The following is a 57002-nucleotide window of genomic DNA, read 5'->3' on the forward strand; positions in this document are numbered from 1 at the left end:
GGAATAGTCCCTTATAGGGACAGAGCAAGCCACCCGCTAAGCGGGTGGTCTTGACTATAGAGAAAAAACAAAAATCATGGTAAAATAAAAATGCATGACAAAAAAGGTTAAATCAGGAGAAAACGTATGAAAAAGAATCACTTTGAATTAAAAAATTATGTTATGGCAACCGGCGTTTTTATCTTGGCGGTTATAGCAGGGATTCTTATTTTTTTCGGGTGTGTGCAGAGGGCTGTACAGGTGAATTCTCAGAATACATTGAAGATAAATGTGCAGAGACAAAGTGAACATTTGCGGACGATACTGGATATTAATTATCAATATCTGAATGAGATTGCCTCTGCAATGGGAAGATCAGAAGAACTTTTTTCAGAAGAAAATAAAGAACGACTGATATCCATTTATGAAAAGACAGACCTGGAGAGGGCTGCTCTTATTGATAAGAATGGAGATGCATACTACGACAATGGAGTAACCAAGAATGTTTCTCATCGCAGATATTTTCAGGAGGCTATCAGTGGAGAGCAGACCATCAGCGATCCCCTGGAAAGCAGTGTGGACCATAAGGTGCGGGTGGTTTTAGGTGTGCCGGTATACAAAGACCATAAAGTGATCGGTGTGTTGGGCGGATCCTGTAATGTTACAGCGCTGAGCCATATGCTTTTTAATGATCTTTTTGATGGAGCGGGAAATAGTCTTCTGGCTACAAGTGATGGAGAGATCATTGCCTTTGACAGTGGTTCGGCGTCTGGTACGGAGATCACATATGGAATCAATCTTTTTAAATATTACGGAGAAAAAAATCTCAAAGGAAAGCATGCTCTTCAGGATATTCAGGAAGATTTTAAAGTTGGCGAAAGTGGTCTGGTGAAGCTTAGTCTCAAAGAGAGAAAAGAAGCAGACCGGTATCTGGCATATATGCCTCTTGGATACAACGACTGGATGATCTGTTATGCAATTCCTGTAAAAAGTGCACAGCAGGCTTATGAATTCATTTCCGGTTATGAAATCCTATTTATGGGAAGCTTCTGTATTCTGGTGCTTCTCCTGCTCCTGTATATTGTTGTAAGAAATAATCAGGAGAAAGCAGAGTTGGTGCGTTCTGCCCAGAAGGATGCGCTTACAGGCGTTTATAACAGAGAGAATACGCAGAAGGTGATCGATGCTATTCTGAGAGAAAACGCTCCGGAAGGCTTTCATGGCTTCCTGATCCTGGATATGGATCATTTTAAAGAAGTGAATGATGTTTACGGACATGTCATGGGAGATAATGTATTAAAGATGCTGGGAGGTTTTCTTAAAGAGCAGTTCCGGGAACAGGATGTGATCGGGCGTATCGGCGGGGATGAGTTTGTGATCCTGCTCTGTAATATCGGTTCCCGGAAAAATATGGAGAGCAGAATAAAAAAACTTCATGAAAAGCTCAGGGAGATCCGTATGGAAGGCATGGGAGAGCATACATTTACTTTTAGTGCAGGAATTGCTTTTGCACCACAGGATGGAGATACCTTTATGGAACTGTATCAAAAAGCAGATCTTGCCCTTTATCAGGTAAAACGCTCCGGAAGGGATGGCTACCGGATCTATAAATAACAATAAAAAAGACAGAAGATATCCTGAAGAGAAAAAGGAAATCTTCTGTCTTCTTTTTGTATAAATTGGAATGGGAAGCTTTGATGTCCTTAGGCTTCCGGAATTTTTTGAATGATCGTTCTGTTTATGACAACCAGGAAAGCTACGGACACGATCAGAGAAATGATCTCCGCAATGGGGAAAGACCACCATACTGCGTGAAGTCCGCCGATGGAAGCAAGGATATAAGCAGCAGGTACCAGGACAAACAGCTGACGCATGATAGATACGATCATACTGAATACAGCTTTTCCGAGTGCCTGGAATACAGTTCCCGCAATGATACAGAACCATGCAATCAGATAGTGGATTCCTATGATACGAAGTGCAGGGATTCCGATGGTAAGCATATCTTCGGAAGCACTGAACAGCCCCAGCAGTGTTTTCGGAATAAATTCAAAGGCAAGAAAACCAATGAATGTAAAACAGAATGCGATGAACATGCTGACTTTGACAGTTTTAAGCATACGCTTTCTGTGGCGTGCACCATAATTATAGGCAATGATCGGTGTAATGCCGTTGTTAAGTCCAAATACAGGCATGAAGAAAAAACTCTGCAATTTGAAGTAAACACCAAATACTGCAGTTGCAGTGACTGTAAACTGTACCAGGATCAGATTCATGCAGTAGGTCATGATAGAACTGATGGACTGCATGATGATCGATGGAATACCTACTGCATAAATATGGCCGATGATCTTAAGGTCAGGACGGAAGCCCCTGAAGCTGAGCCGGACTTCATGATTAAATTTATGGTTGCAGATTCCTGCAACAATGCAGGCTACACACTGTCCGATCACAGTAGCTACAGCAGCTCCGGTAACACCCATTTTCGGAGCACCGAACAGACCAAAGATCAGGATCGGGTCAAGGATGATGTTGGTGATGGCACCGCACAGCTGAGAAGTCATGCTGAATATGGTTTTTCCTGTGGATGTGAGTAGACGTTCAAAGAAAAACTGTCCAAGCAGACCAAAGGAGAATATCATAACTGTGCTCAGATATTCAATCCCAAATTTAAGGATCTCAGGGTCTGCGTTATGTACCTGGCTGGCATAAAATGGTTTTACTACTGTAAATCCAAGGATCAGGAAAACCAGATAGCTTAAGCCATACAGGAAAGCAGCATTGCTGGCTGTCCGATCAGCTTTTTTAAAATTTTTTTCTCCAAGGGATTTGGAAAGCAGTGCGTTCATACCCACACCAGTACCTGCACCTACTGCGATCAGAAGTGTCTGCAGTGGAAAAGCCATGGAAACTGCCGTCAGAGCATTTTCGGAAAGCATGGCAACGAAAACACTGTCTACAATATTGTACAATGCCTGCACCAGCATGGAGATCATCATTGGCAGAGACATGTTTAGTACAAGCCTTCCTACGGGCATGGTCCCCATTTTGTTTTCTGCTATGGGAGCAGATGTACTTTTTTGATTCATATTTCCTCCATTTTGTATTTTGTAGTTTTTAACCTAATTATACATATTAGCATGAAAATATGAGGGATTCAAGAAAAGAATATCCTTCTGACATTATTATAAATGGTTCATACTATAAGTATTTAAACGATTTTGATAGTTGACATGAATTTTCAGATATGCTATGCTTATGGAGATTTTGAAGGACAAGAAAGAGTCTTTTCAAAGCAATTATTTTGGACCACTCCATTTTGGGGTCAAGGCCATACGGACAGCCGGGTCCACTGCCGCTGATGGTAACTTTGGTTGCCTTATTGATTGAGTTAGAAGCTCAAATTTTATAAGTTGGTTCCTTTGATAACCGTCATGCGCCTGTTGCGCAGACTTGTGAAACGGTCAATAAGAGTAGTAAAAGTATGATTGCTATATAGACTCTGACATATATCATCCGGATTCTGATCTCATGTAAATATGGGGATTCTCATATTTATATGCGATGAAAATAAAATCAGGAAGAATGATCTAAGCAGGTTTACGGTTTTGTATCGGCCTGCTTTTTTTGTGCGGATAAAGGAACTGGAAATGGAGAAGCAATGAACAGAAGTCGTTTTAAACTGGACCAGAATCATGCTCCAATTCATGAAGCTCTGGAAAAATTCCTGCGTATGAGAGTAGTACCTTTCGATGTGCCGGGACATAAAAGAGGAAGAGGAAATCCGGAGCTTACTGAATTTCTGGGACAAAAATGTGTAGGTGTGGATGTAAACAGCATGAAACCGCTTGATAATCTCTGTCATCCTGTATCTGTGATCCGGGAGGCGGAAGAGCTGGCAGCAGATGCATTTGGAGCAGCGCATGCATTTCTTATGGTTGGAGGAACTACAAGCTCAGTGCAGACTATGGTGTTAACTGCCTGTAAGAGGGGAGATGAGATCATTCTTCCCCGAAATGTCCACAGAAGTGTGCTGAATGCGCTGGTTCTGTGCGGAGCAATCCCGGTCTATGTGAATCCGGAGGTGGATCAGAGACTTGGGATTTCTCTTGGAATGCGACGTGAACAGGTGGCAAAGGCAATTAAGGAGCACCCAAATGCGGTGGCTGTGCTGGTGAACAATCCCACCTATTATGGAATCTGCAGTGATCTTCGCGCAATTGTACGCATGGCTCATGAAGCAGGAATGCTGTGTCTGGCAGATGAGGCACATGGAACTCATTTTTATTTTGGCGGAGGTCTGCCGGTTTCGGCAATGGCAGCTGGTGCAGATATGGCGTCTGTATCCATGCATAAAAGCGGCGGAAGCCTGACCCAGTCCAGCCTTCTTCTTACAGGACCAGGTGTTCATGCCGGTTATGTCCGTCAGATCATCAATCTGACTCAGACTACTTCAGGCAGCTATCTTCTGATGTCAAGTCTTGACATTTCGCGCCGGAATCTTGCACAGCGAGGACGCCAGATTTTTCATCAGGTAGCAGATATGGCAGAGTATGCAAGGGAAGAGATCAATGCTATTGGCGGCTATTATGCATTTGGAAAAGAGCTGGTGAATGGAGATTCGGTTTTTGATTTTGACATTACGAAATTAAGTGTACATACCCTGGATATCGGACTTGCAGGAATCGAGGTTTACGATATACTGAGAGATGAATATGATATTCAGATCGAATTTGGTGATATTGGAAATATTCTGGCTTATCTGTCGATCGGAGATCGTGCCCAGGAAATAGAGCGGCTGGTAAGTGCTCTTGCGGAGATCCGCAGGCGATTCCAGAAGGATAAATCAGGATTGCTGGATCAGGAATATATCGATCCTCAGGTAGTGACAAGTCCTCAGGAAGCTTTTTATGCAGAAAAATGCAGCCTTCCTCTCAGAGAAACCGAAGGCAAGGTATGCAGCGAGTTTGTAATGTGTTATCCTCCGGGAATCCCGATTTTGGCTCCGGGGGAACGAATCACTCCGGAAATCCTGGATTATATTGAATATGCCAAGGCAAAAGGATGCAATATGACAGGCCCTGAAGATCCGGATATATTGCGTTTAAACGTACTGGCAGGGAGGTAAAGAAAATGGAAATGTGGTTTTCGGAATTTCATACACCGGATGTGAAGCATAGTATCCGGGTAAACCGTCAGCTTTATTCAAAGCAGAGTGACTATCAGAGAATTGATATTTTTGAGACACCGGAATTTGGCAGGGTGCTCACACTGGACGGTAATGTAATGCTCACAGAGCGTGACGAATTTATTTATGACGAAATGATCACGCATGTACCTATGGCTATTCACAAAGAAGCTAAAGATATTCTTGTGATCGGAGCAGGAGACGGCGGAGTTGTACGTGAACTGACTAGGTATGACCGTGTCAGCCATATTGATCTGGTAGAGATGGATCCTATGGTAGTAGAAGCCTGTCGCGCATATCTTCCGGGAAATGCCTGCAGGCTGGATGACAGGAGAGTGCACCTTCATTATGAAAATGCGTTGAAATATATACGCCGCTGCGAAAATAAATATGATCTTATTATTGTAGATTCCTCGGATCCCTTTGGCCCATCGGAGGGATTATTTACCCGTGAATTTTACGGAAACTGCTATAATGCGCTGAAGGCGGATGGAATCATGGTTAATCAGCAGGGAAGTCCTTTTTATTCCGAGGATGCGCATGCCATGCAGCGCAGTCACAAAAGAATTGCCAGTACTTTCCAGATCAGCCGTGTTTACCAGGCTCATATTCCTACCTTTGCTGCCGGCTACTGGCTGTTTGGCTTTGCAAGTAAAAAATATCATCCTGTGGATGACCTGGATTCGAAGGCATGGAATTCACTGAATCTTCGCACCCGTTACTATACTACAAGGCTTCACAAAGGTGCATTTTATCTTCCGGCTTTTCTGGAGGAAATGCTTCAGGAGGTGGAGGACTGATTTATGATCTTACCAAATATTGAAAATTTTATCGGTTGTGACAGCAGCTTTGAGGAAGCAGAAATTGTTCTTTACGGAGCTCCCTTTGATTCGACCACAAGCTTTCGTCCGGGAGCCAGGTTCGGTCCTTCTGCCATTCGTCATGAAAGCTTTGGACTGGAAACCTACAGCCCTTATCAGGATCGTGACCTTATGGATATCCGGGTATTTGACAGTGGAGATCTGGAGCTTTGCTTCGGCAGCAGTGAAAAAGCGCTTGCTGATATACAGGATCGTGCAGAGGAAATCCTGAAAGAGGGAAAAATGCCGTTGCTTCTGGGGGGAGAGCATCTGGTGACACTGGCTGCTGTGAGAGCTGTCGCCGGGAGATATCCGGGACTTCATATTATTCATTTTGATGCGCACGCAGATTTAAGAGACGATTATCTTGGAGCCCATTTAAGTCATGCGTGTGTTATTCGCAGATGCTATGATATTCTGGGAGATGGGCGGATACATCAGTTTTGTATCCGAAGCGGGGAAAGAGAAGAATTCCGGTTTGCAAAAGAGCATACAGATTTTCATCCCTTTACCTTTGAAGGCCTGGAAGAAACCGTACAGGAATTGGCCAGGAAGCAGGTTCCGGTATATTTTACCATTGATCTGGACTGTCTGGATCCATCTGTATTTCCGGGAACCGGTACACCGGAGGCAGGAGGCGTAAGCTTCCTTGAATTGCTTGCTGCTATCCGGAAGGTATCAGAATTAAATATTGTGGGAGCAGATGTCAATGAGCTGGCACCTATGCTGGATCCAAGCGGTGTTTCCACAGCTACAGCATGTAAGGTGGTCAGGGAACTGCTGCTGGCGGTGGCAAAATAAAAACAGTTACGAGAATTGAGTATAAAAAAGGAGACAAAAAACATGAGCAGAGTACTTGTAATCGGCTGCGGCGGAGTAGCCAGTGTAGCAATTCAGAAGTGTTGTCAGGCAGATACTGTATTTACAGAACTGTGTATAGCAAGCAGGACAAAAGAAAAATGTGATGCACTTGCCCGGAAACTGGAAGGAAAAACAAAAACAGTAATTACCACCGCAAAGGTGGATGCGGATGATGTAAACCAGCTGATCCAGCTGATCAATAGTTACAAACCGGATCTGGTAATGAACATTGCGCTTCCGTACCAGGATCTGAGCATCATGGATGCATGTCTGGCATGTGGTGTAAACTATATGGATACGGCAAACTATGAGCCGGAGGATACGGATGATCCCAAATGGCGTGCTATTTACGAAAAACGCTGCAAGGAAGCAGGATTTTCCGCATATTTTGATTATTCCTGGCAGTGGGCATACCGGAAGAAATTTGAAGAGGCAGGACTTACAGCACTTCTTGGCTGCGGCTTTGACCCGGGTGTTACCCAGGCATATTGTGCATATGCATTAAAGCATGAGTTTGACCAGATCGATACCATTGATATTCTGGACTGCAATGGAGGAGACCACGGATATGCATTTGCAACCAACTTTAATCCGGAAATCAATCTTCGTGAGGTAAGTGCGCCCGGAAGCTACTGGGAGAATGGACACTGGGTGGAAATTCCTCCGATGGCGATCAAGCGGGAATATGATTTTGATCAGGTCGGCGATAAAGATATGTATCTTCTGCATCACGAGGAGATCGAGTCCCTTGCCCAGACAATTCCGGGAGTAAAGAGAATCCGTTTCTTTATGACCTTCGGACAGAGCTATCTGGATCACATGCGCTGTCTGGAGGATGTGGGAATGCTTTCTACTACTCCGATCAACTATAATGGACAGGAAATCGTTCCTATCCAGTTTTTGAAGGCTCTTCTCCCGGATCCGGCCAGCCTGGGTCCACGTACTAAGGGAAAAACTAATATTGGCTGCATTTTCACCGGGGTAAAGGATGGAAAAGAGAAAACCTATTATATTTACAATGTTTGTGACCACCAGGAATGTTATAAAGAGGTTGGAAGTCAGGCAATCAGCTATACGACAGGCGTTCCGGCTATGTGCGGAGCATTAATGATGCTTACCGGAAAATGGATCCGCCCGGGAGTGTACACAGTAGAAGAATTTGACCCGGATCCGTTCCTGGAAGCACTTGACAAATATGGACTTCCACGCAGCGAAAATCATGATCCGGAGCTGGTGGATTAATGGAAAGAACAGATACAAGACCACCCTTTGCAGCGTCCGGCGGAATTATTCCGCCGGAGCTGCGGAAGATCAAAACACCTTGTTATGTTCTCGACGAAGCGGCGCTTATAAAAAATGCAGAATTAATGGGGAATATTGCCAAGAGAACAGGCTGCAAAATGCTCCTGGCACAGAAGGCTTTCAGTAATTATGACTGCTATCATCTTTTGGAACCATATTTGACAGGAACAGAAGCAAGCGGACTGTACGAAGCCAGGCTTGGTGCCCAGGAGATGCCCGGAAAAGAGGTACATGTATTTTGCGCCGGATATCGTGAGGATGAATTTGAGGAGCTGCTTAGCTTTGCAGATCATATAGTGTTTAATTCTCCTTTTCAGCTTCTTCGCTTTGGAAAAAGAGTGAAGGAGGCCGGGAAAAGTGCAGGGCTTCGGATCAATCCGGAATGCTCTACCCAGGAGGGACATGCTATTTATGATCCCTGTGCCCCAGGCAGCCGCATGGGTACCACAAGAGCACAGTGGGAGACTGCTGTGAGAAAGCATCCGGAGCTGATCGGATTATTGGATGGTATTCATTTTCACACCCTTTGTGAGCAGGACTCTTCTGATCTGGAAACTACTCTTACAGCAGTAAAGACGAAATTCGGAGATCTGATTTCTCAGATGAAATGGCTGAACCTGGGAGGAGGACATCATATTACAAGACCAGGCTATGATATTGCACGGCTTGAGAAGTGCATCAGCGCAGCAAAGGAAGAATGGAAAGTAGATGTTTATCTGGAGCCCGGAGAGGCATGGGCCTTAAATGCAGGATTTTTTTTGACAACTGTTTTGGATGTGCTGCAAAATGGTGATACCCAGCTTGCAATTTTGGATGGAAGTGCTGCCTGTCATATGCCGGATGTTCTGGAAATGCCTTATCGTCCTCCTCTTCTTGGAGCAGATGAACCGGGAGAAAATGCAGTCACAATCCGGCTCGGAGGACCAACCTGCCTGTCAGGAGATATCATAGGAGATTACAGCTTTTCAGAGCCGTTGAAGTATGGAGACATTCTCATGTTTGGTGATATGGCCATTTATACAACCTGCAAGAACAATACCTTTAATGGAATGCCTTTGCCTGATATATGGCTGAGACATGGCGATAAAACCATGGAACGTCTTACTGATTTTGGGTATGAAGATTTTAAAGGCAGACTTGGACGCAGCAGGAAATAAGAGCAGTTTTTTTGAAAAATAATATTGACAGGTTTAATGAAAAATGGTGCTGAACATAATATCCAACACCATTTTTTTATATAGTCTGGTCCAATGATCATAATCTGACATGGTGTAGCTATTGGTGTCATAAATACAGGAAATACTGGGATTATTTCATATTTCAAAAAGGTGTGGATCTGCATTTAGTTAAGATAATTTGACAGGTTCTTATAAAATAAATAAATTTGATAAAATATGTAAAGTTTTAGTTGGATTTTAAGCATTTTGTGGTACACTAATATAGTATATCAAAAATGGGAGGGAGATTCAAAAATGAGCAAAAACGAAGGAAAAGGGTTAAAGTCTTTTAACAAGGGATTTCAAGTGCCTGATACCTACATTATCATCTTTTTTGTAGTTGTTTTCGCAGCACTTATGACATTTCTTGTACCAAAGGGATTTTACGAAACACAGGATATTTCATATATGATCAATGGTGTTGAGAAAACCCGTACAGTAATCAAAGACGGAAGTTTCCAGTATCTGACAGATGATACAGGAAATGTAGTAACAGAAGGAGTAGCACTCTTTAGTGGAGATGGTGGAACAGGATTTTTCAACTATATGTATAACGGAATCGTAAATAGTTCTGCAATCGAGATTATCGCATTTCTTATGATAGTAGGTGGTGCATTCGGTATCATGATCCGTACAGGTGCGATTGAATCCGGATTGATCGGATTGATCCGTAAGGCAGAGGGAGCAGAAAAACTACTGATTCCGATACTTTTCGTACTGTTTTCTCTTGGTGGAGCAGTTTTCGGGATGGGAGAAGAAGCGCTTCCGTTTACTATGATTCTTTGTCCGTTGTTTGTAGCAGTTGGATATGATTCAGTTATCGCAGTTCTTGTTACTTATGTTGCAACACAGATTGGTTTTGGTTCATCTTGGATGAATCCATTCTCTGTAGGTATTGCACAGGGTATTGCAGGTATTGACGTATTCTCCGGAGCAGGATTCCGTATGGTAATGTGGGTAGTATTTACAGCACTCGGCTGTGGAATGACTATGTTCTATGCATCAAAGATCAAAAAGACTCCGACAATCTCAATCGCATATAAGACTGATTCATATTTCCGTGAGCAGAATGAAAAAACAGGAATTGACGAAGGACATTCATTTGGTCTTGGACACATTTTAGTTCTTCTGACATTGGCTGCTACAGTAGTATGGGTAGTTTGGGGAGTTATGACTCAAGGATACTACATGCCGGAGATTGCTACACAGTTCTTTATTATGGGAATTGTTTCCGGTGTGATCGGAGTTATCTTTAAACTGAACGATATGAAACTGAATGATATTGCAATATCATTCAAAGATGGAGCAAAAGATCTGATTGGTGCTGCACTTGTTGTTGCTATGGCACAGGGTATCATGCAGGTTCTTGGTGGATCTGATCCGACCACACCTACAGTTATCAATACAATTATGTATAATATTTCAAATGCATTGTCTGGAGTTTCCGGAGCGGTTGCAGCAGTACTTATGTATCTGTTCCAGTCCGTATTTAACTTCTTTGTTGTATCCGGAACAGGACAGGCTGCGATCACAATGCCGATCATGGCTCCACTGTCAGACCTGTTAGGTGTTTCACGACAGACAGCTGTAGTTGCATTCCAGCTTGGTGATGCATTTACAAACCTGATTGTTCCTACATCCGGATGTCTGATCGGATCTCTTGCAATTGCAAAGATCGAGTGGTCTAATTGGATTAAATTCATGTGGAAATTCCTTGGCGTCTTAATGATTGGTGCAATCATTACAGTTCTTATTGCAGTTGGAATTGGATTCTAAAACATGCATTGGATAATTGGGAGTGATTTATGATGAAATTAATTCAGAATATTGATGTTTATGCTCCACAGCATCTGGGGAAAAAAGATGTACTTATGATCAATGATAAGATTATTAAGATTAAAGATGCAGGTTCTATATCCGCAGACGGATTTCTTTCTGAGGCAGAAATGATCAATGGAGAGGGGTTACTTTTAACTCCGGGATTCATTGATAGTCATGTTCATGTACTCGGAGGCGGTGGCGAAGGTGGATTCGCCAATCGTACTCCGGAAGCAACTATGGAAGGACTTACGAAGTTTGGAGTAACAACAGTTGTTGGCTGCCTTGGAACAGATGGAATCGGTCGTGATATATGTGCACTGGTTGCAAAGACAAAAGGATTGAATGAGCAGGGAATGTCTGCATACTGTTATACAGGCAGTTATCAGATTCCGGTTCGTACGTTGACTGACAGTATTGTGAAAGATATTATGATGATTCAGGAAATCATTGGAACTGGAGAAATCGCAATCTCTGATCATCGGTCTTCACAGCCGACTTTTGAGGAATTTGTACGTGTCGTTGCGGATACAAGACTTGGTGGTGTTCTTTCCGGGAAAGCTGGTATTGTAAATGTTCATCTTGGTGACAGTCCGAGATGCTTAGATCTTATTGAACGGGTGGTAGATGAGACAGAGATACCGACTTCTCAAATATTGCCAACACATATCAATCGAAATGAGCTGCTTTTCTGCAAGTCAATGGAATATGCGCTGAAAGGCGGAGCAGTAGATTTTACCGGAAATGAAGATATTGACTATTGGGAAACTATCTGTGATGAGGTACGAGTATGTAATGGTATCAAACGGATGTTAGATGCAGGAGTAAATCCTAACCGCATGACAATTTCTTCTGATGGACAGGGAAGCCTTCCGATGTACAGTAGTGATGGCGAATTCCTTGGAATGGGCGTTGGACAGTCCAGCTGCCTTCTGAAGGAAGTTAAAGAGTGTGTGTTTAAAGCGGATATCCCGTTGGAAATTGCACTTTCAACAATAACATCCAATCCGGCAGAAATCCTTCGCCTTAATGGAAAAGGAAAGATTGAAGAGGGCTATGATGCGGATCTTTGTATCCTGGATCAGGACCTGCAGCTTGTTGAGGTAATAGCAAGAGGTAAAACAGTGTATACAAAATAGAATTAGAAATATCCGGTATAAGAACAGATGTGTTCCGTACCGGATATTTTACTAGCATATATTCTAATAGATGGGGGCAAAATAATGCTGACTTATACATATGTTTCAAAGGGAAAATTTGAACTAATGGAAAAACCGAAACCAGTGCTCATGCATGAACGAGATGCCATTGTAAAGGTGACACTGGCCAGCATCTGTTCCAGTGACCTGCATATTAAACACGGAAGTGTTCCGCGTGCAGTCCCGGGAATTACAGTTGGCCATGAGATGGTAGGTATTGTTGAGGCAGTCGGTTCTAAGGTGACGCATGTAAAACCGGGAGACCGGGTGACTGTAAATGTAGAAACCTTTTGCGGAGAGTGTTTTTTCTGTAAGAAAGGATATGTAAACAATTGTACCGACAAGAATGGTGGCTGGGCACTTGGCTGTCGTATCGATGGGGGACAGGCAGAATATGTCCGGGTTCCTTTTGCAGATCAGGGATTGAATAAAATCCCGGAAGGTGTTACGGACAGACAGGCTTTACTGGTAGGAGATGTTCTTGCTACTGGTTATTGGGCAGCACGTATTTCTGAAATCACAGAGGAAGATACTGTACTGATCATTGGAGCCGGTCCAACAGGAATATGTACTTTACTTAGTGTTATGCTGAAAAATCCAGCGAAGATCATTATATGTGAAAAGGACGAGACACGTATTCGCTTTATTAATGAGCATTATCCGGAGATTCTTACTGTTTCACCGGAAGACTGTAAAGAGTTTGTTAAGACTAATAGTGAGCATGGTGGAGCTGATGCAGTCCTTGAAGTTGCCGGAGCAGAATCGATATTTAAACTGGCGTGGGAATGTGCCCGACCAAATGCAATCGTGACAGTGGTTGCGCTTTACGATAAAGCGCAGATGTTACCACTCCCAGATATGTATGGTAAAAATCTCACTTTTAAAACAGGTGGAGTGGATGGCTGCGATTGCGAAGAAATTCTGAAGCTGATATCAGAAGGTAAGATCAACACGGAACCGCTGATTACGCATACCTATCCGTTAAACAGGATTGAAGAGGCATATGAATTGTTCGAAAATAAGAGAGATGGTGTGATTAAAGTAGCTGTGGAATGCTGAGAAACAGGTACGGGAGGCTGAACAATAGTGAGTTTATCACAAGTGATTTTACCCGTGATCATAATGCTTATTATTGGGATGATCTGCAGAGAGAAAAAACTGATCCGCCCAGAGGGAATTGAAGGACTTCAGGCATTGGTTATGAATTTTACACTTCCAATCTCATTGTTTTATACTTTTTTATCGGGCAAGTATTAAAGCAGATACTGTGATATTTCCGGTTACCTTCTTCGTAGTGACCGCAGGTGGGATTTTTGCAGGAAGGCTGCTTTGTAAACTTGTAAAAGAAAAAGATGTCTATTTTCCCTTTACACTGACAGGATATGAGGCTGGAATGCTGGGATATGCTTTGTTTGGTATTCTGCTTGGAAATGATAAGATCACGCAGCCCGCAATAACTTGCTTAATCTTGCCCCATTTTGCCAAGCTGGCAGCTAAAACACACATTTCACAAATCCCCGAAATCCATTGCAAAACAGGGAATTTCCGGGCAAATCAAGGAGAAATAAAACAATGGTAAAAATATTTTTCATCTGCCACGGCAGAACTCCATGACTACTCGCAATCCTCGGAATAATGGAGCAAACTGGGGCATAATTTGGCGTCCGCCGGGGGTGAGACTACCAGGAGACTACAAATAAACGACTTTAAATTCGGGAATGTAGGGGCAATCGTTAATCGGGTATATATTGTATGCACCCCTTGCTGATAATCGTTAATCTGGTTCTACCAGGTGACTACTACACTTCAAAATTAAAAGTTTTCTTTCCATAATATATGGATTTGTTCTCTTGCACCGCCCATGTGGAGACTGTGTGCCTTTTGGGCAAACGAAAACCAGATGCCAAGGTAAAAATAGGCATTGATATGGATGATTATTACCGTATCAGGGAGAATGCTGAAAGCAAATAAACCTTTACAAAACTGAATAATACACTGAAACAAAGCAAGACAGAAGCTGTTGATGCGTTAGAAGATAACGTGTCAGCGGCTTTTTCTTTTTATCTGAAAATCTATTAGTCAAATTTGAAAGGAGTCAATTCTATGGCAAAGAAAAATGTAAGAAATATGAAGGTTTGTGGACAGAGCGGTTATAAATATGAGACAGTTCCGGCAATTACATTAAAAGGAAAATGGCTGGAAGAACTGGGATTTCATCTTGGAGATTATGTGCGGGTGAAATGTGAAAATGGTCAGCTGATTATCACGCCGGATGTGAATCTGCTGACTATCGGGATGGTGAACGATATGTTTGTGGAGAGCCGGAACGATGAGTATAAGGGATGGAGACAGGTTGCCACACAGGAGGATTTTGACAGGTTTTGATTTGATGAAATGTGGTGACAGGATGATTCAGAAAGGGTATAATGGGTTTATCAAAATTTAACGCTTGAGAAAAGAGGAGTAAACATGGCAAAGAAAGAAGAAAGATTTGAAGTTATATTTAAAGACGGAAGTATGCTTAAAGATGAAGGAATTCGTCAAATTCTTGTAGATAAGGAGACTGGGGTTAACTACCTTTGTTGGAACTCCGGACTTGGAGCCAGTATTACACCTCTTCTGGATTCTGAAGGAAAAGTCATAGTTACAAAGCAAATTTAAGTTTGGAGAATTGAGAAAATCGTGAGCTGTTGAATGAATTTTTGAGGATTACCGAGGAAACAGTATGAAAAAATGTAAATATTGTGGAAAAAAATTAAATGACAATTTTGAGTTTTGTAACAGCAAATGTGAAAATTGTTATGAAAAGATGGTGGATAAAGACAGCCATAAAATCAAGTATTTTATATTAGGCATTATTTTGGGCTTCTTAGTTATGTTTTATGGCATTATTTCTAACAATAATGTCTTAATAGGAATTGGAATTATAGTAATGGGTATAGATGTTGTTTTATTGCCATTTACAACTCCCGAAACAATAAATTTTCTAGGATATAAAAAGTCGAAATTTGCAGGAAGAATATCAGGTATATTGCTTATAGTAGTTGGAGTATGGATGTGGTTTATTCAATGATAAATCCCAGCCTGCAAAGTTGAAAATAAATTGAAAGTCACGAAATCGGAGGAGTTAATGATTATGTGGAATGAATTAGGCATAAGTGGAGGAACCGCAATTGTTATTTTGATCGCACTGTATTTCGTTATCAAATGGGCAGTGAAAAATGGTATCAAAGAAGCCTACAGCGCCATCACTGGAAAGAAAACTGATGAAGATGTCAGAAACGAAAAAGAACTGAAAGAACTCGGATTTGAGTTAGAAGATAAATAAAAATTTTCAGGTGGTGTTTCTATGAAGAAAAAAGTACTTGCAATTATGTTAGTTACGGTATCAATAATGTTGATTTCGACGTGCGGGAAAAAAGAAAAACTGTACGAAATTCTTGATCTGTCGCAGTATAAGACAGATTATGTAGGAGATTCTTCGAATGTTATAAATATTGTAAGTAGTCAAGAGTATCCGGAGGGATATTCATATGACAGTATAGAGATACAGTCTGAAACAGAGCCTTATGGATTAACCGTTTTTCTAAAAGATGAGCCGTCTGCATCCAGGATTGAAGATGAATTGCAGGTTAATGCAGATATGACATTTAACTTGATTGGTAATTTGGGAACACTTGATTATAGAATTGCAGACAGCAAAGAAATCATTGCATCGTATGAACGGTAGAGAGATTGTTCTACAACTTTCAGTTCTATTGATTTAATAAAAGAAGATATGGAAAGCATTTGTTAGGAATGGCAGATGCTTTTTTTGTGCCCGGAGTGATCCGGGTATTTTTGTGCCTTTTTTTATGGGATTTAGGGGGTGAGCCGTATGGCAGGGAACAGAATCAGGGGGATCACTGTCGAGATTGGCGGCGATACCACAAAATTGCAGACTGCCCTGAAAGGGGTTAATACGGAAATTAGGAATACGCAGAGCCAGCTGAAAGATGTGGAGAAGCTTCTGAAGCTGGATCCGGGGAATACGGAGCTGATCGCGCAGAAGCACAGACTGCTGGCACAGGCGGTTTCTGAAACAAGGGAAAAGCTGGAGACTTTGAAGACTGCACAGCAGCAGGCGGATGAGGCATTGCGGAACGGAACGATTTCCCAGGACCAGTATGATGCCCTGCAGAGGGAGATCATTGAGACGGAACAGAGACTGCGGAGTCTGGAAGAGCAGGCGAACCAGTCTGCGACTGCCCTGCAGAAAATCGGGGCAACCGGTGAAAAGCTGCAGACGGTTGGAAACAAGATTTCTTCTGTTGGGCAGAAGCTGCTTCCTGTGACGGGAGTGGTGACAGGGCTTGGAACGGCGGCGGTGAAAACTGCCGCTGATTTTGACTCTGCGATGAGTAAGGTGGCGGCTGTGTCTGGGGCAACGGGATCGAATTTTGATAGCCTCCGGGATAAGGCCAGGGAGATGGGTGCCAAAACGAAGTTCTCTGCGACTGAGGCGGCAGATGCCATGAACTATATGGCAATGGCCGGATGGAAGACGGAGGATATGCTGTCCGGTATTGAGGGTGTTATGTATCTGGCTGCGGCATCCGGGGAAGACCTGGCAACGACTTCTGATATTGTGACGGATGCGCTGACGGCTTTTGGGCTGACTGCAGCGGATTCGGGACATTTTGCGGATGTGTTGGCGGCTGCTTCCAGTAATGCCAATACCAATGTGTCCATGATGGGCGAGACGTTCAAGTATTGTGCGCCGGTTGCGGGGGCGCTGGGATTTTCGGTTGAGGATACGGCAGAAGCAATCGGTCTGATGGGCAATGCCGGTATCAAGGCTTCCCAGGCCGGTACTTCCATGCGTTCCATCATGACGAACCTGACCGGGGATGTGAAGCTGTCAGGGTATGCGAAGAAGGATAAGATCAGTGTGCAGTATTTTGATGTGGAGACAGCGGAACTGAAACTGGCAGAGATGTATGTGACGGGGTATAAGGCGAAGCTGAAAAAGGATACCAGTTATAAGGGATTGTGGACGGTTAGTTTTACGTTGAAGGAGATGTAGGGAGATGGTATAATGGGAGCATCAAATCGGAATTTGTGGAGAGATTTCTTGAACTTTCCTTATTTTACGGGCTTTCCAGCCCCTTAAATAGTGAAATGATATGTATTTTCCCTTATTTTTGACCTTATGCGGAATCAGCAAGGGAAATAAGGGAATTTTTTATTTAGTCGTTGCCTGCCACTTTATCAAGAAGTCTGGCGGAGTTCCGCTTTGCCTTTCTTGTAGAGTGGGCGTAGACATTCATTGTGGTACTGACATCAGAGTGCCCTAACAGTTCCTGCACATCTTTTGGGGCAGCTCCGTTTGAGAGGAGGTTGCTTGTGTAGGTGTGTCGCAACTGGTGGAAATGGAAATTCTCAAATCCGTCCAGCCTTTTTGCAACTGATCGGCAGGCAATGCTGAGTGTGCTTGGCAGTTCCAGACATCCGTCCGGTCTCAGGCAGACAAAGGAGATTTCCTTGTAATCTACCGGGATTTCTTCGGTTCCGTCCAGATGATAATATTCATAATACACTCTGTTTTTGTCCTGTGCTTCCTTGTAGAAATTGCGGTGGTAAAGTTCACCATACTGCATCCGGCTTTTAAGCTGTTTTTTTCTGGCGGTTTTCAGTATTTCAGTCAGAGTATCGCCAAAATCAACAATCCTTACTTTCTTTCGCTTGGTCGGTCCGATGATGTTTTTATGTTTTGTGCCATCATAGCGGATACTTCTTTTAATGGTCAGGCATTGTTCTTCAAGATTGATGTCCTGCCATGTCAATCCGCAAACTTCACCGATACGAAGTCCCGCATAGTATGCGATCTGGATTGGCAGGATTGCAGGTGGATTCTTTACTTTGAGGTATTCTATCAGTCTCTCATAATCTTCATGGGAAATAGGCTGTATGCCTTCTTCTACCTCATCATCTGAGAATAAATCCACATCCTCTGCCTGTTTTTTCAGCTTAATATACTGCATAGGATTAAAAGTAATCAACTGTTTTGGAAATACTGCAAACCGGAAAGCCTGTTGTAATACTGCTGAAAAGGAATGGATGTAATCTTTACTGTATCCTTTTCTCACTTTTCCATCTGGAAATTCCCCACCGAATGTAAGCAGATCGAGAAATGCCTGTAAATGTTCAGCAGTAACGGTTTTTAATTTGCGTTCTGCAATCGGATGTTTCTTGATACAACGGATTGCACCAAGATAATTTTCCACTGTACCATTGCTGAGTGTTCCGACTTTCAGTTCTTCTTCCGCCCACATATCAAGAAGTTCTCCTACAGTAAGATTATCTGTCTTTGCGACAAATTTCTTGCTTTCGTAATCATCCATTGCCTGACGGAGCAGTTTTTCCGTTTCACTTTTACTTTCTGTTCCAGCGTATTCTTTCTGAACCAGATTGCCGCTTGCATCTTCTACATAGAAGCGGTAGTACCATTTCTTTCCTTTTTTTCTTACAGATCCTTTTGCCATAATCGTGTGTCTCCTTTCGATATCAGACAATCGGAACTGATGAAATGCTTCTTGCGTGTAAGTATATCATAACTCCGGTTGTCGTTCTATACCGAATCGGAATCCTCATACAAAACTTCTGATAAAAGATTTTCAAGCCTTTGTTCTGCCATTTCCGGTTTCTTGGAATAAAGCCTTACGATATCTGCCATGTCGTTAAAGGCATTAACAGTGTGGGTGATCTCCCGGAGAAACATAATCTCGTTATATTCATCATTCGATTCAAACCCCATTACTTTTGCAATATCAGCTTCATTCGTGTTGCCCTTGTAATTCTTGCAGGCAAACTGGAATGATTCCAGAAACAGGTTATATTGCTTTAACATCAACAGCAGTAAATCTTTGGAAAAAGCATCTTCCTTTTTACTAAGGTCGAGAGGTAACTGTTTGAGAATATCGCCCATTGCATCACGAATCTGTAATTCTTTCTTATCCGTAATATCGGTTTCGTATTCATCGGTTTCCCCTCTGAGCCATTCAATAGATACATGAAGTGCTTCCGAAAGACCTTCCAGCACCATCTTTTTGGTATTGTCAATCGAACCATTCTCATAACGCAGGATTGTGGAAGCGGTAACTCCCATCTTCTCTGCAACATAAGGCTGTGTCAGATTTAATTCCAGACGACGCTGTTTTGCCCTGCTGCCTATCAGCTTGCGTAGTTCTTTATCTTTCATGCTGATTGCCTCCTTTTTCGGTATGTATGAATTATAGCATGTACCTCACATAATTGCAATATGCAATATAATAATTATTTTTAAAATTTCATAACGCTTGACAACACAATATAAAACCGCTATACTAACAGCACAACAAAAATTGCATAATGCAATTCATAAGGAGGTGACAAGATGACGGAAAGAAAGATTGCATTATCCATCGAGGAAGCAGCCGACTATACAGGAATTGGCAGAAACACTTTGAGAAAGCTGGTTGAATGGAAGAAGCTTCCGGTATTAAAAGTCGGAAGAAAAGTCCTTATTAAAACTGACATTTTAGAAAAGTTCATGGAAGCCAACGAGGGGCGAGATCTGAGGGATAAAGGAAATGTAAAAACTGTCACAAGAAATGTGGCAACTTAAAAAGGCGGCTTCCTACGAAACCGCCAAAGGTTCTATCAGACCGAAGCCATGATATACCTACACGCAAGAGGATTATACCATGTGCTTCTCCTGATATGCAACCGGGAACTAATGTTTATCTTGTCGGAAAAACATCGACAAGATAATGCTCCGCAAGGATGCACCACGATTCTGATTGGAATTATGTCAACAGAGCTGACCAGAATCGTGTGCCAAATCTTAGCAGAGCAAGATTTGATTATAAGAGAAAGGATGAAGACGATATGGCGAAATCAACAAAGACTTATGAAGAAAGAATACGTGCATTAGAGAAAAAGGAACAGGAAAGCATCGAAGCTACCAAAAAGCTCATTGCACAGCGAAAGGAACTGGAAAAGAGAAAGAAAGCCGAGGAAAGTAAAAAACGAACCCACAGGCTCTGTCAGATTGGCGGTGCGGTGGAATCGGTTCTTGGCTGTCCGATTGAGGAGGAAGATTTACCAAAGTTGATAGGCTTCTTAAAAAGGCAGGAAACAAACGGAAAGTTTTTCTCAAAGGCGATGCAGAAAGAGCCACTTACAGATATGGAGGAAGTGTAATGGCGGAGGGAGTGGTTTTTCCATTCCCTTCATTGCCTTTGAATGAAGGGCGCACTTATGGACAACCAGAGGTCGTCCTTATAAGTTTGCCACAAGTGGCAACCGGTCTGCGCTTACGCTTGCCGGGCTCGTTCCGTCGGCGGGGCTTTCAGCCAGACCTGCTCATGCCGCAGGGGGCACTCTTGCGCAGAGGGCGTTCCGACAGCTTCACTTCTGCCAAACCAGAAGAAGATGCTGTCGGAAATCAATGCCGGATACGGCAGAAAGGGGGAATCGTATCATGGCGATATTTCACTTTACAGTAAAGATTGTCGGGCGCAGTAAAGGAAAATCTGTCATATCCGCATCGGCATATCTTAATGGAGATGTGATGAAGAATGAGGAAACAGGCAGAATCAGTTACTATACTTCCAAAAAGGAAGTCGTCTACACCAGTCTGATGATGTGCGAAAATGCACCTCCTGAATGGCTGCATGTACCGGAAGAAAATATAAAAAGGTTTCAACAGTCTATCCGTTATAAAAGAGCGGATGATAAAGATGCCGCACTGGAAAAGTTTAAAATCACATTTCAGAAACAGCGTCTATGGAATGAGGTATTGAAGATAGAAAAAAATGCAGATGCACAGCTTGGACGCTCATTTGAATTTTCCCTGACGAAAGAATGGAGCAGACAGGAACAGATTGATTATACAACCGAATATATTCAAAAGACTTTCGTGGACGAGGGAATGTGTGCCGACTGGAGCATACACGATAAGGGCGACGGGAACCCACATGTGCATTTACTTGTAACCATGCGACCATTCAATCCAGACCACTCATGGGGCAGCAAGGAAGTCAAGGACTGGGATTTTGTCAGAGATACTGACGGAAATATCGTGGTTGATGAATCCCACCCGGACTGGTGGCAGGATAAGAAAAATCCAGACCGTCATGGAATCCGTATTCCGGTACTTGATGAAAACGGAGTACAGAAAGTCGGGGCAAGAAACAGAAAACAATGGAAAAGGGTTCTGACTGACGCTACCGGCTGGAACAATCCAAAGAATTGTGAGTTATGGCGAAGCGAATGGGCAAAGATGTGTAACCGGCATTTATCCATAGACAATCTGATTGACCACCGCTCTTATGAAAGACAGGGCAAATTGAAAGTCCCTACGATTCATGAGGGTGCAGATGCAAGGAAGATTGAGGAAAAATATCTCACCGGGCAGATAAGGAAAGGTTCATGGAAGGTCGAGGAAAACCAGATGATAAAAAAACAAAATGCACTGCTGCAAAAGGTAATTGCAACCTTTGGTAAGGTATCCGGTGCATTGTCGATGTGGAGGGAGTGGTTGAATGACATTAGAAGAAAGCAAAGAAGTAATTCCCATGATGGAAGCAATGATTACACAGATAGAGGAACAGCAGAATATCATGGCAGAGATGCTTCAGGAGATACAGGAAAAGGACGAGAAGCTGATGTGCTTTCAGGAGCAGGAAGAACGATTGCAGCAATTAGAGAAAGAATTGTCAGAGCTGCTACAAATCTTACCGGATACAGAAGAACTGTTGATGCTTCTGGAAGAAAAGACAGACCAGATACAGAAACTCACAGACGAAAATCAGCAATGGCAGGAATTGGCACAGAAATTAAACAGCGAGAACCGGCTATTGCAGAAACAGAACAGCGAATTACTGAACTTGAACAGCAATTAGAGAAAGGAAGGTTGATTGATGAACGAATTAAGAAACTCAAAGAGCGACGATCAACTGGAAGAGTTGCTTCTGCTGACAGAGCAGATGCAGGAAGAACTCGACCAGAAAGACCGGACTATCAGGGAACTGAAAGTGCAGCTCGACGAATCGCTGACCTTGAACGAGAAGTTAAACAGCGAGAACAAAACAGAGAACATTCAAGCCTTAAAGAACGACTTGAGGAAAACAAAAGAATTGTTGCAGAGCGAGAAAGAGAAAACACACACCGTCCAAGCCATGATAGAGGAATGTCGAGATAAGCAGAGACAGGCAGAACAGGAACGGGATTATGCACTCTCCCATCAGAAAAAAGTAGAGATACCGGTTGAAAAGCCGGTACTCTATCAAAAGTGCGGGAATTGTAAACAGACAGCTTATCTGAAAGCTAAGGAAAAGTATGATATGCAGAGGGAAAAACTGGCAGGCAGATATAAAACAAAAACAGCCATGTATGAAGCATTGATGTTTCTGCTGATATGGTATTCCGTATCAACTACTCTTTTTCAGATGATACGGTCAAAAATATTTATTTCTGATTGCGTGGTATTCTTTGATACAATCGCAACTTTCACACAGACCATTGCTGGCTGGGTTGTACTGGCAGGAAAGAACGTGGCACAGATTAGTGATGGAATATCCAATCCTGTCGTTGCTGGAATTATAAACTGGCTGATAAGAATATTGATTTGCGGTGGATGTCTGGTGGGTGTGGGAATACTTTTGGCATTCATCGAAATAAAGATTGCAGGGCTATATAAGAAATACTGTTGGGATATGATTACCATAATGGTGATACTTGTAAGTATGGCAATAGCTATCTACTTTGGGGATTGGATAAAGGAAGTATTGCCAATCAATCTGCTATTTCTCTTATTATTCGTGCAACTGGTATATGTTGGAATCAGGTGGTATGTAAAGGGATGGCGGGAAAACAGAGGTTATGTTTAAAAATAAAAAAATTGTCTGAGACGCAGCGAAGTAAATAAAATGAGTAGTATTATAAGAAGTCAGCAGTGCGTGAATAAACTGCTGGCTTCTTTTTTGATAGATACAGTCACTCTCAGAGAGTGTGCAGGATAGTAAAGTAATAATATCAACATGCCGATATAGAAAATGCAGGGAAGCATTGTATTTCAAAGAGTTTGAGATACAATGCTTCTGCGTTTCTATAGGAGATAGTCGTTCTATGCGGAAAATAGTCATTTGATGCGGAGAATGATCGAGCGGAAGATTTGTTTGATATAATAAAGAGTGCTAGGTGAGACTTGTATGGTTTACAGGTATGAGAGAAATCAAAGACAGGAATGAAAAATATGAACATTATTATTTGTGATGACAGGATAGATGACAGAAAAAATCTATCAGATTTGCTGTCAGACTATGGTGAAAAAAAGAATTATGAGTTTGCTATTACAGAATATGATTCTGGAGAACAGTTATGCGAAGAACAATCAGCTTTGGAAGCGTGTCAGATATTATTTCTGGACATCAATATGCAGGGGATGGATGGGCTGAAAACAGCTATGAGGATTAAAGAAAAATATCCAAAACTTCCGGTTGTGCTGGTGACGGCATACATGAATTACGCACTGGATGGATATAAGGTGAAAGCAAGCCGTTTTCTGCTGAAAGATAACCTTGCAGATACTATAGAAGAATGTATGGATGATTTGATAGCAGAAATTAATAAAAACCGTAGGATTCTCGAATTTCGTTTTGTGGAGGGAACGATAAAACTCTATGCAGATGACATCATTTATATAGAAACAGAACTTCACAAAAATGTATTTTATACTGAAAAAGGTACGTTTCAGATTTATAAAAAACTGGATGAACTGGAAAATGAATTCAAGGATATGGGATTCGTGCGGGCACATCTAAGTTTTCTTGTAAATGAGTTAAACCAGATAGGGATAAAAATAGATATGTATCGGCAGGAGTACAGATTTACTCCTGCTTTCGCCTTTATTCAGGCGGTTTGACGTGTAGTACGCCGCATATATTCCCGCTCCATTTCCCGCATTTCCTCGTCTGTGGGAATATCCACAATCCCGACATAGGAATAGTAAATGTCGATTTGCTGTGTCCGTTTCCCGTCCTTTTTCTCACGCTCATGGATTACGATTTTATCCACAAATGCGTTTAGGATTTCGGGCGTGAGTTCGTCAATGCGGGTATATTTCTTCGTGACGGCTATCAGCTTTGCTACATTGGTCACTTCCATATCGGCTTGGCTGACCTCTGCGGTCAACGCTTCGATTTCACGCTTTAACTGTCCCTGCTCCGCTTCATATCCGTCTGACAGCTTGTAAAAGCGTTCGTCATTCAGTTTTCCGCTGACATTGTCCTCGTAGATTTTGCGGAACAGGCGGTCAAGCTCATCCATCCGCTTTTCGTCTTTTTCTATCTGTTTCTGCTTTGCGGACAGTTCGTATCGGCGTTCCGCAAGGGTGGTGTCTATCTGCCGTCGGATAAATACCCGCTCAAACTGCTGTAAATAGGACAGGAAATGCTGAAGCTGTTTCAAAACCAACTGGTTTAATGCGTCCTCTCGGATATAATGCTGCGTGCAGTTCTGCGTGCGGCTCGTCCGTTTGTACTGCGAACAGCCTTTAAGGTTGATTTAATAGGGTGCGTCTTTGTAACCGCCATATCTCGTCCACCGCCTTTTTAATGTCCTCTATATCCTGCCTGTAAACCGTCCCCGTCGCATTGGCGCGTTTTGCAATCTGGTTGATGTTCCGGCTCACCGCTTGCAGTTCCCGGATATATGCTTTTGTGTCGCTTCGGTCAACGACAAGAATATACCCGTCTATCGCCATTTTACGGAAGTATGCCCCATACTGCTTTATGGGAAGCTGCTTCATCTTCTCGTCGATCAGCCGCTTTTCTTCTTCCGTAACGTAAAACTTCATCTGTATATTTCTCTTTCGGTTTTCCATTTCCGCACCGCCTTTCGGTATAAGGGTTTGGGATTATCCCAACAAGCACTTTTCGCAAACGGGTACTCGTTTGCTGTGCTTGCTATCTACTCCTTATCCCGTTTCAAAGGCAGCGTTTGTTGCACTCTCTTTCTAATTTGGCGCAAAAAAAGATTGCAGCCCCTATGCGCTGCAATCTCCTGCTTCCCATATTGTGAGGTTAGTCCTCTGCTTGTTCGACTTCTGTTATCTCCCTTGCCGTTGCGGTTACAATCCGTATGCCTTTATCGCTCATACCGTCCAGCAGCGCGTCAAGCTGCCGCCGCCCGGTGGATTTCTCCGCATTGCTGTTCGGGAAGAAAAATTGATCTACCGAAATATGATACCGGGTTACAAGGTCATAGAATACCTGTAAACTCGGCTGTTGTCCCTTGTTCTCGATATTCGCAAGGTAGCGCGGGGAAATATATAACTCGTCGCTTACCTTTTTGCGGCTCTCGCCGTATTCATTTCTCGCGGCTTTTATAGCTGCCCCGAAAGCCTTAAAGTCGTACAATGGTACGGGTCTTTTTGCCATTTTCATTCACCCTGTTACATTTTACAGTTCACCTTTCTTTTTGGATATGTCCACACAATTCATATCATTAGGTTAAATACTTCCTGTTGTGTATTGACAGTAGACTGATTTTCTGATAAAATAAAATTTATGTAAAAGGAGGCGGCGTTTATGTTGCATAGCATGCGTATTAGATAAGCATTGAAAAAAAGGATTTTCCCATTTTCAACATGGGCTTTTTTGTCATGCTTATTTTGCGGATGCTATACAAAAAACTAACGACGTATAGATATAGTATAGACATAGTGCAAGCTATGCCTTAGTTTTGTTGTACTGCTCTGTGCATTATAAATGCAGGTCAATGCTCATGTTGAGGATTGACCTGCATTTTTTTGTGTAAAAAGGACGAGTGAAATATAATGCTTAAAAAATATTGGATAAAATGTCCGATTTGTAACGGAAAGACGAGAGTTCAAGTATTTCATAATACTGTATTAAAAGATTTTCCTCTTTTCTGCCCTAAATGCAAATTGACGCATATCATTGATGTAGAAAAATTAGAGATTGTAATCAAAAATACAGAAAAACAAACTTTTATTATTTAGAAGAAAGGATATAAAAATGAAACGTTTACCTAAATATACGCCTGCGGAAGTACGGAATGATCCATACGGATTTACTTACAAAGAAATGTCGGAAGTTATTGGCGAGAATGAAGCAAAAGCCTTATATGAAGAATTATATAAGCAATTACCACGCAAAAAAAATCTATCAATGTTGGTAAAAAATATTTGCAAAAGCAGTGATACTGAAAAGTATGTTTACGAACTGAAAGACAACAAATACATTGAAACGGTTTTTATCAAGCGGCGAGATGGTGGAACTGTTTGCGTGAGCACACAAGTCGGTTGTCCTGTTGGTTGTATTTTTTGTGAGTCCGGGCGAAATGGCTTTGTTCGTAATCTAACATCGTCAGAAATCGTACAACAGATTATATTGTTGCGTCGAAAAGTAAACCGTATCGTTTTTATGGGTATGGGAGAGCCTTTATTCAATTATGACAACTTGATAAAAGCAATCCATATTCTCCGAGATAGATATGGGCTCAACTTTCCAACCGACGGCATTACCATATCAACAGTTGGTCCGGTCGATCAATTAAAAAAATTGCGCGAGGAACATCTTAAAATTCAGTTGACAATATCTTTACACGCAGCAACACAATCTGCAAGAAATCGTATTATTCCTCACATGCGCATATATGCTATTGAAGATGTTGTTAAGCAAGCCTTATCCTATTCTGAAAGGCATAATCGCAAAATTGTCTTTGCGTATTTGCTTTTACCGGGTATAAATGACCGGCCCTCAGATGTAAGACAACTTGCAAAATGGTTTCGGGGCAAAAAAGTTATGATTAACGTGTTACAATACAACCCAACAAGCAATTCAAGAATTAAAGCACCACAGAAACGGGAAATAGTTGCATTCAAACATCAATTAGAGCAAGCAGGACTTGAAGTTACTATGAGAGTTTCTCATGGCAGAGAGATTAACGCGGCTTGTGGACAGTTAGCTAACACATATAATAAATTCAAAAAAAAATGATTAAAAGTGCCAGACGCATAGACGCAGAGCCGATAACGCATTAGGTCAAAAAACCTATGTGTTATCGGCTTTTTTATTTAATATTGCGCAAAAGCCGCTGTTCCCTATTATAGAATGGATTGCGGGTAGTGTATTAAAGTCGCCCTTTTTTAAGGATACGGCGGTATCGGGGAGGTATCGCCGTGTCCATTTTTATTTACTGTAACCCGCCTAATGCTTTGCGGTCAAAAAAAGCTATGCTCCGCAAGCGGGATATTCCGGCTATGAGTATGAACTGTCAATACATCTAAATACTTCTTACATTTCCTTTGCGCTCGTCCGCGTCTTGCGGACGGGCGCATTTTGCTTTTTTCAACTTTTTTCTGAAAAACGCACTCAAGAGCCATCTCCCGAACGGGTACGGAGCGAAAGGGGCAGAGAGGACAAGCCCTTAACTCCCGTCCTCTACTCCACGCGGGAAGGAGGTGAACTCTATGGAGCTATCTTCTTCCGACAAGGAAAGAATACAACATCAGTACGACGCATTAGCAAAGAAAACTTTGGTTGGCGAAGCGAAAAGCCACCGCCGCACTCTTGCGAAACGCGCAGCACGCGAAGTACCTTTTTCGGATTTGAGCGAAAGCGAACTCGCGCAGCTTTTCACAACGGACGAATACAAAAGCGATTATTTCCGTTTTCAAGTGTCCGGCTTTGATGTACTCGTCAAAAATGAACTGCTTGCCGAAGCCCTTAACGCTTTGCCCGAAAGGAAACGCGACATTATCCTTTTGTCCTACTTCTTGGACATGAGCGACGCGGAAATTGCTGAACTGCTGAATGTTGTACGCACGACGGTTTTCCGGCACAGGAAATCCGCGCTTGCGAAAATCAAACAGTATTTGGAGGGAAAAGCAGATGATGAATACCGTTAGGAAATCTGAAAATCTGTTGCCGTTCCCTGTCATTTCCGCAGCGGCAAACGGCGACACAACCGCCATGTGCGCGATCTTGAAGCATTACGAGGGTTACATAGCGAAACTTTGTACCCGCACGCTGAAAGACGACGCGGGCAATACCTATTCCTATGTGGACGAGGAAATGCGTAACAGGCTGCAAGTGCGCCTTATTACCCGCACCCTTATGTGACACAAAACACAATTCTAATAGTGTGGAAGAATATTATGAAAAATTATGTAAAAAGTTTCCGCAAATAAGTTTTAATACCAACGGCGGTGTTGTGCCTTGCAATTCCAATAAAGTGGTCGTAAATCTTTCTTATGACTGTTTGAAAAAAATGGCTAATGATCCGGAATTCGCAAAAGAAATAGAATGGAATTTATCCGGAGAGGTTGCAGCAAATTCACAAGTATATTCTTTTGCAAAGCGTGACGGTGTAGAGTTGGGAGGCAGGACAGTTACATATGATGCTAATGGAAATCGGCAATCTTCATGTGGTGGTATGAGAACAGCTAATTCGTCAAATAAAAGTTCAGATGTATTGAGTACACAAAATCAACAAAAAGCAGCAAAAAGTAGACGGGACAAAAAACGTGAGCAAGAAGAATACTTAGAGAAAATGCGTGAGAAACGAAAAAGAGATGAAGAATATTTGGAAGAATTGCGTGAGAAACGCAAAGATAGAGATGAGTATATTAGTGAAATGTCAGAAAACAGTAGTTCAGTGGTAAGAGCATATACTCAAGCGGAATACGATAATGTAGATTTATTATCTACATTAGATACGAAAATCTGAGGAGGACACGGATATGTCGTTGGAAGTTTACAGTAGGCAGAGTAAGGCGTTTCAGTATGATGGATATAAAATAAATTCTGAAATGCGGGAACACATAAATGCAGAAAAAAGCAGTTCAAATGTACATAAAGACAGAGATACCGTGAATTTTTCCGCAGAGGGCAGAAATATGTGTTACGGATTTGGAGTGCATGATGTAAAAGACCGTGCAAAACATACGGTAGTTAAGCCAGGCATAGCACCTCTTTTTGACACTATTTCAAGGACACTGAAAACAGTCAGAGAAGCAGTACATTTACAATTCAGATAAAATGATTGGAGGAACAGAAGTATGCACATTGGTTCTGGTCTAAATACGGTATCTTCAATGTACCGCCAACAAAAAGGCAATAATATGAAAACGCCTGCATCTGGGGAAAAGACATTTTATACGGCAGAAACACCGAAGGTATATCAGATATTCACAACAGATAATATGTTGTGGACAGGAGGTAATGGCACCGGTCTTTCTTATTGTCTTAAATATGCGGATGATTCAACGGATGAAAATCCGGTGGTGTTACATCTAATTACAAAAATACAGCTATTAAAGATACGGTCAAATAAGCTGCTCCATCATGGGAAAAGTATAAAATTAGGAGCTTTAGATAATATCACAAGGGAAAAGTTTTCAAAAACTTCTGGTAACTCTTTGAAATACATATCATATCAATAGATACGATAATATAAATTATGTTTGTATTTGTTGATAACAGGTTTATATCGGAAAAATTGTAAATTTATTTTCTATGTGAATTTTCATTTTTGTAGGGCTGGCATTAGACCAGCCCTTGATTTCATTATAATAGATAAAAAGATATTGAATATATATGCACGGTAAAAAGACGATTCTCAATAAATGAGATTGGGAAAAAGTAACCTTAGTGCTGTTGAAAAAATCACCATAGTTCTAATGAATCTTCTGCATCTACCCATATCTGCATTGTTTCATCAAGATATAATTTTGCATATTCAAGCGGTTTATCAATGGCAAGTGCGTTCAATGCACAGTCTGATCCGGGTGTGGTTTTTAAATCCTTTTCGGCTTCCCAACAGTCAATGCGGAGCATATAACCAGCAGAAGTATAAATATCAATGCTGTTTCTGTGTGGATTGTATTCTGCAAATATTGTTCTCATCGTATAGAATCTCCTTATCATTCAATCAGTCATTTGTTACAAAAATCAGAAGCATTTCAATCAGTTCACCATGTCACTTTTATTTTGTGTTATACTGTTTTATAGATTTTTCTTGCCCTTGTATTTGCCCTTATCAGAGTTCGTAAACGCTGACGGGACGATATAACACAAGGGAAACAATAAGGGAAAGCTCACCTGCGATAAATCCAGTGTTTTCAAGGGTTTGCAGAGAATTTAATAACAAAATATAACAGTTATTAAATTCCCTAAAACAGGTGAAATCTCAATCGGAATTTATAAAGGAGAATATTGATGAAACTATTTTTATGTTCGCATTTTTCAAGTGTAGGAAGTCTGATAAAGGAAGAAATTGAAAATAAGAAAGTCGCATTTATTCCAACAGCTTCGCTGCGTGAAGGCTACACCGGTTATGTCGGCTCGGCTCGAAAATTATTCAAAAAGTTGGGAGCAATCGTAACTGAAATTGATATTTCAACGGAGGCTTATTCAACGATACAGTCTGTTTTTGAAGATGCAGATGTGATATATTTTACCGGCGGAAATTCTTTTTTTCTTATGGACCGACTCCGTAAAACGGGAACTGATGGGCTGCTGAAAAAGGAATTGGCAAATGGAAAATTGATGATCGGCGAGTCGGCAGGCGCAATTATATGCGCTCCAAGCATCCAATATATCCAGCAGATGGATGAAAAGCCGGAGGACTACTCACAAGAAGATGATGCAGGGCTTGATTTGATTGATTTCTATGTTCTTCCGCATTATCTTACAGCACCATTTAAGAAAGTTACCGAGAAAATAATGACTGAGTTTTCGGATTTGAATCTATGCCCAATTAACAACCGTCAGGGAATTGTAATTGACGGTGAAGGTTCAAAGGTTATTTGCAAAGACTAATTTGAAAATTCCAGTTTACAGAACTGAATCAAAAGAGCTCGAAGGAGCTCTTTTTCCTTTTTTATAATAGTATCATTATGGTATAATAGAGACATTAAAATCGGAATTTCAGGAGGTGTTTTTATGCCACAAATGAATAAGGGAGGAAAATTTATTTTCGGGAAATCACTCATTCGGACGGATGGAACATTGCGGATTCCACCGCAGGCAATGGAAGAATATCACATTGCAGATGAAGGAAAAGTATATCTTTTTACCGGAAGTAAGATTACCGGTGGCTTCTGCGTCACCCGGAAAGGCCTTTTGCATCCGTCAAAACTTGGTCACATTTTGGACGATACTCCACCGTTGCTTGACTACTCAGCAGGTTCTGGCGAATTTATCAAATACAAGGGGCGTTCCTACTGCTGGGTAGAGATTTCACAGGAGGGGCAAATTCTTCTTACGAAGAAAATGATGGATTTTTTGAAGGTGAGACCCGGAATGGAGCTGCTCTCTATCCGTAGTAGCGACATCGCGTTTACGATGGGAGCTAAAGGACCGCTATTGGAAAAAGCAGAAAACTATGATGGTGAAATTCCGCTTTTTTAAGTGTAACAATTTGAATTTGTGGAGGATAACTATTGTGGATAAAACAGTTATTTATATACATGGAAAAGGTGGTAATGCTGAAGAAGCTATTCATTACAAACCGCTCTTTAGTAATTGTGATGTGATTGGTCTCGACTATACTGCACAGTTTCCATGGGAAGCAAAAGAAGAATTTCCATTACTTTTTAATTCAATTTATAGAAACTACAAGACGGTTGAAGTAATTGCCAATAGCATTGGAGCGTATTTTGCTATCAATGCCTTATCAAATCAGCAAATAGAGAAAGCATATTTTATTTCGCCCGTTGTAGATATGGAAAGGCTTATTGCTGATATGATGATTTGGGCAAATGTTACAGAGGATGAACTCAAAGAGAAAAAAGAAATTCAGACAACCTTTGGAGAGACTCTTTCATGGGATTATCTTTGCTATGCAAGAGAAAATCCTATTATATGGGAAATCCCAACGCACATTTTGTATGGTGAAAAAGATAATCTTACCGCTTATGGAACGATATTTGAATTTGTACAGAGGACTAATTCAACATTTTCTATTATGAAAAATGGAGAGCATTGGTTTCATACGGATGAACAAATGAAATTTCTTGATGAATGGATAATAAAATCTTCCAAATAAATTCCAGCTTGCAGGGAAGTTGGTTATCACGGAGATGAAGAGAAATGGATGAGAGGAAAGCGTATTGGTTTGAACAGCCATATATGCCGCGGATGAAAAATATTGCGGTGGCTCCTGTTATTCTGGAAGATGGAAGGCTGTCCTTCTGTGTTCCGGGGGATGATGGTCCTCCGTGGTCAGGGGTGTGGAACCTGACAGGAAAGGTTGTTCTGGACGGGGATGATTATTTTGAGTTCCAGTGTGATGATGAAGTGATGCACAGACGAGGCGGAACATACAAGTTTTGTGCATTGGATATTGCTACATTCAGACGGGAAACCTGCCGGTAGATATCACAGGGAGAAGAAATTGCAGACTGCTGTAAAACAACAGAAGAACTGCATGAATGGTACCTGAAACACTGGACTTACAACAGATAGGATGATTATATTTACGAAGGCATCAGTCACCTGGTTGGCTGGTGCCTTTTTCGTGGGGAAATGGAGGTGGCGGGATGTATCCGGTGTCGGATGGGTTTCTGAGGGCTGTGAAGAGCAATACAAGAAAATATTACTGGACGGGTACGATCGTTACCAAAGGCGGAATGACGTATGAGCTCGGGGCGAAGGAGATTGTGAAGGGTTCCGGATATATTTCCAGGCAGTGCTGCGGGAGTACGGAGATTGAACTGGGGACGGTGTATGCGGCGGAGATGGGGATCACACTTCTGAGTGATATTGACAGGTATACGCTGGAGGATGCACTGGTGACGCTGGTGTTTCATCTGGTGCTGGCGGATGGTTCGGTGGAAGATGTGCCGATGGGAGTTTTTGAGGTCAGTGAGGCGAACCGTCTGGCGAAGTGCCTGGAACTGAAGGCGTATGATTTTATGCTGCGGTTTGATAAGAGTTTCAACGGATTTGAGACTGTGGGGACTGCTTATGATTTTATTACTTTGTGCTGTAAGCGGTGTAAAGTGGAGTTTGCGAATAAGAGGGCGGAGATTGATGCCATGCCGAATGGCGGGGTGACGCTTTCTGTTTATACTGAAAATGATATTGAGACCTGCCGGGACGTGCTGTTTTATGTGGCACAGGTTCTGGGAGGTTTCTTTATTATCAACAGGGAGGGAAAACTGGAACTGAGAAAGTACGGGAAGGATCCTGTGATGAAGGTGGAGCAGAGACACCGTTTTTCTTCCAGTTTTTCGGATTTTATTACCAGGTACACGGCAGTGAGTTCCACCAACAAGCAGACGCAGATTGCGGAGTATTATGCGCTGGATCCGGATAACGGGCTGACCATGAATCTGGGAGTGAATCCGCTTCTGCAGTTTGGGTTAAAGGAGACCAGAGAGATGCTGTGCAGGAATATCCTGACAGATCTGTCCGTGATCCGGTATGTGCCGTTTGATTCGGATACCATCGGGAACCCTGCCCTGGATCCGGGGGATGTGCTGACGTTTGCAGGAGGACAGGCGGATGAGGGACAGATCACCTGTATCACTTCCATCAGGCAGAAGATCGGGGGAAAGCAGAGCCTGAAATGTGTGGGGAAGAACCCAAGGCTGGCTCAGGCGAAGTCAAGGAACGACAAGAATATTTCGGGGCTGCTGAACCAGATTGAAGACAACGCGAAGACTGGGAAGATCGGGATTCATACGTTTACCAATGCTTCCGAGCATGAGATCGGGCAGACCAGGGTGAAGCTGATCAGTATCCAGTTTGCTTCTTCTGAGGAAAACCACATGCAGTTTTTTGCGCAGGTTGTTGTGGATGTGGCTGCGGATCCGGTGGAACGGTCTGCGGAGGCTTCCGGGACTGTGGTGATTCCATTTCCGGGCGGAAGCGGCAGTGGAACTGGAAGTGGTACGGGTGGTTCTGATGGAACCGGGGAGACATCGGATGCAGGAAGTTCTGAAAATGATGCGGCAGGGAATGAAGTTGGAAATACTTCCGGGAATGAGAATACAGGGAGTACGGATGATGTCGCTGGTGGCTCGGATTCCGGATCCGGAACCGGGAGTGGTTCGGAGGTTTCTGTGGATGTGAGCCTGCCGGTGAAGTGGCAGGAGGACGGGCAGGCGGTCTGCCATGTGGTCTTTGAATTTAATAACGAGGAGATTGTGGAGCATTGTCCGGTGGAGACCTGGCATTCCGGGAAACATATTTTGTCGCTGTATTATCCCATTGAGAAGATCGTTGCCAATTATACGAATACATTCAATGTGTATCTCTGGATGGAGAATGGCAGCGGGACGGTTGATGTGGGAGACTGCATTGCTTCTGTCAGTGGACAGGCAATGGCGGCTGGGGAAGCTTGGGACGGAAAGCTTGAGGTGGAAGATTATACCAGGAGATTTGCCATTGGCGGAGGACTGGATGTAAATGGCTTCCGGGATTCGCTGTCCATGCAGATGAAGGAGACGGTGAACAGAGGCTTTGAGGTGTATTTTGCTGAGAGAGCGGGAATCAGCGGTTTTTGCAGGCCGGTAGAAATGGAGGGTGTGTGATGAAGTTGAAAGGTGAAATGGTCATTGAACTGACCGATACGAATACGGGTGCGGTGGAAACCGTGCAGGAGACGAACATGATCACGGAGGCGGTGAATAATATTCTGGGGCTGAATCCCATGGGGATTTATCTGAAAGCCAGCGGGGAGTATGACAATTCTGTTCTGTGGAACGGGACGCTGCTTCCCATCTGCCCGAACATGATCGGGGGGATCCTGCTGTTTCCGGCAGTGCTGGAAGAAAAGGCGGATCATATTTACGAGCAGGGGAAGAACCTGCCGGTGGCTTATGCTTCCAACAATGTTAATTCCGGTTCCAATGTGGCGAGGGGAAGCCTGAACCAGACGGAGAGCAAGAAGCTGGACAATGGATATAAGTTTGTGTGGGAGTTCACTCCCAGCCAGGGGAATGGAAATATTGCAGCGGTGGCACTGACCAGTGCACTGGGCGGGCAGAATGCTTTTGGCAGTGCGGCAGGGGATGCCAGCACGTTCCTGCTTCTGAAAAAGGTGGATATCGGGGATATCCCGAAGGCAAAGCAGATGACACTGTTTGAGGCAGTGGAGCTGGATTTTGAAAAGAACCTGCTGTATTCCATTACCTTTGGGACTTCCAGTGTGACCATTACGAAGATCAGGATCCCGGTGTTTAACATCGGGCTGAATGAGAAGCTGGATGATACCACTTATACCGTACTGGAAGAGCAGACACTGACAACGGAAAGCTTTACGTTCCTGGGGGATTATACAAAGTACGGGGAGTTTATGGACGGGCATGACGGATACTGGTATGGATTTTCCAATGAGCCGAATGCTTCCGGGGATGCGAAGATGGTGTGGATCCGGATCTCCAAAAAGGATTATTCCTTTACGGAGGGAAGCTGGACACTGTCCAAGGCGAAGCTTTCGGAAGTGGGCACAAGGGCAAAGGACGGTTCCTATCCGGAACGGTGCGTGAAATGCTGTGTGAGAAAGGGGTATCTGTATGTGCCTTCTTACGATAAGAAGGGAGTTTATAAGATCAATACTGCAAATTCAGCGGATGTGACACTGATCCCGCTGGGCTTTACTTCCAAGCTGAAATCTCTTGGCGAGGCCGGCTCCTGTGAGGTGTATATGACACTGCTCGGGGACATGATCGTGGCAGGGGATTTCCAGATCACGGCGGATGACAGGGTGATCAAAACGCAGGGGAGCGCAAGGTTTGAAGCTATGGCAACGCCTTTGTTCCAGTATAAGAATTTTGTGTTTATGTGGGGTGGCAGTTACGGGAAGGAGAACAGGTGTGCTTATCTTCTGACACCTTATCTGGCAAGTATCAATAATCTTTCATCAGCAGTGGTGAAGAATACGGACAAGACCATGAAGATCACGTATACGCTGACGGAGGAAACAATGTAGGTCTTTCTGCCGCAAGGCATGAAGATAGAAAACTTATTTACGGCAGTTCTCAGAAATGGGAGCTGCTTTTTTCATGGGAGGAGGATTCTGGCATGAAGGAATTTTGGAACTTTATTCAGATGGTTTTTATGGCTGTAGGCGGATGGCTGGGCTGGTTTATGGGAGGCTGTGACGGGCTTCTGTATGCCCTGATCGCTTTTGTGGTGATCGATTACCTGACCGGGGTGATGTGTGCTTTTGCGGACCATACGCTTTCCAGTGAGGTGGGATTCCGGGGAATCTGCAGGAAGGTGCTGATTTTTCTGCTGGTGGGAATGGCCAATATTTTGGATGTGGCTGTGATCGGGAACGGATCCGTGCTGAGGACAGCGGTGATCTTTTTCTATATTTCCAATGAGGGTGTGAGCTTGCTGGAGAATGCAGGACATCTGGGGCTGCCGATCCCGCAGAAGATGAAAGATGTGTTGGAACAGCTGCATGACAGAGGGAAAGGAAGTGATGGGGAATGAGACTGGTTGAAAGTTTTCTGACTAAGAATCCCTGCTATACTGCAGGGAGAAAAATTACTGTAAAAGGCCTGATGCTTCACTCGGTTGGATGTCCGCAGCCGAGAGCACAGGTTTTTCTTGATTCCTGGAATCACACTTCTTTTGGAAGTGCATGTGTGCATGGTTTTATTGATGGAAATGATGGAACGGTGTATCAGGCATTGCCATGGAACCACAGGGGATGGCACTGTGGCTCCGGTAGTAAGGGAAGTGGAAATAATACGCATATTGGTGTGGAGATGTGTGAGCCTGCCTGCATCCGGTACACAAGCGGATCTGGTTTTACCTGCTCCGATCTGGCGAAGGCAAGGGCATCGGCAGTGCGGACGTATGAAGTAGCGGTGGAATTGTTTGCCATGCTTTGTAAGAAGTTTGGTCTGGATCCGCTGGCAGATGGTGTGGTGATTTCCCATAGAGAGGGACACGCAAGGGGAATTGCTACAAATCATGGAGATCCGGAGCATCTGTGGAAAGGTCTGGGACTGCCTTATACGATGGATGGATTCAGGAAAGCTGTGAAGGCTGCTATGTCTGGGAAAGCTGAAGGGACGCAGGCTTCTGTGTTTCTGGGGATTTCCGATGAGAAGGCAGCGGAGCGGATTGGAGTGCTGTGTGCAGAGGATATGAAAACCAGTGGGATTCTGGCTTCGGTGTCTGCGGCGCAGTTTATTCTGGAATCGGGTTATGGCAGGACGGAACTGGCGCAGAAGGCAAATAACTGTTTTGGGATGAAGTGCGTGTTGTCTGGGAATACTTGGAATGGAAGTATCTGGGATGGAACCAATAAGTACCGGAAGAAGACGCAGGAGGATGATGGAACCGGAAAGCTGTACACGGTGACTGCGGATTTCCGGAAGTATGTCTGTGTGGAGCAGTCTATTGCGGATCATTCTGCTTATCTGCTGGGCGCAATGAATGGGAAGAAAAAGAGATATGCGGGACTGGCCGGGGAGAAGGATTACCGGAAGGCTGTCCGGATCATTAAGGATGGCGGCTATGCAACGGACAGTTTTTATGTACAGAAGATCTGTGCCATCATTGAGAAGTATGGGCTGACACGGTTTGATGGCGTGAAGGTGGAGAAAAAGGTCTGGTACCGGGTGAGAAAAGACTGGAAGGATGCTAGAAGTCAGGCAGGAGCATTTCAGGTGCTGGACAATGCAAAGAAATGTGCAGACGAGCATCCGGGATTTTCGGTGTTTGATGAGAATGGAAAGGCAGTGTACAGTTCCGTGGATAAGAAGCAGGAAGAGGTGTTTCGTCCGTATCTGGTTCGTGTGGAGATTCCGGATCTGAATATACGAAAGAAGCCGGGAACGGATCAGGAGAAGGTTGGAAAATATACGGGTGTTGGCTGTTTTACTATTGTTGCTGAGGCTGACGGTGTCGGAGCATCAAAGTGGGGGCTGCTGAAAGCATATGAGAAAGAGCGGGATGGGTGGATCTCGTTGGATTTTGTGACGAAGAATATAATAGTGAGTGATGAGGCTTTGCATTGCGGCGGTGGTCGTGGTGTGAAGCTTTTTTTTGTTAGGGCAAAGCCCTGTTTGCCATTGTGGAGTTTTTCGTTGATTCGAAAAACGGAGCTTTTGGTCGCTTTCAATATAACATCCGGAATCGAGGTATCTTTTTTTTCTGCAAAATCACGAACTTTGCTCATTTATAGATATCAGAAAAAGGAAGATACTTTGAGGAATCTTTACGAAAAGAAAAAAGAGAAGTTAATCTCATATATCTGCTTCTTGGCTAGTTTGGGATTAAAAGTAACAATCCTTTTTTCTGTTATCTTGAACTTTTTAATTTTTCCTGTTTCGGAGTCCTTGAATTTATATTCAAACTCATCTACACATTCTTTGATGCGGTACAAAAGTATTAAGCAGTTAAAAACAAAAATCCAAGAAGATATTTACTAATCTTATTGACATAGAACAAAAAATGAATATAATCATAGTTGAACAACTATTCAACTTCGATTATACGAGGTAAGTGTATGTCTAAACCGTCTTATATTTGTAATTGTGATGTGATTCATGAGGATATTGTGAATGATGTGAAATCCAAGATGCAACCCAAAGATGATTATATCCAGTTGGCATCTTTATTTAAGCTATTTGGAGATGGTACCAGAGTACAAATCTTACACGCTCTGGAACAGAGTGAGATGTGTGTATGTGATCTTGCTGTGCTACTGGGGGTAACGAAATCCGCAATCTCACACCAGTTAAAGGCATTGCGTCTTGCGAATTTGGTAAAATTCCGTAGAGAAGCGCAGATAGTTTACTACTCTCTGGCAGATGATCATGTGAAAGAGATTATTGATAAGGGATTTGAGCATCTATGGCAGAAATAATATTTTTAGCGTTATAGTTGAGCAATTGAGCAACTAAACAAATTACAAGGAGGTCATTATGAAACGAATATTTTTATTAAAAGGCTTGGACTGTCCGAACTGCTCCGCAAAAATTGAAAAAGAAGTCGGAGAATTGGATGGAGTACAATCCTCAGTTGTAAATTTGATGAAGCAGACGCTGACAATCAATGTTGCTCCAGCTGCCGCAAATACAATAGCCAGTCAGATTGAAACGATTGTCCACAGCCATGAGCCGGGTGTGGAGGTTCAGGAAGAAACAATTATCCCCGTTACAAAGAGTTATTTATTAAAGGGCTTGGACTGTCCAAACTGCTCCGCAAAAATTGAAAAAGAAGTCGGAGAATTGGATGGAGTACAATCCTCAGTTGTAAATTTGATGAAGCAGACGCTGACAATCAATGTTGCTCCAGCTGCCGCAAATACAATAGCCAGTCAGATTGAAACGATTGTCCACAGCCATGAGCCGGGTGTGGAGGTTCAGGAAGAAACAATTATCCCCGTTACAAAGAGTTATTTGTTAAAGGGCTTGGACTGTCCAAACTGCTCCGCAAAAATTGAAAAAGAAGTCGGAGAATTGGATGGAGTACAATCCTCAGTTGTAAATTTGATGAAGCAGACGCTGACAATCAATGTTGCTCCAGCTGCCGCAAATACAATAGCCAGTCAGATTGAAACGATTGTCCACAGCCATGAGCCAGATGTAGAAGTTTCCGAAATTGCACAGGAATACTATATACCTGCAAAAAAACAGGATACCAATACATCCTATAACAATGAGGACAAGAAGTTGACGATTCGTTTAGCGATTGGCGCAGCAATCTATGGTATTGGTATGGCATTGACAGTTTTTGCGAAAGTGCCACTGCCTGTCGAGTTAGTTTTTCTCATTGTCTCCTATATTATTCTTGGCGGGGATGTTGTATGGCAAGCTGTGAGGAATATTTCAAAGGGACGTGTGTTTGATGAACATTTCCTGATGAGCGTTTCTACGATTGGTGCTTTTGTCATTGGTGAATATCCGGAAGCAGTTGCTGTTATGCTGTTCTATCAAGTTGGTGAATTTTTCCAGTCATTGGCTGTTGAGCGTTCCAGAAAATCTATATCAGATTTAATGGATATACGTCCGGATTGTGCTACAGTCAGAAGGAACGGAGAATTGATTACCATATCTCCTGAAAGTGTTGCCATTGGCGAGATTATTATTGTAAAGCCTGGTGAAAAAATCCCATTAGACGGTGTGGTATTGGATGGAGATTCTATGCTGGATACGAGGGCTTTAACTGGAGAATCGGTTCCGAGAAGCGTTCATAAAGGAGACGAAGCACTTTCCGGTTGTATGAATCAGACGGGTGTTTTAACGATTAAGACAACGAAAGCATTTGGTGAATCTACTGCTTCAAAGATTATTGATCTTGTGGAGAATGCGTCCAGTAGAAAAGCACCAACAGAAAATTTCATTACTACATTTGCACGTTATTACACTCCTGTTGTTGTAATCTTAGCAGCTATTCTGGCAATTCTGCCACCGATCCTTCTTGGTGGAGGTTGGACAGAGTGGATTCGCAGAGGATTTGTTTTCCTTGTGGTATCTTGCCCATGTGCATTGGTCATTTCAATCCCGCTGACTTTCTTCGGAGGTATTGGTGCGGCATCTAAACGAGGTGTTCTTGTAAAAGGAAGTAATTATTTAGAGGCGCTTAATAATGTCAGCATTATTGTGTTCGATAAAACTGGAACACTTACAAAGGGTGTTTTCAATGTGACTGATATTCTGCCTGCAAATGGATTTTCAAAAGAACAGGTTCTGGAGTATGCGGTCCAGGCAGAGAGCTTTTCTAACCATCCTATTGCAAAATCCATTCTCTCTGCTTATGGAAAAGAAATTGACCAATCAGTTATCTCTGATTACAAGGAAATTTCCGGATATGGAATCAGTGCCATGGCAGGAAAGAAGAAAGTTTATGCCGGCAATACGAAACTTATGGATTCAGAGCATGTGGAGTACACAGCCTGTGAAAAAGTTGGTACAAAGGTTTATGTAGCAGTAGATGGTCAATATGCCGGATGCATTCTGATAACAGATGAAGTAAAGCCGGACAGCAAAAAAACAATTTCTGATTTGAAACATATCGGTGTGGAAAAAACAGTCATGCTTACTGGTGATGATGAAAAAATCGGAAAGGCTGTTGCGGAAGAATTGCAGTTGGATGAATATTATGCACAACTGTTTCCTGATCAAAAAGTGGAAAAGGTTGAGCTTTTAGACAGTAAAAAGAGACAGGGAAGCAAATTAGCTTTTGTTGGTGATGGTATCAATGACGCTCCTGTCCTTGCTCGTGCGGATGTTGGTATCGCAATGGGTGGTCTTGGTTCAGATGCGGCCATTGAAGCTGCGGATGTGGTTCTGATGACAGATGAACCATCTAAGCTGGTGGATGCGATTGATGTGGCAAAAGCGACAAAGCAAATTGTCATGCAGAATATAGTGATTGCCCTTGGAATTAAGAGTGTGTTCCTGATCCTTGGTGCTCTGGGTATAGCTGGAATGTGGGAAGCTGTATTTGGTGATGTAGGCGTTACCATAATTGCCGTCTTGAACGCAATGAGGATTTTGAAAAAATAAGAAACGAGGTGGCAATGTGAAACGGAAATTGATTCTGTTAGCAGTTACAATTGTTTTTCTTGCAGGTTTCGGTGCACTTTTGCACTCACCGCCCTCTATGATTGATGCAATCACAGGAGCAACACCGAAGTCAAAAAAGGCGGCTCAAGCCTCCGCACAGTTGGAAGGCTCTTATGTTCTCGGTATTAATATGATGTCAGATGGTCTCGACAACGAGAACACCCGGAATAAATTAAAAGAATTGGCACTGGACGATTCGGAAACAAATGAAACAGATCTCATGAAAACGGACATTAGTTTTCGGTTATATGTATCTGAGACGGATTATCCGCTTGTCAGTTATGCTAAGAAACTCTGTGACAGGTTGAAACAGGCCGGTTTTTCCGTAGATCTGAAAGAGTACAGTAACACAATGATGCTATCAAGAGTGGTAAGTGGAAAGTATGATGTATTCCTGGCATCGGATGATTTTATTGACGTTACAACGCTAACACAGATGGACTATATGATCATGGACAGCGAAGAAATGAGGTGAGCGGGAATTTATGAGAAAATGGAATACGATTTTGTCTGTTTTAATGCTTCTCATTTTTATGATTCATGGAATCATGGGCAGCTTTATGCTGAACGGAGTTGGAAGTAGTGCAGGAAAACTTCTTGCATGGATTGGTGTTGGTATTCTTGTTGTGCATACGGTGATTGGTGTCATCCTGACAGTTCAGAGTTTACAGACAGCGAAGCAATCAGGAAAAATGTATCTGAAACAAAACGTCATATTTTGGGCGAGACGAGCCAGTGGGATGGCAATACTGATTCTGCTGTTATTCCATATTGGCTTGTTTGGAAAGGTGCAGAATGGGACATATATTTTGTTCCCTTTTACAACTGTAAAGATGGTAACTCAGCTTTTGTTCGTAGCGGCAATCTTTGTTCATATTTTTATCAATATCCGCCCATTGCTCGTATCACTGGGAATCATCAGTTATAAAGAACGAAGGAGTGATATTTATTTGATCCTTTCGGTGCTTCTTCTTTTTATAGCGGGAGCGGTTATTTTATATTATATTGGATGGCAATATCTATGAGTAAGACAATTATTATTATAGGTGCAGGACTGGCAGGACTTTCAGCGGCTTTGCAGGCAGCGGAAAATGGATGCAATGTAAAACTGGTTTCCTCCCTTCCGTCAGAGCGGGCACAGTCTGTTATGGCGGAGGGCGGAATCAACGCAGCTTTGAATACAAAAGATGAAAACGACAGTCCCGAAGAACATTTTACAGATACAATAAAGGCAGCATGTGGTCTGGCAGATCCAAATGCAGTTTGGGGAATGACACAGGCAGCACCGGAGCTGGTGCACTGGCTGCTAAAACTTGGAGTTCAATTTAACATGAGTGGCTATGATGATGTGGATCTGCGGAATTTTGGCGGGCAGAAAAAGAAACGGACTGCTTTTGCACAGAGCGATACCGGGAAGCAGATCATGACAGCTATGATAGACGCTGTTCGCAGGAAAGAAGCATCTGGTATGGTAGAACGGTTCAGCCATCATTCTTTCCTAACACTTCGTCTGTGTGGCAATATTTGTTGTGGCTGCGTAATCAGGGATGAATACAGTCAGGAGACTGTGGAATTACCGGGGGATGCGGTTATTGTTGCCACCGGTGGTATGCACGGATTGTTTGGAAATACAACGGGTTCGCTGAGCAATACAGGAGAAGTCACCGCAGAATTGTTCCGGCTTGGTGTTCCTCTGGCAAATGGCGAGATGATCCAGTACCATCCGACAACTGTGAAATGTGGTGGAAAACGCATGCTCATCAGCGAGGCGGCCAGAGGGGAAGGTGGCAGGTTGTTTGCCATGAAAGATGGAAAACAATGGTATTTCATGGAGGAAAAATACCCGGAGCTTGGAAATCTGATGCCACGAGATATTACCGCCAGAGAGATATGGAAGGTCAGCCATGAATCAGAGGTATTTCTTGACATGATGGAAATATCGGAGGAGATTATTTCAAATAAGCTATCTGGTCTGGCAGACGATTGTATGACCTATCTGCATAAAGATATACGAAAGGAACCGGTGTCTGTTTTACCGGGAATTCACTATTTTATGGGAGGCATTCTGGTGGATGAGCAGCACAGAACGCCGATTCAGAATCTTTACGCTGCCGGAGAATGCTGTGCCCAATATCATGGTGCCAACCGTCTTGGTGGAAATTCTCTGTTAGGAGCGTTATACGGAGGACGTGTTGCGGCAAAATCAGCATGTGAACAGGCAGATGTAGTAGATCTATCTTGTGCGACACAGATAGATTTTCCACCAACGTCTCAAATTTCAGAAATAAAGCAATTAAACAAAGTGATGCAGGATACTATGGGCGTTGTCAGAAATGAGAATACGTTGTTAAATGGGATTCAAACGGTACAAGCGCTGACAGGAAATCTTCCATTGCTTGGCATGGCAGTTCTAAAGAGTGCTCTTGCAAGAAAAGAAAGCCGTGGTGCACACTGGCGGGAGGATTATCCGAAGAGCAATGACGATGATTACCTTAAAACAACGGTAGCCAGATTTGATGGAAAGCAGATACAGATTTCCTTTGTACCTGTTCCAGAAAGGCGGTGATTCACTTGGTATATAAAATAAGAATCAGGCGGCAGGAGAGTCAGAAATCAGACAGTTATTGGCAGGAATTTGAGTTTGACGGAAGCAAAAACAGCTCTGTTGCCAATGTTCTAAAGGAATTGAACAGTAGAACACCTTTGAAAGATAATTCAGGGAATATAGTTACTCCCATCAACTGGGAATGTAGCTGTATGGTGCGAAAATGTGGGGCTTGCGCCATGCTGATTAACGAACGTCCGAGGCTGGCATGCTCTACATTTCTACATACGTTAAAAGGTTCTACAATCACCTTGGAACCTTTAAGCAAATTTCCGCTTGTAAGAGATTTGATCGTTGACCGGTCAATTCTGTTTGAAAATTTGAAAAAACTGAACCTTTGGCTTGAAAGTGAAGCTTATATGAATCCGTGGACACATGAACCGAGATACCAGTCGGCACGCTGTCTGATGTGTGGCTGCTGCCTTGAAGTGTGTCCTAACTTCTCTGCAAATGGGACTTTCGCAGGCGCTGTTGCTGCAGTCAACGCATTTCGGATTCTGAATGAAGAACAGGAAATAAGCCATCGGAATGAGGTTTCAACTCAATATAAGGAAAATTATTTTGAGGGATGCGGGAAATCATTAGCTTGCCATAACATTTGCCCGATTGGTCTGCCTGTCGAAGAATTGATCGTGAGGTCAAATTCGGTAGCTATTTGGGGAAGACAGTGAGTATCAAAACGCTGATTAAAAAAACATGATTAACCTACATCTATGGTTTTACCAAAAATAGAGACATATCCTTTGTTTCGGTGTGGTAGCGGTTTTATTATGGACTGGATTCCGTCAAGGATGAATTTGATGCTTCCCCGAGAGAGTATATCCAGTCGGAAGAATATGTCTCAGCAAAGCAGCAGAAGAGATATTGATCAAATTATGTCAATGTCTCTTTTTTTATGGAAGAAACAGGCTGATCAGAAATATGCAAAAGAGTAGCCTATTTTAATTATTTAACGAAAGGCGAACAGGGGTGTTCACAAGGGTGTGCACCGTTAAATTGTATCAATTTCGTAGTCGCAACGAAACCTTGCTGTTGTGGATATTACATGAATATATTTTGCGCTAGAATAATTATTGGGTATATGTTAAAATATAAAGAACATATATTCGAGCGTTTATCAAGGTGGTGTATAGCATTGACAAAGTCAGAGAAACTACGAAAAATTCAGGAAATATTGGAATTAAAGAATCCACAAGAGAATCTGTATGCAGATCTGTTAAAGACAATAGGAGATTTGAAAACAAATTATGGGGATTACATGATTACGGAGCCGATTGACTGTAATGAGGAACTGAAACGTGTTCCGGGAGCGGATTATGAACTTTGTACGGCGTTGCTGACAATGCTGCTGAGAGAAGATCATTTTTTCAATGGTTCTTTTGAACGGAGATTTGCTGACGGGCAGGTGCTTCCTGTTCTGGTGAGGATGAAGGATGTTTTGAGTGCAGGAGTGTGATTTTATGAAAGTCGGGGATACTGCATATATTGTGGAATCAAACAGGTATGTGAGAGAAGTGGAGATCCGCAGGTGTTCCGGCGGGATATTCCTGGTACGTTTTACAGATACGGGCGGCGGAATACAGGTGAAGGCTCACAGGCTGTTTGCAACGAGGGAAGAAGCTGAAAAGAGTATTGAGAAGGCACCAGAGACAAAGAGGGTGCGTGGGAATCCGTATGACCGATGGTATTGAACGGATGATAAAGTAAATAAATGATCAGGGGAAACCTGTTGCTGTTTGCGGAGAAATCTGTGGATGGCAGCGGGTTTATTTTTTTGTCCGGAAAGTCAAAAAATCAGGGACCAGGACTCCTTGGAACAGTAGGAGGTGGTTTTTGGCTATGGGAAAAATTGAACTGATCGATACCGGCAGACTGACGGAGAAACAGGCCAGGCTAAACATGGAAAAGTGTGCAGAGTTTCTGGCAAGAATGATCCAGAAGTACGGGGATGTGGTTCTGGGGGAGATTGAGGAGAGAAATGCACAGCTGCAGGGGAAGTGATCGAGTGTGCCGGTGGTCTTTTGGGGCTGCCGGTCTTTTTGCGCTATGGAAACCGCATAGGAGAAGGTGGATTTTGGGGCAGTTTTTTTGGTCGTTCTGCGAGTTGGCACAGACTGGTGATTCCGATATATTTTATGTACGGCAACCGTATGACGGTGGGCAACCGAAATGAGGTGAAGATTTGAGAAAGAAATGTTACATATATACCCGTGTTTCTACAGCGGCTCAGACAGAGGGATACAGTCTGGAAGCACAGACAGAGCGGCTTCGGAAGTATGCGGACTATAAAGAAATGGAAGTGGTCAGGGAATACTGTGATGCAGGCAGATCTGGAATGAGCATCAAGGGCAGACCGGCTTTTATGGAAATGATGGATGACATTTCCTGTGAGAAAGATGAGATCTCCTGTGTGCTGGTGTTTAAGTTATCCCGCTTTGGAAGAAATGCGGCAGATATTTTGAAGTCTGTGCAGCTGTTGATGGATTTTGATGTGGATCTGGTCTGTGTTGAGGATGCCATTGACAGTTCCACGCAGGGCGGACGTCTGACACTTGCTATCCTGTCGGCTGTGGCAGAAATGGAGCATGAGAATATTACAGTCCAGTTCACGACGGCGAGGATGCAGAAGCTGATGAATGGGGGATGGCCGGGCGGCGGCGTGCCGTATGGATATGTGAGTGTGAATAAGGAACTGGTGGTGGTTCCTGAGGCGGCGGATCTGGTGAGGATGATTTATCAGAAGTATCTGGAACCGGATATGATGCTGAATACGGTTGTGGGCTGGATGAATGAGAATGGTTATAAGCGTGTGGTGAAGGGAGAGGATAAGGTTATCACTTCGGATTTTGTTTCTTCGGTGCTGGGAAATCCTATTTATTATGGGATGATCGTATATAACAGGCGGACAAATTCTGAGGAGATTAAGAAAAATCCCAAAGAGATCATTTCCGTCAGGGGAAAGCATGAGGCAATTATTTCGGAAGATGTCTGGATGCGGGTGCAGGAGAAGCGGAAGAGGCTGAGAAGGCCGCAGAAAAAGGTGGATGATCCGGAGAGAATCAGTATTCTGTCTGGTTTGGTGAAGTGTCCAGTGTGCGGAACTGGAATGATTACAAAAAAGAATAAACGAAAGAACAATAATCATGGGGCTATTATAAGATTGTTTATTCTTATGGATGCCGGAATTATCGTAAGAGTGCAGGGCGTGTCTGTAATTGTAGCTGGACGTACAATCAGAAAAAACTGGACGGAGCTGTGATGGAAATTGTTGGAAAGGTGACAGAGACGCGGGAGTTCCGTCAGACGGTTATGAATACGGTTGGTGACAGGAGTTCATTGGATGCTTGTGAAGCGGATCTGAAAAGAACCAGAAAAGAACTGCACAGTCAGGAGCATCTGAAATATAAGCTGGGGGCGGAACTGGATAATCTGGATGTTCTTGCAGAAGATTATGATGATGAATACGAGGCTGTTCAGTCAAAGATTGATGAGGTTTATGACAGAATCGAGATTCTGGAGGAAAGGATCCGGAAGCTGAAAAAGCGGATGGAGGCTTTGAAGAAAGGCGTTCGTTCTTCTGATAATATACAGAAGATTCTTGATGACTTTGACCTGCTGTTTGAGAGAATGAACTGCAAGGAACGCAGGGAGCTGTGCAGGCAGTTCATTGAAAGAATTGATGTCTTCCAGGAAGAAAGGGAAGACGGCAGGATTTTGAAAAGGATTGTGTTTCGTTTTCCGGTTTATTATGAGGAGGAAGGAAAAAGGGCAGAGAATGATGAACCGGATGAAGTGGTGACATTTGAAGTAGACTGTACAGAGCATCGGGTGACTGCTTCTGAGGCAAAAGCAACCTATGCGGAGATCAGGGCATATGTGAAAGGAAAGTATGGAATGAATGTTTCTTCCTTATATATTGCGCAGGTAAAACGGAAGTATGGTCTGGATGTGGGAAAGGCTTATAACAAGCCGGCTAAAAATAAGAATCATGTGCCGGTCTGTCCGGTGGAAAAGGAAGTGTTAATTCTGGATGCCTTGAAGCATTTCCGGATGCTGGATGAGGATGTGGAGTACAGGAAGGAGAGTGCAGTGTGAAAAAGAAATGTTATATTTATATCCGTGTTTCTACGACAATGCAGGTGGACGGCTACAGTCTGGAGGCACAGAAAGAAAGGCTGATGAAGTTTGCGGAGTTCCAAGAAATGGAAGTGGGCAGGGAATACTGTGATGCTGGTAAATCCGGAAAGAGTATTACGGGCAGACCGGAGTTTCAGAGGATGCTGCAGGATGTGTCCGAGGAACGTGACGGAGTGGCATTTATTCTGGTGTTTAAGCTGTCACGTTTTGGAAGGAATGCAGCAGATGTTTTAAACTCCCTGCAGTTTATCCAGGATTATGGAGTGAATCTGATCTGTGTGGAAGACGGGATTGATTCTTCTAAGGATTCCGGCAAGCTGACCATCACGGTGCTGTCGGCAGTGGCTGAGATTGAAAGGGAGAATATTCTGGTCCAGACAATGGAAGGAAGAAAGCAGAAGGCCAGAGAGGGAAAATGGAATGGCGGACAGGCTCCTTTCGGATATGATCTGGATTCCAAGAATAGCACTCTGGTGGTGAATGAGGAAGAAGCGGAGATTGTGCGGATTATTTATGACAAGTTTGGGCATACGGATATGGGGGCAGATGCTATCTGTAATTATCTGAACCAGAGAGGTTATACGAAGAAAAAGGTCAGGGGGCATGAGCTGAACTATTTTGCCAGAGGACTGATCATGAAGATTTTGGATAATCCGGTTTATACTGGGAAGATTGCTTACGGGAAGAATGTTATGGAGAAGGTGAAGGGAACGAGGGATGAATACCGGCGTGTGAAGACTGATGATTACCTGCTGGCAGATGGACTGCATGAGGCGATTGTGGATGAAGAGACGTGGGAGGCGGCGAGAGAGAAAAGGAAGAGGACGGGGGTTAAGTGGAATAAGACACATAGCCTTGAGCATGAACATATTTTGTCGGGGCTTTTGAAGTGTCCGGTGTGTGGTGCTGGAATGGCAGGGACGGTGAGGAGAAGGAAGAATAAGAAATCTGGTGAATATAAGGATGATTTCTATTACAGATGCCAGCACAGGAGAAAGATTGATGAAGAACATTTCTGTGATTTTAAGCCATCATTGAATCAAAATGAGATCAATGCAGAGGTGGAATGGTTCATCAGGGGGATGATTGCTGATGAAAGGTTTCATGAGTATATTGGAGAAAGATTGCAGGAAAAGGTGGATGTCTCAAATCTGGAAGAGGAACGGGATCAGCTGAAGGGGCAGTTGCAGCAGGTTGTCGGGGCAAAGAATAAACTGCTTGTGATGTTGGATGCTTTGGATGCTGGCGATAAGCATTATGCAAGGAAGTTCCAGGATATGCAGGACCGTCTGGATAATCTTTATGACAGGATCTCTGGTTTTGAGAATGAGATTGCCGATGTGGAGGAAAAGATTAAGGCAGCGTATGGAAGATAAATTGGTGAAAAACAACTGTACCAAATCCTGCAAAAGTTTGATATACTGTATGCAGAAATGTCAGATATTGAAAAAAAGGAATTTATGCAGTTGTTTATTGATGCAATTGAGTTATACCCGGAAAAGATGGATGATGGGCGCATCATCAGGCAGATTGATCTGGCATTTCCGGTGTATTATGAAGGTTTTGAAGGCGAAGCAATTCGGTTGCTCAACGAAAACACAGTCGAGACGGTATGTTTATTGTCCAAACTCCATGAAGCGAAGCATCATGTGAATGTGAGACTTGACATGGACGAGATGGATTTAACGGCGGCTGAGAGCAAGGCTACTTATGAGGAGATAAAGAAGTATGTTGCAGAGTATAATGATGGGATGAAGGTATCTAATCTGTATATTGCACAGGTGAAGAGAAAGTGTGGAATTAAATTAGCGGAGAATTTTAATATTCCTAGGTCAGAGGGAGCAAAGCAACCACAATGTCCGAAGGAGAAAGAAGAGGCAATTATTGGGGCACTGAAAGCATTTCAGATGATTTAAAATCACAAAGAGGAGTGAATTACATGATGTATAATCCACAACTTGATACATTTATCTGCGTTGTAGAAGCTGGAAGTTTTAGTAAAGCGGCAGAAGAATTATATATAAGTGCACCTGCGGTTATTAAACAGATAAATTCTTTGGAAAACAGCTTAAATTTGCAATTATTTGAAAGAACACACAGAGGTCTTATTATTACGGAAGCTGGTAAATCGCTCTATCAGGATGCAAAATATCTGATTCAATATTCAAAAGAATCGTTGATACGGGCGCAGGAAGCAATGAATCATAATGAAGAAATCATTCGTGTTGGAATATCTCCGATGACGCCACCGGAAGTTTTTGTGGAACTTTGGCCTAAGATACAGAAAATATATCCGGAGATGAAGTTTAAATTGATTACATTTGAAAATACACCAGAGAATGCAAGAGAGATACTGGCTAATATGGGAAAGAATATTGATGTGATAGCTGGAATCTTTGATGAAACAATGCTTGAACTCAGAGGCTGTGATGGCACTGAGATTTCAAGAGAACCATTTTGTGTGGCGGTATCAATTCATCACAGGCTGGCAAAAAAAGAAAAAATTACACTTGATGATCTGGCTGGAGAAAATCTTATGCTCATGCGAAGAGGATGGAGTTATTATGGCGATATGCTAAGGGATGATATGATGAAAAATCATCCTGAAATCAATATTGTAGACTTTAATCTGTACAATGTAGAAGCATTTAACCGATGCGAAAACAATAATGAGGTATTACTGGCATTCAAGAGCTGGGAAAGTGTTCATCCACTGATCAGAATCATTCCAGTAGAGTGGGATTATACTATGCCGTTTGGAATTCTTCATTCGAAAAAACCGTCCATTAAGGTTAAGCGGCTGATAAATGCTATTAACAAGGTAAAATAAAAATTGAATACATGCGAGTAGAAACCTAAAGGTTAATACTGAATAACAAAACGAGACTTCTAATGGAGTCTCGTTTTGTTATACTTTAGCTGAAGTGAAAATGGAGGATACTATATGCAAATAAAGACAATAAGAATGCTTTAGATAAGAGGTAGGATATGAAAAATAAACGATTTACAGCAAAAATATTGATAGATATAGGAATGACGATATGTTTGCTTCTTCTTATGCCATATAGTCTGCTCAGCGAGACTGCACATGAGTGGATTGGTATGGCGATGCTTGTGCTTTTTATTTCACATTACATACTGAATCATAAATGGGTGACCTCTGTAAGGAAAGGAAAATATAATGCGTTCAGAGTGATACAGATAGTACTGGTTATCATCATGCTTATTCTTATAATGGGTTCCATGATAAGTGGAATATTATTGTCAAATCACATATTTAAATGGATAAAGATTTCCGGAACATATATGACAGCCAGACAGATACATATGTTTTGCGCATACTGGGGACTGGTGGTGATGTCATTACATCTCGGATTTCATTGGAATATAGCGGTAGCAATGGCAGGACGATTATGGGAACATCCATCCGTCATCAGAACATGGGCAGCAAGATCTGTCGCAACCACAATTGCAGGTTATGGTTTATATGCATTTTACAGGAGACAGATAGGAGATTATCTGATTATGAGGATGCATTTTGTATTTTATGATTATGAAAAGGGGATCTTTCCTTTTCTGCTGGATTATCTGGCAGTAATGATGTTGATAGCATTTATTGGATATTATAGTGGAGTGTTTCTAAAGAAAACAGGTAAGAGAAAACGAAAAGGTTCATACTGAAAGAAGGTGGTGTATTTATGGAAAAGCGGAAATTAGTACTTACAATTATTGGAGTTGTTATTTTAGCAATGGTAATCATGGTATATATCTACTTTTCAAAACCCGGCAGGGATGAAAAGAAGAATCAACAAACAATAAACCAGGTACAGACCGTACAGCAGAAGACAGATGAGAAAAAAGAAAATACAGAAAAAAATACATCCGGAGATGAATTGGAAAATGTTACGCCGGGAAGCGAAGAATACCAGGGCTTCCTCCTGGATAATGTTCTTCATTCTCCAAATGAAGGGGACATTCATTACAATGTATATATTCCGGATGCATATGACGGGACAAAGGAATATGCACTATATGTAACATTACCCGGATATCAGGGATTATATTTTCAGGGCGTGGGAGAAAATATCCGGACAGAAGATTTTGGATTTGAAGCACAGAAGTATATTACCGATATGATTATTGTAGCTCCACAGTTAAATGACTGGGGACAGACATCAGCAGATCAGACAATTGAACTGACACAGTATTTTCTGACGCATTATATTATTAATCCATCGAAAGTATATATTAATGGTTATTCCGGAGGAGGAGAAACCCTGTCACTGGTATTGGCAAAGCAGCCGGAATTATATACAGCGGCACTTATGTGCAGCTCTCAGTGGGATGGTGCATATGAGCCGGTTGTGGAGATGAAAACGCCGGTATATTTTGTGATTGGCGAAAGCGACGAATACTATGGATCAGAACCTTTTAAAGAGGCATACCAGCAGATACATGAGCTTTACAAAGAACAGGGATTACCGGAATCAGAGATTGATAAACTGGTGGTACTGGATGTAAAAGATAAAGATTACTTTGAAGGAACACCGGTCACTTATCAGCATGGCGGTGGCTATCTGTTTTGTCGTGACAAAGAAATTATGGGATGGCTGTTCAATCAGTAAGAACCAGAATAAACCGAAAGGTTAAGACTGAAAAACTTATCGAAACTTCTCAAAGGAATCTATCAGTATTAGAGTATGAATGTAAGATGAATGAAAGAAAACAAGGAGGATACGACAATGGAATATATTTCATTAAATAATGGTGTAAAAATGCCAATACTGGGATATGGCGTATATCAAGTAACAAAAGAGGAATGTGAAAGATGTGTGCTTGATGCTTTAAAAGTTGGATACCGGGCGATTGATACAGCACAGAGTTATTTTAATGAGGAAGAGGTTGGGAATGCAATCCAAAAGTCAGGCATTCCAAGAGAAGAAATCTTCCTTACAACAAAGGTGTGGGTCGAACATTATGGATATGAAGAAGCAAAGAAATCAGTTCTTGAATCCATGAAAAAGTTAAAGACAGATTATCTGGATCTGGTATTGCTTCACCAGCCATTTTCAGATGCTTACGGTGCTTACCATGCATTGGAAGATCTGTACGATGAGGGAAAAATCAGAGCAATCGGAATTTCCAACTTTTATGTAGACAGAATGGTTGATTTTGCATCCTTCAACCGTATTAAACCTATGGTAAATCAGGTGGAAACCCACATCTTCAATCAGCAGAAAGAGATGAAGGAATGGGCAGACAAATATGATATCCGGTTAGAAGCATGGGCACCATTCGGTGAGGGCAGAGGAGGCACCTTTGAGAATCCTGTCATCGCAGAGATTGCAGAAAAATATCAGAAGACTCCGGCACAGGTTATGCTTCGCTGGCATATTCAGAGAGGGGTAGTGGTTATTCCGAAATCAACACACATTGAGAGAATGGAAGAAAACTTTAATGTTTTTGATTTTACACTTTCTGATGAAGATATGAAGACTATTGCAGAACTGGACAAGAAGACAAGCTCCTTCTTCTCGCATCAGGATCCGAATATGGTGGAATGGTTCGTGAAGATGGTTGAGGAAAGAAAAAAGAATAATGACAGTTCAAAAGAAAAAAAGAACTGGTAAGCATAAGAGGAAAAATCAATGAAAGTATTACTTGTCAATGGCAGTCCACACAAAAATGGCTGTACTTATACAGCTCTTTGTGAAGTATCCAGTGCATTAAACGAAAATGGCATAAGTACAGATATTTTTTGGATTGGAAACAAGCCGATTTCAGGGTGTATTGCCTGCAGAAAATGTCAGGAAAAAAATAAATGCATCCTGGATGATATCGTGAATGAATTTCTGGAAATAGCAGGGGATTATGACGGATTCGTATTTGGAACTCCGGTACACTGGGGTGGTGCAGGCGGTGCAATCACATCCTTTATGGACAGAGTCTTTTATGCCGATTTAAACGGTGGCGGCGACAGATTCCGCCTGAAACCTGCCGCTGTGGTAATTTCAGCAAGAAGGGCCGGAACAACGGCCACATGGGACCAGGTAAATAAATATTTTGGTCTGATGCAGATGCCGATCATTACATCGAGATATTGGAATATGGTACATGGGACGAATCCGGATGAAGTAAAACAGGATCTCGAAGGAATGCAGGTTATGCAGATCCTTGGAAACAATATGGCATATTTCATTAACTGTAAAAATGTTGCGACAAAAATGGGAATTGAAATGCCAAAGGCACCGGATTTTGTATTTACCAATTTCATCCGATAGAAATTAGCGTGACAAACATTTTATACGACAGGAGGTGACCTTAGAATGAAAACAAAGAAAATAGCAGCAGTACTCTTAACATGCATCGTGGCAATCGGTTTGATGGCAGGATGTGGAGCAAGCAATACAAACCAGTCTGCTTCTAATAATGACAGCCAGTCTATAAGTACAAACCAGTCTGGAAATGAAGAAGCGGATACAAATTCCGAAAACACTACAGATACAACAGAAAATACATCAACAGGAAATGGAAAAATATTGGTTGTATATTATTCAGCTTCAGGAAATACAAAAGATGTTGCTGAAAAGATAGCAAAAATTACAGAGGCAGATCTGTTTGAAATAGAGCCTGTGGAGCCATATACAGATGATGACCTTGACTGGACAGATGATGACAGCCGGGTGTCAAGAGAACATGATGATGAGAGCTTAAGAGATGTGGAACTGGTGTCTACAACAGTTGATAACTGGGATTCATATGATACGGTATACATTGGCTATCCTATCTGGTGGGGAATTGCAGCATGGTCAGTAGATAACTTTGTAAAAGAGAATGACTTTACAGGAAAAACAGTCATCCCATTCTGTACAGCAGCGACCTCGGGAATCGGTGACAGCGGTAATCTTCTGGAAGAGATGACAGGAACAGGTGACTGGAAAGAAGGGGAACGATTCCATGGTGGAGCGTCTGAATCAGATATCAGTTCATGGATAGACAGTCTTGGATTATAAAAGAATAAAAAAATATTTGGAGGAATCGTAATAAGTAAGACATAACCTTTAGGTTTAAACTGCCTAACAAAGAGAGACTTCTGTCCGGAGTCTCTTTTTCTTATACTTACAGTAAAGTTTGAAATATAGAAAAGGAAGATAAAGATGGAGATAAGAATTTTAGGAAGAGACTTAGAAGTATCAGAAATCGGATTTGGATGTATGGGAATGAGTCATGCATATGGAACTGTTTCAACACAGAAAGAAGCAGAAGAATTGATTGAAAAAGCGATCGATGAAGGCTGCACATTTTTTGATACGGCAGAGATATACGGAACAACAGAAGACCCTCATCACAATGAAAAACTGCTTGGGAAAGTGTTAAGGCCATATAGAAACAAAATTGTCCTTGCATCAAAGTGTGGGATACGTTTTGATGAAACTGCAACAACTGTAAATAAACCTTTGATTCCTGATGGACGACCGGAGACGATTAAAGCATCGATTGAGGGATCTTTAATGAGACTTAACACAGACCATCTTGATTTATATTATATTCATCGTATTGACATGACTGTACCGATTGAAGAGACGGCAGGAGCTATGAAGGAGTTAATGGAGCAGGGAAAAATCACACACTGGGGGTTATCAGAAGCCAGTGAAGAGATTATTCGACGTGCACATAAAGTATGCCCGGTTACAGCGATTCAGAACAGATATTCCATGATGTACAGGGATTATGAGAAATTATTCCCGGTGCTTGAAGAATTGAAAATAGGATTTGTTGCATTTTCGCCGCTTGCAAATGGATTACTGACAGCAGCATATCATTCCCATGGGGAATTTGAAAAGCCGGGAGATTATCGAAGCGCAATGCCACAGTTTACAGAAGAAGGATTAAAGGAAAATAATGAATTTATGTCCTGGATGAAAGTGATTGCAGAAGAAAAAAATGCCACGCCTGCACAGATTTCTCTTGCATGGATGCTTGCAAAGAAACCATATATCGTACCAATTCCGGGAACAAGAAAAGTAAATAGACTGGAAGAAAATATGGAATCAGCAGATATAAAGCTGACTCAGGATGAAGTAAAATCTATTGATGAGATGCTTGCCCATATGCCGATGTCGCAGGTGTTTGGAGGTTCAAAAATACAGAAGAAATAAAAGAGGTGAGCAATGAAAACAAGGAAAAAGATAACCATCGGGGTAATAGTGGCTTTCTTAGCGGTAGTCATGGTGGGTTATATC

General features: G+C 42.5%; 64 protein-coding genes. 57 read left to right on the forward strand and 7 right to left on the reverse strand.

What is annotated here, in order from left to right:
• The first annotated feature begins 126 nt into the window (after positions 1-126).
• Positions 127-1593: a sensor domain-containing diguanylate cyclase gene (locus DWW77_RS07850; protein ID WP_118608458.1), complete on the forward strand. Its 1467-nt coding sequence runs from the start codon at positions 127-129 to the stop codon at positions 1591-1593.
• A gap of 89 nt (positions 1594-1682) precedes the next feature.
• On the opposite strand, the gene DWW77_RS07855 is transcribed toward DWW77_RS07850, so the two are convergent.
• Positions 1683-3068 carry an MATE family efflux transporter gene (locus DWW77_RS07855; RefSeq protein ID WP_110102989.1) on the reverse strand — a complete coding sequence of 462 codons (1386 nt, stop codon included), beginning with the start codon at positions 3066-3068 and terminating at the stop codon, positions 1683-1685.
• Between the two features lie 572 nt (positions 3069-3640).
• Between DWW77_RS07855 and DWW77_RS07860 the strand changes: the two genes are divergently transcribed.
• The 15 genes from DWW77_RS07860 to DWW77_RS07930 all read left to right on the forward strand — a co-directional run bounded on the left by DWW77_RS07860 (position 3641) and on the right by DWW77_RS07930 (position 17489).
• Positions 3641-5107 (forward strand): aminotransferase class I/II-fold pyridoxal phosphate-dependent enzyme, encoded by a 1467-nt coding sequence (locus tag DWW77_RS07860; RefSeq protein WP_015524484.1) that lies wholly within the window; start codon positions 3641-3643, stop codon positions 5105-5107.
• Positions 5108-5112: 5 nt separating this feature from the next.
• Positions 5113-5967, forward strand: coding sequence for a polyamine aminopropyltransferase (gene speE, locus DWW77_RS07865; protein ID WP_015524485.1), 855 nt, complete (start codon positions 5113-5115; stop codon positions 5965-5967).
• A 3-nt stretch (positions 5968-5970) separates the two neighbouring features.
• Complete coding sequence (gene speB / locus DWW77_RS07870) at positions 5971-6828, forward strand: agmatinase (RefSeq protein ID WP_015524486.1); 858 nt, start codon at positions 5971-5973, stop codon at positions 6826-6828.
• A 42-nt stretch (positions 6829-6870) separates the two neighbouring features.
• A complete protein-coding gene (locus tag DWW77_RS07875; protein WP_118608459.1) occupies positions 6871-8130 on the forward strand; it encodes a saccharopine dehydrogenase family protein in 1260 nt (419 codons plus the stop codon).
• A complete protein-coding gene (locus DWW77_RS07880; protein ID WP_118608460.1) occupies positions 8130-9347 on the forward strand; it encodes a carboxynorspermidine decarboxylase in 1218 nt (405 codons plus the stop codon). Before DWW77_RS07875 ends, DWW77_RS07880 begins: the two co-directional genes overlap by 1 nt.
• A 315-nt stretch (positions 9348-9662) precedes the next feature.
• Positions 9663-11183: a putative basic amino acid antiporter YfcC gene (yfcC, locus tag DWW77_RS07885; RefSeq protein ID WP_118608461.1), complete on the forward strand. Its 1521-nt coding sequence runs from the start codon at positions 9663-9665 to the stop codon at positions 11181-11183.
• Between the two features lie 32 nt (positions 11184-11215).
• A complete protein-coding gene (iadA, locus tag DWW77_RS07890; RefSeq protein WP_118608462.1) occupies positions 11216-12364 on the forward strand; it encodes a beta-aspartyl-peptidase in 1149 nt (382 codons plus the stop codon).
• An 84-nt stretch (positions 12365-12448) separates the two neighbouring features.
• Complete coding sequence (locus tag DWW77_RS07895) at positions 12449-13483, forward strand: alcohol dehydrogenase (protein ID WP_118608463.1); 1035 nt, start codon at positions 12449-12451, stop codon at positions 13481-13483.
• Between the two features lie 208 nt (positions 13484-13691).
• On the forward strand, positions 13692-14003 hold the full coding sequence (locus DWW77_RS07900) for a hypothetical protein (RefSeq protein ID WP_118608464.1): 312 nt from the start codon (positions 13692-13694) through the stop codon (positions 14001-14003).
• Between the two features lie 524 nt (positions 14004-14527).
• Positions 14528-14809 carry a SymE family type I addiction module toxin gene (locus tag DWW77_RS18475; RefSeq protein WP_110102985.1) on the forward strand — a complete coding sequence of 94 codons (282 nt, stop codon included), beginning with the start codon at positions 14528-14530 and terminating at the stop codon, positions 14807-14809.
• Positions 14810-14893: 84 nt separating this feature from the next.
• Positions 14894-15085: a DUF6440 family protein gene (locus tag DWW77_RS07910; protein ID WP_110102984.1), complete on the forward strand. Its 192-nt coding sequence runs from the start codon at positions 14894-14896 to the stop codon at positions 15083-15085.
• A gap of 64 nt (positions 15086-15149) precedes the next feature.
• Positions 15150-15497 carry a DUF2116 family Zn-ribbon domain-containing protein gene (locus tag DWW77_RS07915; RefSeq protein ID WP_110102983.1) on the forward strand — a complete coding sequence of 116 codons (348 nt, stop codon included), beginning with the start codon at positions 15150-15152 and terminating at the stop codon, positions 15495-15497.
• 63 nt (positions 15498-15560) lie between these two features.
• Positions 15561-15752: a DUF6019 family protein gene (locus DWW77_RS07920; RefSeq protein WP_110102982.1), complete on the forward strand. Its 192-nt coding sequence runs from the start codon at positions 15561-15563 to the stop codon at positions 15750-15752.
• Between the two features lie 21 nt (positions 15753-15773).
• On the forward strand, positions 15774-16154 hold the full coding sequence (locus DWW77_RS07925) for a DUF4825 domain-containing protein (protein WP_110102981.1): 381 nt from the start codon (positions 15774-15776) through the stop codon (positions 16152-16154).
• A 147-nt stretch (positions 16155-16301) separates the two neighbouring features.
• Complete coding sequence (locus tag DWW77_RS07930; protein WP_255620664.1) at positions 16302-17489, forward strand: phage tail tape measure protein; 1188 nt, start codon at positions 16302-16304, stop codon at positions 17487-17489.
• A 163-nt stretch (positions 17490-17652) separates the two neighbouring features.
• Here the strand turns inward: DWW77_RS07930 and DWW77_RS07935 are convergent, their stop codons facing one another.
• Both DWW77_RS07935 and DWW77_RS07940 read right to left on the reverse strand, forming a co-directional pair.
• Positions 17653-18948 (reverse strand): tyrosine-type recombinase/integrase, encoded by a 1296-nt coding sequence (locus DWW77_RS07935; protein WP_014080634.1) that lies wholly within the window; start codon positions 18946-18948, stop codon positions 17653-17655.
• An 86-nt stretch (positions 18949-19034) separates the two neighbouring features.
• Entirely contained in the window at positions 19035-19664 is a 630-nt protein-coding gene (locus DWW77_RS07940; protein WP_003505395.1) for a helix-turn-helix domain-containing protein, read from the reverse strand.
• A 174-nt stretch (positions 19665-19838) separates the two neighbouring features.
• Here DWW77_RS07940 and DWW77_RS07945 point away from each other — a divergent pair, with 174 nt between their 5' ends.
• From DWW77_RS07945 to DWW77_RS07975, 6 genes are all read left to right on the forward strand, one after another.
• Entirely contained in the window at positions 19839-20069 is a 231-nt protein-coding gene (locus DWW77_RS07945) for a helix-turn-helix domain-containing protein (RefSeq protein WP_008115699.1), read from the forward strand.
• 263 nt (positions 20070-20332) lie between these two features.
• Positions 20333-20647 (forward strand): hypothetical protein, encoded by a 315-nt coding sequence (locus tag DWW77_RS07955; protein ID WP_014080633.1) that lies wholly within the window; start codon positions 20333-20335, stop codon positions 20645-20647.
• The gene (locus tag DWW77_RS07960; protein ID WP_005345966.1) at positions 20647-20952 is read left to right on the forward strand and encodes a hypothetical protein; all 306 of its coding nucleotides are present in this window, start codon (positions 20647-20649) and stop codon (positions 20950-20952) included. The genes DWW77_RS07955 and DWW77_RS07960 overlap by 1 nt, the downstream gene beginning before the upstream one ends.
• Positions 20928-22649: a MobA/MobL family protein gene (locus DWW77_RS07965; protein WP_118608465.1), complete on the forward strand. Its 1722-nt coding sequence runs from the start codon at positions 20928-20930 to the stop codon at positions 22647-22649. The genes DWW77_RS07960 and DWW77_RS07965 overlap by 25 nt, the downstream gene beginning before the upstream one ends.
• Complete coding sequence (locus tag DWW77_RS07970; protein WP_230328619.1) at positions 22585-23337, forward strand: DUF6040 family protein; 753 nt, start codon at positions 22585-22587, stop codon at positions 23335-23337. The genes DWW77_RS07965 and DWW77_RS07970 overlap by 65 nt, the downstream gene beginning before the upstream one ends.
• A gap of 365 nt (positions 23338-23702) precedes the next feature.
• Complete coding sequence (locus tag DWW77_RS07975) at positions 23703-24371, forward strand: LytR/AlgR family response regulator transcription factor (RefSeq protein WP_204987873.1); 669 nt, start codon at positions 23703-23705, stop codon at positions 24369-24371.
• Here the strand turns inward: DWW77_RS07975 and DWW77_RS07980 are convergent.
• The 3 genes from DWW77_RS07980 to DWW77_RS07990 all read right to left on the reverse strand — a co-directional run bounded on the left by DWW77_RS07980 (position 24359) and on the right by DWW77_RS07990 (position 25887).
• The gene (locus tag DWW77_RS07980; protein ID WP_055222182.1) at positions 24359-24922 is read right to left on the reverse strand and encodes a DUF4368 domain-containing protein; all 564 of its coding nucleotides are present in this window, start codon (positions 24920-24922) and stop codon (positions 24359-24361) included. The two genes, DWW77_RS07975 and DWW77_RS07980, sit on opposite strands and share 13 nt — an antisense overlap.
• A 79-nt stretch (positions 24923-25001) precedes the next feature.
• Positions 25002-25331, reverse strand: a complete 330-nt coding sequence (locus DWW77_RS07985) for a plasmid mobilization protein (RefSeq protein ID WP_002584958.1) — start codon at positions 25329-25331, stop codon at positions 25002-25004.
• A 199-nt stretch (positions 25332-25530) separates the two neighbouring features.
• Positions 25531-25887 carry a helix-turn-helix transcriptional regulator gene (locus DWW77_RS07990; RefSeq protein ID WP_044942672.1) on the reverse strand — a complete coding sequence of 119 codons (357 nt, stop codon included), beginning with the start codon at positions 25885-25887 and terminating at the stop codon, positions 25531-25533.
• 398 nt (positions 25888-26285) lie between these two features.
• On the opposite strand from DWW77_RS07990, the gene DWW77_RS07995 reads away from it, so the two are divergent.
• The 7 genes from DWW77_RS07995 to DWW77_RS18480 all read left to right on the forward strand — a co-directional run bounded on the left by DWW77_RS07995 (position 26286) and on the right by DWW77_RS18480 (position 29918).
• Positions 26286-26471, forward strand: a complete 186-nt coding sequence (locus DWW77_RS07995; RefSeq protein ID WP_003431289.1) for a cysteine-rich KTR domain-containing protein — start codon at positions 26286-26288, stop codon at positions 26469-26471.
• 16 nt (positions 26472-26487) lie between these two features.
• Positions 26488-27471 carry a 23S rRNA (adenine(2503)-C(2))-methyltransferase RlmN gene (rlmN, locus tag DWW77_RS08000; protein ID WP_002584956.1) on the forward strand — a complete coding sequence of 328 codons (984 nt, stop codon included), beginning with the start codon at positions 26488-26490 and terminating at the stop codon, positions 27469-27471.
• Positions 27472-27944: 473 nt separating this feature from the next.
• A complete protein-coding gene (locus tag DWW77_RS08005) occupies positions 27945-28382 on the forward strand; it encodes a sigma-70 family RNA polymerase sigma factor (RefSeq protein ID WP_003502131.1) in 438 nt (145 codons plus the stop codon).
• Positions 28366-28596 (forward strand): helix-turn-helix domain-containing protein, encoded by a 231-nt coding sequence (locus tag DWW77_RS08010; protein ID WP_117494835.1) that lies wholly within the window; start codon positions 28366-28368, stop codon positions 28594-28596. The genes DWW77_RS08005 and DWW77_RS08010 overlap by 17 nt, the downstream gene beginning before the upstream one ends.
• Before the next feature lie 22 nt (positions 28597-28618).
• Positions 28619-29203: a DUF6033 family protein gene (locus DWW77_RS18020; RefSeq protein WP_022154350.1), complete on the forward strand. Its 585-nt coding sequence runs from the start codon at positions 28619-28621 to the stop codon at positions 29201-29203.
• Between the two features lie 13 nt (positions 29204-29216).
• Positions 29217-29513 carry a hypothetical protein gene (locus DWW77_RS08020; RefSeq protein ID WP_022154349.1) on the forward strand — a complete coding sequence of 99 codons (297 nt, stop codon included), beginning with the start codon at positions 29217-29219 and terminating at the stop codon, positions 29511-29513.
• A 21-nt stretch (positions 29514-29534) separates the two neighbouring features.
• The gene (locus DWW77_RS18480) at positions 29535-29918 is read left to right on the forward strand and encodes a hypothetical protein (protein WP_230328618.1); all 384 of its coding nucleotides are present in this window, start codon (positions 29535-29537) and stop codon (positions 29916-29918) included.
• A 223-nt stretch (positions 29919-30141) separates the two neighbouring features.
• Here the strand turns inward: DWW77_RS18480 and DWW77_RS08030 are convergent, their stop codons facing one another.
• A complete protein-coding gene (locus tag DWW77_RS08030; RefSeq protein WP_435387716.1) occupies positions 30142-30402 on the reverse strand; it encodes a DUF6061 family protein in 261 nt (86 codons plus the stop codon).
• A gap of 291 nt (positions 30403-30693) precedes the next feature.
• On the opposite strand from DWW77_RS08030, the gene DWW77_RS08035 reads away from it, so the two are divergent.
• The 28 genes from DWW77_RS08035 to DWW77_RS08165 all read left to right on the forward strand — a co-directional run bounded on the left by DWW77_RS08035 (position 30694) and on the right by DWW77_RS08165 (position 56918).
• The gene (locus DWW77_RS08035) at positions 30694-31296 is read left to right on the forward strand and encodes a Type 1 glutamine amidotransferase-like domain-containing protein (protein WP_021651673.1); all 603 of its coding nucleotides are present in this window, start codon (positions 30694-30696) and stop codon (positions 31294-31296) included.
• Between the two features lie 123 nt (positions 31297-31419).
• A complete protein-coding gene (locus DWW77_RS08040; RefSeq protein ID WP_005340973.1) occupies positions 31420-31887 on the forward strand; it encodes a hypothetical protein in 468 nt (155 codons plus the stop codon).
• A 34-nt stretch (positions 31888-31921) separates the two neighbouring features.
• The gene (locus DWW77_RS08045) at positions 31922-32524 is read left to right on the forward strand and encodes an alpha/beta hydrolase (RefSeq protein ID WP_110102471.1); all 603 of its coding nucleotides are present in this window, start codon (positions 31922-31924) and stop codon (positions 32522-32524) included.
• A 44-nt stretch (positions 32525-32568) separates the two neighbouring features.
• The gene (locus DWW77_RS08050; protein WP_021651675.1) at positions 32569-32853 is read left to right on the forward strand and encodes a hypothetical protein; all 285 of its coding nucleotides are present in this window, start codon (positions 32569-32571) and stop codon (positions 32851-32853) included.
• Between the two features lie 164 nt (positions 32854-33017).
• On the forward strand, positions 33018-35015 hold the full coding sequence (locus DWW77_RS08055; protein ID WP_118608466.1) for a hypothetical protein: 1998 nt from the start codon (positions 33018-33020) through the stop codon (positions 35013-35015).
• Positions 35015-36415 carry a hypothetical protein gene (locus DWW77_RS08060; RefSeq protein WP_118608467.1) on the forward strand — a complete coding sequence of 467 codons (1401 nt, stop codon included), beginning with the start codon at positions 35015-35017 and terminating at the stop codon, positions 36413-36415. The genes DWW77_RS08055 and DWW77_RS08060 overlap by 1 nt, the downstream gene beginning before the upstream one ends.
• A 92-nt stretch (positions 36416-36507) precedes the next feature.
• A complete protein-coding gene (locus DWW77_RS08065) occupies positions 36508-36924 on the forward strand; it encodes a phage holin family protein (RefSeq protein WP_021650473.1) in 417 nt (138 codons plus the stop codon).
• Complete coding sequence (locus DWW77_RS08070) at positions 36921-38876, forward strand: glucosaminidase domain-containing protein (RefSeq protein ID WP_286188004.1); 1956 nt, start codon at positions 36921-36923, stop codon at positions 38874-38876. Before DWW77_RS08065 ends, DWW77_RS08070 begins: the two co-directional genes overlap by 4 nt.
• Before the next feature lie 77 nt (positions 38877-38953).
• The gene (locus tag DWW77_RS08075) at positions 38954-39313 is read left to right on the forward strand and encodes an ArsR/SmtB family transcription factor (protein ID WP_021650476.1); all 360 of its coding nucleotides are present in this window, start codon (positions 38954-38956) and stop codon (positions 39311-39313) included.
• Between the two features lie 58 nt (positions 39314-39371).
• A complete protein-coding gene (locus tag DWW77_RS08080; RefSeq protein ID WP_118608468.1) occupies positions 39372-41957 on the forward strand; it encodes a heavy metal translocating P-type ATPase in 2586 nt (861 codons plus the stop codon).
• A 16-nt stretch (positions 41958-41973) separates the two neighbouring features.
• Positions 41974-42492, forward strand: a complete 519-nt coding sequence (locus DWW77_RS08085) for a DUF6921 family protein (RefSeq protein ID WP_118608469.1) — start codon at positions 41974-41976, stop codon at positions 42490-42492.
• A gap of 10 nt (positions 42493-42502) precedes the next feature.
• On the forward strand, positions 42503-43042 hold the full coding sequence (locus DWW77_RS08090; RefSeq protein WP_009203875.1) for a hypothetical protein: 540 nt from the start codon (positions 42503-42505) through the stop codon (positions 43040-43042).
• A complete protein-coding gene (locus DWW77_RS08095) occupies positions 43039-44583 on the forward strand; it encodes an FAD-binding protein (protein WP_118608470.1) in 1545 nt (514 codons plus the stop codon). Before DWW77_RS08090 ends, DWW77_RS08095 begins: the two co-directional genes overlap by 4 nt.
• Positions 44580-45293, forward strand: coding sequence for a succinate dehydrogenase/fumarate reductase iron-sulfur subunit (locus tag DWW77_RS08100; protein WP_443648352.1), 714 nt, complete (start codon positions 44580-44582; stop codon positions 45291-45293). The genes DWW77_RS08095 and DWW77_RS08100 overlap by 4 nt, the downstream gene beginning before the upstream one ends.
• Positions 45294-45856: 563 nt before the next feature.
• A complete protein-coding gene (locus DWW77_RS08105; RefSeq protein ID WP_182431206.1) occupies positions 45857-46078 on the forward strand; it encodes a DUF6508 domain-containing protein in 222 nt (73 codons plus the stop codon).
• Between the two features lie 4 nt (positions 46079-46082).
• Positions 46083-46313 (forward strand): hypothetical protein, encoded by a 231-nt coding sequence (locus tag DWW77_RS08110; RefSeq protein ID WP_118608473.1) that lies wholly within the window; start codon positions 46083-46085, stop codon positions 46311-46313.
• 148 nt (positions 46314-46461) lie between these two features.
• Positions 46462-46623 (forward strand): hypothetical protein, encoded by a 162-nt coding sequence (locus tag DWW77_RS18025; protein ID WP_158565318.1) that lies wholly within the window; start codon positions 46462-46464, stop codon positions 46621-46623.
• A gap of 181 nt (positions 46624-46804) precedes the next feature.
• Positions 46805-47881, forward strand: a complete 1077-nt coding sequence (locus DWW77_RS08120) for a recombinase family protein (RefSeq protein WP_118608475.1) — start codon at positions 46805-46807, stop codon at positions 47879-47881.
• Complete coding sequence (locus DWW77_RS08125) at positions 47881-48717, forward strand: coiled-coil domain-containing protein (RefSeq protein ID WP_118608476.1); 837 nt, start codon at positions 47881-47883, stop codon at positions 48715-48717. The genes DWW77_RS08120 and DWW77_RS08125 overlap by 1 nt, the downstream gene beginning before the upstream one ends.
• Positions 48714-50135 carry a recombinase family protein gene (locus tag DWW77_RS08130; protein ID WP_330603449.1) on the forward strand — a complete coding sequence of 474 codons (1422 nt, stop codon included), beginning with the start codon at positions 48714-48716 and terminating at the stop codon, positions 50133-50135. The genes DWW77_RS08125 and DWW77_RS08130 overlap by 4 nt, the downstream gene beginning before the upstream one ends.
• A 57-nt stretch (positions 50136-50192) precedes the next feature.
• Positions 50193-50675, forward strand: coding sequence for a hypothetical protein (locus tag DWW77_RS18485; RefSeq protein ID WP_330603450.1), 483 nt, complete (start codon positions 50193-50195; stop codon positions 50673-50675).
• A 23-nt stretch (positions 50676-50698) separates the two neighbouring features.
• A complete protein-coding gene (locus DWW77_RS08135; protein ID WP_021650489.1) occupies positions 50699-51589 on the forward strand; it encodes a LysR family transcriptional regulator in 891 nt (296 codons plus the stop codon).
• A gap of 158 nt (positions 51590-51747) precedes the next feature.
• Positions 51748-52440: a DUF4405 domain-containing protein gene (locus DWW77_RS08140; protein WP_021650491.1), complete on the forward strand. Its 693-nt coding sequence runs from the start codon at positions 51748-51750 to the stop codon at positions 52438-52440.
• 17 nt (positions 52441-52457) lie between these two features.
• Positions 52458-53384 (forward strand): prolyl oligopeptidase family serine peptidase, encoded by a 927-nt coding sequence (locus DWW77_RS08145; RefSeq protein ID WP_021650492.1) that lies wholly within the window; start codon positions 52458-52460, stop codon positions 53382-53384.
• Positions 53385-53501: 117 nt separating this feature from the next.
• Positions 53502-54389 (forward strand): aldo/keto reductase, encoded by an 888-nt coding sequence (locus DWW77_RS08150; RefSeq protein ID WP_015528535.1) that lies wholly within the window; start codon positions 53502-53504, stop codon positions 54387-54389.
• 18 nt (positions 54390-54407) lie between these two features.
• A complete protein-coding gene (locus tag DWW77_RS08155) occupies positions 54408-55040 on the forward strand; it encodes a flavodoxin family protein (RefSeq protein ID WP_006427000.1) in 633 nt (210 codons plus the stop codon).
• A gap of 45 nt (positions 55041-55085) precedes the next feature.
• Entirely contained in the window at positions 55086-55772 is a 687-nt protein-coding gene (locus DWW77_RS08160) for a flavodoxin (protein WP_021650493.1), read from the forward strand.
• Between the two features lie 144 nt (positions 55773-55916).
• A complete protein-coding gene (locus DWW77_RS08165) occupies positions 55917-56918 on the forward strand; it encodes an aldo/keto reductase (protein ID WP_015528537.1) in 1002 nt (333 codons plus the stop codon).
• The last annotated feature ends 84 nt before the right edge of the window (positions 56919-57002 follow it).

The sequence above is a fragment of the Ruminococcus sp. AF17-12 genome (genome assembly GCF_003479245.1).
Taxonomy (GTDB): Bacteria; Bacillota; Clostridia; order Lachnospirales; family Lachnospiraceae; genus Blautia_A; species Blautia_A fusiformis.

What these genes read in the sequence shown, in the direction of transcription:
- DWW77_RS07850 (WP_118608458.1), top strand. Translation starts at nt 127, where the DNA reads ATGAAAAAGAATCACTTTGAATTAAAAAATTATGTTATGGCAACCGGC.
- DWW77_RS07855 (WP_110102989.1), bottom strand. Translation starts at nt 3,068, where the DNA reads ATGAATCAAAAAAGTACATCTGCTCCCATAGCAGAAAACAAAATGGGG.
- DWW77_RS07860 (WP_015524484.1), top strand. Translation starts at nt 3,641, where the DNA reads ATGAACAGAAGTCGTTTTAAACTGGACCAGAATCATGCTCCAATTCAT.
- speE (WP_015524485.1), top strand. Translation starts at nt 5,113, where the DNA reads ATGGAAATGTGGTTTTCGGAATTTCATACACCGGATGTGAAGCATAGT.
- speB (WP_015524486.1), top strand. Translation starts at nt 5,971, where the DNA reads ATGATCTTACCAAATATTGAAAATTTTATCGGTTGTGACAGCAGCTTT.
- DWW77_RS07875 (WP_118608459.1), top strand. Translation starts at nt 6,871, where the DNA reads ATGAGCAGAGTACTTGTAATCGGCTGCGGCGGAGTAGCCAGTGTAGCA.
- DWW77_RS07880 (WP_118608460.1), top strand. Translation starts at nt 8,130, where the DNA reads ATGGAAAGAACAGATACAAGACCACCCTTTGCAGCGTCCGGCGGAATT.
- yfcC (WP_118608461.1), top strand. Translation starts at nt 9,663, where the DNA reads ATGAGCAAAAACGAAGGAAAAGGGTTAAAGTCTTTTAACAAGGGATTT.
- iadA (WP_118608462.1), top strand. Translation starts at nt 11,216, where the DNA reads ATGAAATTAATTCAGAATATTGATGTTTATGCTCCACAGCATCTGGGG.
- DWW77_RS07895 (WP_118608463.1), top strand. Translation starts at nt 12,449, where the DNA reads ATGCTGACTTATACATATGTTTCAAAGGGAAAATTTGAACTAATGGAA.
- DWW77_RS18475 (WP_110102985.1), top strand. Translation starts at nt 14,528, where the DNA reads ATGGCAAAGAAAAATGTAAGAAATATGAAGGTTTGTGGACAGAGCGGT.
- DWW77_RS07910 (WP_110102984.1), top strand. Translation starts at nt 14,894, where the DNA reads ATGGCAAAGAAAGAAGAAAGATTTGAAGTTATATTTAAAGACGGAAGT.
- DWW77_RS07915 (WP_110102983.1), top strand. Translation starts at nt 15,150, where the DNA reads ATGAAAAAATGTAAATATTGTGGAAAAAAATTAAATGACAATTTTGAG.
- DWW77_RS07920 (WP_110102982.1), top strand. Translation starts at nt 15,561, where the DNA reads ATGTGGAATGAATTAGGCATAAGTGGAGGAACCGCAATTGTTATTTTG.
- DWW77_RS07925 (WP_110102981.1), top strand. Translation starts at nt 15,774, where the DNA reads ATGAAGAAAAAAGTACTTGCAATTATGTTAGTTACGGTATCAATAATG.
- DWW77_RS07930 (WP_255620664.1), top strand. Translation starts at nt 16,302, where the DNA reads ATGGCAGGGAACAGAATCAGGGGGATCACTGTCGAGATTGGCGGCGAT.
- DWW77_RS07935 (WP_014080634.1), bottom strand. Translation starts at nt 18,948, where the DNA reads ATGGCAAAAGGATCTGTAAGAAAAAAAGGAAAGAAATGGTACTACCGC.
- DWW77_RS07940 (WP_003505395.1), bottom strand. Translation starts at nt 19,664, where the DNA reads ATGAAAGATAAAGAACTACGCAAGCTGATAGGCAGCAGGGCAAAACAG.
- DWW77_RS07945 (WP_008115699.1), top strand. Translation starts at nt 19,839, where the DNA reads ATGACGGAAAGAAAGATTGCATTATCCATCGAGGAAGCAGCCGACTAT.
- DWW77_RS07955 (WP_014080633.1), top strand. Translation starts at nt 20,333, where the DNA reads ATGGCGAAATCAACAAAGACTTATGAAGAAAGAATACGTGCATTAGAG.
- DWW77_RS07960 (WP_005345966.1), top strand. Translation starts at nt 20,647, where the DNA reads ATGGCGGAGGGAGTGGTTTTTCCATTCCCTTCATTGCCTTTGAATGAA.
- DWW77_RS07965 (WP_118608465.1), top strand. Translation starts at nt 20,928, where the DNA reads ATGGCGATATTTCACTTTACAGTAAAGATTGTCGGGCGCAGTAAAGGA.
- DWW77_RS07975 (WP_204987873.1), top strand. Translation starts at nt 23,703, where the DNA reads ATGAACATTATTATTTGTGATGACAGGATAGATGACAGAAAAAATCTA.
- DWW77_RS07985 (WP_002584958.1), bottom strand. Translation starts at nt 25,331, where the DNA reads ATGGAAAACCGAAAGAGAAATATACAGATGAAGTTTTACGTTACGGAA.
- DWW77_RS07990 (WP_044942672.1), bottom strand. Translation starts at nt 25,887, where the DNA reads ATGGCAAAAAGACCCGTACCATTGTACGACTTTAAGGCTTTCGGGGCA.
- DWW77_RS07995 (WP_003431289.1), top strand. Translation starts at nt 26,286, where the DNA reads ATGCTTAAAAAATATTGGATAAAATGTCCGATTTGTAACGGAAAGACG.
- rlmN (WP_002584956.1), top strand. Translation starts at nt 26,488, where the DNA reads ATGAAACGTTTACCTAAATATACGCCTGCGGAAGTACGGAATGATCCA.
- DWW77_RS08005 (WP_003502131.1), top strand. Translation starts at nt 27,945, where the DNA reads ATGGAGCTATCTTCTTCCGACAAGGAAAGAATACAACATCAGTACGAC.
- DWW77_RS08010 (WP_117494835.1), top strand. Translation starts at nt 28,366, where the DNA reads ATGATGAATACCGTTAGGAAATCTGAAAATCTGTTGCCGTTCCCTGTC.
- DWW77_RS08020 (WP_022154349.1), top strand. Translation starts at nt 29,217, where the DNA reads ATGTCGTTGGAAGTTTACAGTAGGCAGAGTAAGGCGTTTCAGTATGAT.
- DWW77_RS18480 (WP_230328618.1), top strand. Translation starts at nt 29,535, where the DNA reads ATGCACATTGGTTCTGGTCTAAATACGGTATCTTCAATGTACCGCCAA.
- DWW77_RS08030 (WP_435387716.1), bottom strand. Translation starts at nt 30,402, where the DNA reads ATGATAAGGAGATTCTATACGATGAGAACAATATTTGCAGAATACAAT.
- DWW77_RS08035 (WP_021651673.1), top strand. Translation starts at nt 30,694, where the DNA reads ATGAAACTATTTTTATGTTCGCATTTTTCAAGTGTAGGAAGTCTGATA.
- DWW77_RS08040 (WP_005340973.1), top strand. Translation starts at nt 31,420, where the DNA reads ATGCCACAAATGAATAAGGGAGGAAAATTTATTTTCGGGAAATCACTC.
- DWW77_RS08050 (WP_021651675.1), top strand. Translation starts at nt 32,569, where the DNA reads ATGGATGAGAGGAAAGCGTATTGGTTTGAACAGCCATATATGCCGCGG.
- DWW77_RS08055 (WP_118608466.1), top strand. Translation starts at nt 33,018, where the DNA reads ATGTATCCGGTGTCGGATGGGTTTCTGAGGGCTGTGAAGAGCAATACA.
- DWW77_RS08060 (WP_118608467.1), top strand. Translation starts at nt 35,015, where the DNA reads ATGAAGTTGAAAGGTGAAATGGTCATTGAACTGACCGATACGAATACG.
- DWW77_RS08065 (WP_021650473.1), top strand. Translation starts at nt 36,508, where the DNA reads ATGAAGGAATTTTGGAACTTTATTCAGATGGTTTTTATGGCTGTAGGC.
- DWW77_RS08070 (WP_286188004.1), top strand. Translation starts at nt 36,921, where the DNA reads ATGAGACTGGTTGAAAGTTTTCTGACTAAGAATCCCTGCTATACTGCA.
- DWW77_RS08075 (WP_021650476.1), top strand. Translation starts at nt 38,954, where the DNA reads ATGTCTAAACCGTCTTATATTTGTAATTGTGATGTGATTCATGAGGAT.
- DWW77_RS08080 (WP_118608468.1), top strand. Translation starts at nt 39,372, where the DNA reads ATGAAACGAATATTTTTATTAAAAGGCTTGGACTGTCCGAACTGCTCC.
- DWW77_RS08090 (WP_009203875.1), top strand. Translation starts at nt 42,503, where the DNA reads ATGAGAAAATGGAATACGATTTTGTCTGTTTTAATGCTTCTCATTTTT.
- DWW77_RS08095 (WP_118608470.1), top strand. Translation starts at nt 43,039, where the DNA reads ATGAGTAAGACAATTATTATTATAGGTGCAGGACTGGCAGGACTTTCA.
- DWW77_RS08110 (WP_118608473.1), top strand. Translation starts at nt 46,083, where the DNA reads ATGAAAGTCGGGGATACTGCATATATTGTGGAATCAAACAGGTATGTG.
- DWW77_RS18025 (WP_158565318.1), top strand. Translation starts at nt 46,462, where the DNA reads ATGGGAAAAATTGAACTGATCGATACCGGCAGACTGACGGAGAAACAG.
- DWW77_RS08125 (WP_118608476.1), top strand. Translation starts at nt 47,881, where the DNA reads ATGGAAATTGTTGGAAAGGTGACAGAGACGCGGGAGTTCCGTCAGACG.
- DWW77_RS18485 (WP_330603450.1), top strand. Translation starts at nt 50,193, where the DNA reads ATGTCAGATATTGAAAAAAAGGAATTTATGCAGTTGTTTATTGATGCA.
- DWW77_RS08135 (WP_021650489.1), top strand. Translation starts at nt 50,699, where the DNA reads ATGATGTATAATCCACAACTTGATACATTTATCTGCGTTGTAGAAGCT.
- DWW77_RS08140 (WP_021650491.1), top strand. Translation starts at nt 51,748, where the DNA reads ATGAAAAATAAACGATTTACAGCAAAAATATTGATAGATATAGGAATG.
- DWW77_RS08145 (WP_021650492.1), top strand. Translation starts at nt 52,458, where the DNA reads ATGGAAAAGCGGAAATTAGTACTTACAATTATTGGAGTTGTTATTTTA.
- DWW77_RS08150 (WP_015528535.1), top strand. Translation starts at nt 53,502, where the DNA reads ATGGAATATATTTCATTAAATAATGGTGTAAAAATGCCAATACTGGGA.
- DWW77_RS08155 (WP_006427000.1), top strand. Translation starts at nt 54,408, where the DNA reads ATGAAAGTATTACTTGTCAATGGCAGTCCACACAAAAATGGCTGTACT.
- DWW77_RS08160 (WP_021650493.1), top strand. Translation starts at nt 55,086, where the DNA reads ATGAAAACAAAGAAAATAGCAGCAGTACTCTTAACATGCATCGTGGCA.
- DWW77_RS08165 (WP_015528537.1), top strand. Translation starts at nt 55,917, where the DNA reads ATGGAGATAAGAATTTTAGGAAGAGACTTAGAAGTATCAGAAATCGGA.